Annotated in this window: 45 protein-coding genes and 1 pseudogene; 23 read left to right on the top strand and 23 right to left on the bottom strand. The window is 68.5% G+C overall.

Translation table 11 applies throughout. The features are described 5' to 3' along the window. A pseudogene (locus A5659_RS22130) lies at nt 1-654 on the bottom strand (hypothetical protein); the annotation flags it as partial. Between the two features lie 731 nt (nt 655-1,385). On the opposite strand from A5659_RS22130, the gene ag85B reads away from it, so the two are divergent. The 8 genes from ag85B (at nt 1,386) to A5659_RS22090 (ending at nt 7,177) form a co-directional block, all read left to right on the top strand. Next, a complete protein-coding gene (ag85B, locus tag A5659_RS22125) occupies nt 1,386-2,378 on the top strand; it encodes a diacylglycerol acyltransferase/mycolyltransferase Ag85B (RefSeq protein WP_066870705.1) in 993 nt (330 codons plus the stop codon). Nucleotides 2,379-2,401: 23 nt separating this feature from the next. Next, nucleotides 2,402-2,977 carry a chorismate mutase gene (locus A5659_RS22120; RefSeq protein ID WP_369829396.1) on the top strand — a complete coding sequence of 192 codons (576 nt, stop codon included), beginning with the start codon at nt 2,402-2,404 and terminating at the stop codon, nt 2,975-2,977. Between the two features lie 105 nt (nt 2,978-3,082). Beyond that, nucleotides 3,083-3,520: a resuscitation-promoting factor RpfC gene (gene rpfC / locus A5659_RS22115; protein ID WP_066870708.1), complete on the top strand. Its 438-nt coding sequence runs from the start codon at nt 3,083-3,085 to the stop codon at nt 3,518-3,520. A 35-nt stretch (nt 3,521-3,555) separates the two neighbouring features. Then, the gene (locus A5659_RS22110) at nt 3,556-4,032 is read left to right on the top strand and encodes an SRPBCC family protein (RefSeq protein WP_197498137.1); all 477 of its coding nucleotides are present in this window, start codon (nt 3,556-3,558) and stop codon (nt 4,030-4,032) included. Between the two features lie 5 nt (nt 4,033-4,037). Beyond that, nucleotides 4,038-4,871, top strand: coding sequence for an SDR family oxidoreductase (locus A5659_RS22105; protein ID WP_066878144.1), 834 nt, complete (start codon nt 4,038-4,040; stop codon nt 4,869-4,871). A 12-nt stretch (nt 4,872-4,883) separates the two neighbouring features. Then, on the top strand, nt 4,884-5,306 hold the full coding sequence (locus A5659_RS22100; protein ID WP_066878146.1) for a lipoprotein LpqH: 423 nt from the start codon (nt 4,884-4,886) through the stop codon (nt 5,304-5,306). A 57-nt stretch (nt 5,307-5,363) separates the two neighbouring features. Then, nucleotides 5,364-6,686: a cytochrome P450 gene (locus tag A5659_RS22095; protein WP_066878149.1), complete on the top strand. Its 1,323-nt coding sequence runs from the start codon at nt 5,364-5,366 to the stop codon at nt 6,684-6,686. A gap of 47 nt (nt 6,687-6,733) precedes the next feature. Continuing rightward, the gene (locus tag A5659_RS22090) at nt 6,734-7,177 is read left to right on the top strand and encodes a nuclear transport factor 2 family protein (protein WP_066878151.1); all 444 of its coding nucleotides are present in this window, start codon (nt 6,734-6,736) and stop codon (nt 7,175-7,177) included. Between the two features lie 64 nt (nt 7,178-7,241). Here the strand turns inward: A5659_RS22090 and A5659_RS22085 are convergent, their stop codons facing one another. The 10 genes from A5659_RS22085 to bfr form a co-directional block, all read right to left on the bottom strand. Further along, nucleotides 7,242-7,676, bottom strand: coding sequence for an SRPBCC family protein (locus A5659_RS22085; RefSeq protein WP_067024495.1), 435 nt, complete (start codon nt 7,674-7,676; stop codon nt 7,242-7,244). Next, entirely contained in the window at nt 7,676-8,509 is an 834-nt protein-coding gene (locus A5659_RS22080; RefSeq protein ID WP_066870792.1) for a lysophospholipid acyltransferase family protein, read from the bottom strand. The genes A5659_RS22085 and A5659_RS22080 overlap by 1 nt, the downstream gene beginning before the upstream one ends. A 141-nt stretch (nt 8,510-8,650) precedes the next feature. Continuing rightward, a complete protein-coding gene (locus tag A5659_RS29025) occupies nt 8,651-8,905 on the bottom strand; it encodes a DUF3761 domain-containing protein (RefSeq protein WP_156749311.1) in 255 nt (84 codons plus the stop codon). Between the two features lie 135 nt (nt 8,906-9,040). Then, the gene (locus tag A5659_RS22075) at nt 9,041-10,999 is read right to left on the bottom strand and encodes an adenylate/guanylate cyclase domain-containing protein (RefSeq protein ID WP_156749310.1); all 1,959 of its coding nucleotides are present in this window, start codon (nt 10,997-10,999) and stop codon (nt 9,041-9,043) included. Between the two features lie 92 nt (nt 11,000-11,091). Further along, nucleotides 11,092-12,225 carry an amidohydrolase family protein gene (locus tag A5659_RS22070; RefSeq protein WP_067184227.1) on the bottom strand — a complete coding sequence of 378 codons (1,134 nt, stop codon included), beginning with the start codon at nt 12,223-12,225 and terminating at the stop codon, nt 11,092-11,094. A 9-nt stretch (nt 12,226-12,234) separates the two neighbouring features. Next, the gene (locus A5659_RS22065; protein WP_067024502.1) at nt 12,235-13,587 is read right to left on the bottom strand and encodes a glutamine synthetase family protein; all 1,353 of its coding nucleotides are present in this window, start codon (nt 13,585-13,587) and stop codon (nt 12,235-12,237) included. 57 nt (nt 13,588-13,644) lie between these two features. Then, nucleotides 13,645-14,526 (bottom strand): TIGR03854 family LLM class F420-dependent oxidoreductase, encoded by an 882-nt coding sequence (locus A5659_RS22060; RefSeq protein WP_067024504.1) that lies wholly within the window; start codon nt 14,524-14,526, stop codon nt 13,645-13,647. A gap of 102 nt (nt 14,527-14,628) precedes the next feature. Continuing rightward, nucleotides 14,629-15,123: a carboxymuconolactone decarboxylase family protein gene (locus tag A5659_RS22055; protein WP_066870794.1), complete on the bottom strand. Its 495-nt coding sequence runs from the start codon at nt 15,121-15,123 to the stop codon at nt 14,629-14,631. 65 nt (nt 15,124-15,188) lie between these two features. Continuing rightward, nucleotides 15,189-17,258 carry an MDR family MFS transporter gene (locus A5659_RS22050; RefSeq protein ID WP_067024507.1) on the bottom strand — a complete coding sequence of 690 codons (2,070 nt, stop codon included), beginning with the start codon at nt 17,256-17,258 and terminating at the stop codon, nt 15,189-15,191. Nucleotides 17,259-17,294: 36 nt separating this feature from the next. Beyond that, complete coding sequence (gene bfr, locus A5659_RS22045; protein ID WP_066870748.1) at nt 17,295-17,774, bottom strand: bacterioferritin; 480 nt, start codon at nt 17,772-17,774, stop codon at nt 17,295-17,297. A 339-nt stretch (nt 17,775-18,113) separates the two neighbouring features. Between bfr and A5659_RS22040 the strand changes: the two genes are divergently transcribed. Then, the gene (locus A5659_RS22040; protein ID WP_066870751.1) at nt 18,114-18,299 is read left to right on the top strand and encodes a bacterioferritin-associated ferredoxin; all 186 of its coding nucleotides are present in this window, start codon (nt 18,114-18,116) and stop codon (nt 18,297-18,299) included. A 20-nt stretch (nt 18,300-18,319) separates the two neighbouring features. On the opposite strand, the gene A5659_RS22035 is transcribed toward A5659_RS22040, so the two are convergent. From A5659_RS22035 to A5659_RS22020, 4 genes are all read right to left on the bottom strand, one after another. Further along, nucleotides 18,320-19,069: an enoyl-CoA hydratase/isomerase family protein gene (locus A5659_RS22035; protein WP_066870755.1), complete on the bottom strand. Its 750-nt coding sequence runs from the start codon at nt 19,067-19,069 to the stop codon at nt 18,320-18,322. A 73-nt stretch (nt 19,070-19,142) separates the two neighbouring features. Next, nucleotides 19,143-19,586 (bottom strand): TIGR03618 family F420-dependent PPOX class oxidoreductase, encoded by a 444-nt coding sequence (locus A5659_RS22030; protein ID WP_067024510.1) that lies wholly within the window; start codon nt 19,584-19,586, stop codon nt 19,143-19,145. A gap of 9 nt (nt 19,587-19,595) precedes the next feature. Continuing rightward, nucleotides 19,596-20,297 carry an EthD domain-containing protein gene (locus tag A5659_RS22025; RefSeq protein WP_066878165.1) on the bottom strand — a complete coding sequence of 234 codons (702 nt, stop codon included), beginning with the start codon at nt 20,295-20,297 and terminating at the stop codon, nt 19,596-19,598. A gap of 35 nt (nt 20,298-20,332) precedes the next feature. Next, a complete protein-coding gene (locus tag A5659_RS22020) occupies nt 20,333-21,268 on the bottom strand; it encodes a hydrogen peroxide-inducible genes activator (RefSeq protein WP_066870763.1) in 936 nt (311 codons plus the stop codon). Between the two features lie 101 nt (nt 21,269-21,369). On the opposite strand from A5659_RS22020, the gene A5659_RS22015 reads away from it, so the two are divergent. From A5659_RS22015 to A5659_RS22005, 3 genes are read left to right on the top strand one after another with little or no spacing between them, the layout of a single operon-like run. After that, nucleotides 21,370-21,957: a peroxiredoxin gene (locus tag A5659_RS22015; RefSeq protein ID WP_066870766.1), complete on the top strand. Its 588-nt coding sequence runs from the start codon at nt 21,370-21,372 to the stop codon at nt 21,955-21,957. A gap of 40 nt (nt 21,958-21,997) precedes the next feature. Further along, nucleotides 21,998-22,534 carry an alkyl hydroperoxide reductase gene (locus A5659_RS22010; protein ID WP_066870770.1) on the top strand — a complete coding sequence of 179 codons (537 nt, stop codon included), beginning with the start codon at nt 21,998-22,000 and terminating at the stop codon, nt 22,532-22,534. A gap of 10 nt (nt 22,535-22,544) precedes the next feature. Then, a complete protein-coding gene (locus A5659_RS22005) occupies nt 22,545-23,876 on the top strand; it encodes an alpha-amylase family protein (protein ID WP_082976149.1) in 1,332 nt (443 codons plus the stop codon). Nucleotides 23,877-23,899: 23 nt separating this feature from the next. Here A5659_RS22005 and A5659_RS22000 read toward each other — a convergent pair whose 3' ends face one another. Beyond that, on the bottom strand, nt 23,900-24,337 hold the full coding sequence (locus tag A5659_RS22000; protein WP_067184223.1) for a DUF1810 domain-containing protein: 438 nt from the start codon (nt 24,335-24,337) through the stop codon (nt 23,900-23,902). Nucleotides 24,338-24,355: 18 nt separating this feature from the next. Here A5659_RS22000 and A5659_RS21995 point away from each other — a divergent pair, with 18 nt between their 5' ends. The 7 genes from A5659_RS21995 (at nt 24,356) to A5659_RS21965 (ending at nt 30,789) form a co-directional block, all read left to right on the top strand. Beyond that, nucleotides 24,356-25,597: an alpha-hydroxy acid oxidase gene (locus tag A5659_RS21995; RefSeq protein ID WP_067024518.1), complete on the top strand. Its 1,242-nt coding sequence runs from the start codon at nt 24,356-24,358 to the stop codon at nt 25,595-25,597. Nucleotides 25,598-25,690: 93 nt separating this feature from the next. Continuing rightward, the gene (lon, locus tag A5659_RS21990; RefSeq protein ID WP_067184220.1) at nt 25,691-28,012 is read left to right on the top strand and encodes an endopeptidase La; all 2,322 of its coding nucleotides are present in this window, start codon (nt 25,691-25,693) and stop codon (nt 28,010-28,012) included. Between the two features lie 230 nt (nt 28,013-28,242). Further along, nucleotides 28,243-28,593 carry a hypothetical protein gene (locus tag A5659_RS21985; protein ID WP_066870779.1) on the top strand — a complete coding sequence of 117 codons (351 nt, stop codon included), beginning with the start codon at nt 28,243-28,245 and terminating at the stop codon, nt 28,591-28,593. Between the two features lie 65 nt (nt 28,594-28,658). Beyond that, entirely contained in the window at nt 28,659-29,048 is a 390-nt protein-coding gene (locus A5659_RS21980; RefSeq protein ID WP_066870781.1) for a nitroreductase family deazaflavin-dependent oxidoreductase, read from the top strand. 7 nt (nt 29,049-29,055) lie between these two features. Continuing rightward, nucleotides 29,056-29,388 carry a TfoX/Sxy family protein gene (locus A5659_RS21975; RefSeq protein WP_067024521.1) on the top strand — a complete coding sequence of 111 codons (333 nt, stop codon included), beginning with the start codon at nt 29,056-29,058 and terminating at the stop codon, nt 29,386-29,388. A gap of 41 nt (nt 29,389-29,429) precedes the next feature. After that, nucleotides 29,430-30,056: an endonuclease gene (locus A5659_RS21970; protein ID WP_067024524.1), complete on the top strand. Its 627-nt coding sequence runs from the start codon at nt 29,430-29,432 to the stop codon at nt 30,054-30,056. Between the two features lie 7 nt (nt 30,057-30,063). After that, nucleotides 30,064-30,789, top strand: coding sequence for a DUF72 domain-containing protein (locus A5659_RS21965; protein WP_067024527.1), 726 nt, complete (start codon nt 30,064-30,066; stop codon nt 30,787-30,789). 13 nt (nt 30,790-30,802) lie between these two features. Here A5659_RS21965 and A5659_RS21960 read toward each other — a convergent pair whose 3' ends face one another. The 3 genes from A5659_RS21960 to A5659_RS21950 all read right to left on the bottom strand — a co-directional run bounded on the left by A5659_RS21960 (nt 30,803) and on the right by A5659_RS21950 (nt 37,001). Beyond that, nucleotides 30,803-32,917, bottom strand: a complete 2,115-nt coding sequence (locus A5659_RS21960) for an NAD-dependent epimerase/dehydratase family protein (RefSeq protein ID WP_067024530.1) — start codon at nt 32,915-32,917, stop codon at nt 30,803-30,805. 113 nt (nt 32,918-33,030) lie between these two features. Continuing rightward, nucleotides 33,031-34,515: an acetyl-CoA acetyltransferase gene (locus A5659_RS21955; RefSeq protein WP_067024532.1), complete on the bottom strand. Its 1,485-nt coding sequence runs from the start codon at nt 34,513-34,515 to the stop codon at nt 33,031-33,033. Nucleotides 34,516-34,598: 83 nt separating this feature from the next. Further along, the gene (locus tag A5659_RS21950; RefSeq protein WP_067024535.1) at nt 34,599-37,001 is read right to left on the bottom strand and encodes a CoA transferase; all 2,403 of its coding nucleotides are present in this window, start codon (nt 36,999-37,001) and stop codon (nt 34,599-34,601) included. 214 nt (nt 37,002-37,215) lie between these two features. Between A5659_RS21950 and A5659_RS21945 the strand changes: the two genes are divergently transcribed. The 4 genes from A5659_RS21945 (at nt 37,216) to A5659_RS21930 (ending at nt 42,384) form a co-directional block, all read left to right on the top strand. After that, nucleotides 37,216-38,133, top strand: coding sequence for an undecaprenyl-diphosphate phosphatase (locus tag A5659_RS21945; RefSeq protein WP_066872820.1), 918 nt, complete (start codon nt 37,216-37,218; stop codon nt 38,131-38,133). 109 nt (nt 38,134-38,242) lie between these two features. Next, nucleotides 38,243-39,103, top strand: coding sequence for an SDR family oxidoreductase (locus A5659_RS21940; protein WP_066872817.1), 861 nt, complete (start codon nt 38,243-38,245; stop codon nt 39,101-39,103). 44 nt (nt 39,104-39,147) lie between these two features. Then, entirely contained in the window at nt 39,148-41,541 is a 2,394-nt protein-coding gene (locus A5659_RS21935; protein WP_067024537.1) for a phosphoketolase, read from the top strand. 81 nt (nt 41,542-41,622) lie between these two features. Next, the gene (locus tag A5659_RS21930) at nt 41,623-42,384 is read left to right on the top strand and encodes a CPBP family intramembrane glutamic endopeptidase (protein WP_067024539.1); all 762 of its coding nucleotides are present in this window, start codon (nt 41,623-41,625) and stop codon (nt 42,382-42,384) included. Between the two features lie 6 nt (nt 42,385-42,390). On the opposite strand, the gene A5659_RS21925 is transcribed toward A5659_RS21930, so the two are convergent. The 4 genes from A5659_RS21925 to A5659_RS21910 form a co-directional block, all read right to left on the bottom strand. Next, on the bottom strand, nt 42,391-43,419 hold the full coding sequence (locus A5659_RS21925) for a zinc-binding alcohol dehydrogenase family protein (protein WP_066872810.1): 1,029 nt from the start codon (nt 43,417-43,419) through the stop codon (nt 42,391-42,393). Between the two features lie 45 nt (nt 43,420-43,464). Then, complete coding sequence (locus A5659_RS21920; protein ID WP_066872807.1) at nt 43,465-43,767, bottom strand: GlsB/YeaQ/YmgE family stress response membrane protein; 303 nt, start codon at nt 43,765-43,767, stop codon at nt 43,465-43,467. 146 nt (nt 43,768-43,913) lie between these two features. Beyond that, nucleotides 43,914-45,011 carry an alanine and proline-rich secreted protein Apa gene (locus A5659_RS21915; RefSeq protein WP_067024541.1) on the bottom strand — a complete coding sequence of 366 codons (1,098 nt, stop codon included), beginning with the start codon at nt 45,009-45,011 and terminating at the stop codon, nt 43,914-43,916. Nucleotides 45,012-45,132: 121 nt separating this feature from the next. Then, the coding region (locus A5659_RS21910; RefSeq protein WP_197498135.1) for a TOBE domain-containing protein at nt 45,133-45,775 on the bottom strand (643 nt) is incomplete at its 5' end.

Here is a 45,775-nt window from a genome sequence, read left to right as displayed (position 1 = left end):
CAGCGCCGCGCCGCGCGCGATCGTCACCTGGGCCATCGATTGCACGAAAACCGGTACCGGCAAAGTCGTTTCGAGCTGCCAGGAGAGGCCGTCGATGTCGCTGTGGCCGCCCACCACGACGACGCCGCCGGGCTGCCATCCGTTGCGCTCGAACATGCCGGTCAGCCAGCGGGTCAGGCCGTCGAAGCCGCCCCGCACGTGCTTGGTGGCCGTCTGGGTCTCACCGTCGTGCGTGTCGACCATGACCACGGTCGTCGAGTCCCGGTCGAGGATGCAGACGGCGGTCTGCTCGTAGCCGATGACGGGCGCGATGGCCCGAGCCAACGTCTCGATGGCTTCGAGGAACCGGATCGGCACGACGTTGTCGAATCCCGCGTCGGTCAAGGCCTCCAAGACCAGCGCGGCCTGTGCGGATGCTTCGTCGTTCCAGGTCACTCCGATGACACGCAGCCGGCGATCGCTCGCGGCCGCCTCGGTGTCGACCCGCAATACCTCGTCCACCACTTGTTCTGCGGTGCCCACGGCGCGCACACCGTGGCCCGCGCGCAACACCAGCTCTTGGTGATCGAGGATGGTGCCGTCGGCGCCATGTCCTTCGGCGAGGACCCAACCAACGGCGGTCGGCGTCACTGACAGGCCAAGAACCGTGTCCAAATCTATGCCCCAATCGGTCCCGCGTCCGACGCCCTCAGCCGCATCTACGCGCACCATGAAGCCGCGGGCGCGGTGATTCGAGAGAGCCGGAACAGACGCGGGATAGCGTGGTCTTCATCGGCTTGCTTCGAGAGCAGCCTACGCGGTCGGCGCAAGTCCGGCTGCCCCGGTCGGGCATGACAGCGGAATCGCCAGATGAAAGGGCGGCGCGGTGAAACGGGGCTGGGCCGCAGGCGGGTTCGCCGCTTCAGCCGGTTGCCGCCGGTTGCAGAGCTCCGACGAGGTGAGGGCCGCGAGGGCCGCGAGGGCCGTAGTGCGGGGGGCCTCTGGGTCGCCAAACCAGGCTTTATCGGCCGCGCAAATTAAATGCCCCGCACCGCGCGACCGTGGTGCCGTCAAACGATCAAACTGCCGACGCGCGGCGCGCCGGTGGCGATCAGCGAATCCGGTCCGGGCTTCATTTCGGGGGATTCTAAAAGCGTGGGGCATCGCGAGAGCTCGACTCGACGTAAACCCGCTGCGGCCTGGCGTTTTCTCACCCGGTGTGTGGGGCGGTCATACAGCGGGTACGCGGGGCCCGACGCCGCCCGGTTGCGCCGGGTGGCGAAATTGTGAAGTGAAAAGCGATGCCGAAACGAGACGCGTTCGCGTCCCAATCGACATTTGACGGACTCACACGGTAAATTCCTGTGAGACCACGATCACACTGATCACATCGACAAGGGGCAGGTATGACAGATCTGAGCGAGAAGGTCCGGGCCTGGGGGCGCCGGCTTTTGGTCGGCACAGCGGCGGCAGCCACACTGCCGGGCCTGATCGGTCTTGCCGGCGGCGCTCCAACCGCGAATGCGTTTTCGCGGCCGGGCCTGCCAGTCGAGTACCTGCAGGTGCCGTCCGCCGGCATGGGCCGCAACATCAAGGTCCAGTTCCAAAGCGGCGGCAGCGGCTCCCCCGCGGTCTATCTGCTGGACGGTCTGCGGGCCCAAGACGACTACAACGGCTGGGACATCAACACCCCTGCGTTCGAGTGGTACTACCAGTCGGGCCTGTCGATCGTCATGCCGGTCGGTGGTCAATCCAGCTTCTACAGCGACTGGTACAACCAGGCCTGTGGTAAGGCCGGTTGCCAGACGTACAAGTGGGAGACCTTCCTCACCAGCGAGCTGCCGCAGTACCTGCAGTCCAACAAGAGTGTGAAGCCGAACGGAAGTGCGGCGGTCGGCATCTCGATGGCCGGTTCGTCGGCGATGATCCTGGCCGCCTACCACCCGGCCCAGTTCATCTACGCCGGCTCGCTGTCGGCGCTGCTGGACCCGTCGCAGGGAATGGGGCCGAGCCTGATCGGTCTGGCGATGGGTGACGCCGGTGGCTATAAGGCCAACGACATGTGGGGTCCGTCGAGCGACCCGGCGTGGGCGCGCAACGACCCGACCCTGCAGATCCCGAAGCTGGTCGGCAACAACACCCGGCTTTGGGTGTACTGCGGTAACGGCACGCCGTCCGAGCTCGGCGGGGCCAACATGCCGGCCGAGTTCCTGGAGAACTTCGTGCGCAGCAGCAACCTGAAGTTCCAGGACGCCTACAACGGCGCCGGCGGCCACAACGCGGTGTGGAACTTCAACGCCAACGGAACGCACAGCTGGGAGTACTGGGGAGCCCAGCTCAACGCCATGAAGCCCGACCTGCAGGGCACTCTGGGCGCTTCGCCTGGCGGCGGCGGATAACCCAACCGCCCGCTCGGTCACTACTGCGCCTGACGTCTCCGTCAGGCGCAGTAGTGCGTTGGGGGATCGCGGTCGTGAGCCTGGCGATGCTGGTGGCGCCCGCCCGGGCCGACACCGTGAGTCCGCTCACCCCGTTGGTCGACGCGGCCGCGCAACGGCTGCAGATCGCCGACTCGGTTGCCGCCTACAAGTGGCACCAGCACGGCGCCATCGAAGATCCGGCGCGCGTCCAGCAGGAACTGGCCAGGCTGGGTGACGAGGCCGTCGCCCAACACATCGACCGCGATTACGTCACCCGGGTGTTCGGAGACCAGATCAGCGCCACCGAGGCCGTCGAATACGGCCGGTTCGCGGACTGGAAGCTGAATCCGGGAAGCGCTCCGCCCGACGCACCGGACCTGTCGTCGTCGCGGTCGGCGATCGACGCCCTCAACCAGACGATGCTGACCCAGCTGTCGGGCAACTGGGGCGTGCTGCATTCGCCGGAATGTGGCGCCCAACTCGACGCCGCGCGAAGCGGCGTCACCCGCGGGCGGCAGCTCGACGACCTGTACCAAAAGGCCCTGTCATCAGCGACGCAGTCGTATTGCCAGCAATAACTTAATTTTTCCTCACCGATTTCTAACGGTCCGATTTGGCCCGCCGATAAGGCGGTTTCCGCAGATAGATGGCATATCTCGCGCCATTTTCGAATAGGTAACGCTTTGGCCACACGCGCCGAAATCCCGGACATGAAGAATCTCTGCAAGCTTCTCGTCAAGTCCGTAGTGGTCGGCGGGGTCGTTGCAGCGTCGATGGCTTCGTCCACGGGTGTGGTGAGCGCAGACCCCGCTCCCAACTGGGACGCGATTGCCCAATGCGAATCCGGTGGCAACTGGCACGCCAACACCGGAAACGGGAATTACGGTGGACTGCAATTCAAACCAGCCACCTGGGCGCGTTACGGCGGTGTCGGCAACCCGGCCGCCGCGTCCCGAGAGCAGCAAATCGCTGTGGCCAACCGGGTTTTCGCCGAGGAGGGTGTGGAGGCCTGGCCAAAGTGCGGCGCGCAATCCGGCCTGCCGATCGGTTGGTACTCGCACCCGGCCCAGGGCATCAAGCAGATCATCAACGGGCTGATTCAGGCGGCCGTCCCGCACTGATGAAACGCACCTGCGCTCTATGACCGGGCGCCACGCTGTGTTTGGATCAGCCCATGGAAGGTTCGGCGACTGTTCACATGGCGGCGCCTGCGGCCAAGATCTGGGATCTCATCGCGGACGTCCGCAACACCGGAAAGTTTTCCCCGGAAGTCTTTGAAGCCGAGTGGCTCGGCGATGCGACGGGCCCCGCCCTGGGGGCCAAATTCCGCGGTCACGTCCGGCGCAATGAGATGGGGCCGGTGTATTGGACAACGTGCAAGGTCACCGCCTGCGAACCGGGCCGCGAATTCGGCTTCACGGTGCTCCTCGGTGACAGGCCCGTCAACAACTGGCATTACCGCCTGGCGCCCAGTGGCGGCGGCGGGACCGACGTCACCGAGTCGTTTCGGCTCAACCCGGCGCCGTGGCTCGCCTTCTACTGGTTGTTCGGCGGCTTTTTGCGCAAGCGCCGCAACATCCGCGACATGACCAAGACGCTGAACCGCATCAAAGACGTGGTCGAGGCGGACTGACGCCCGTGAAATCCGTCTTCATCACCGGTGCGGGCAGCGGCATGGGTCGCGAGGGCGCAAAGTTGTTCCACGCCAAGGGCTGGCGCGTCGGCGCGGTCGACCGCAACGAGGACGGCCTGGCGACACTGAACGACGAACTCGGCGGCGATCGACTGTGGACCCGCGCCGTCGACGTGACGGACAAGGCGGCCCTCGAGAATGCCCTGGCCGATTTCTGCGCCGGCAACAGCGGCGGCGGACTGGACATGATGTGGAACAACGCCGGCATCGGTGAATCCGGCTGGTTCGAGGACGTGCCCTATGACGCCGCGATGCGTGTCGTCGACGTGAACTTCAAGGCGGTACTGACGGGCGCGTACGCTTCGCTGCCCTACCTCAAGAAGACCCCGGGCAGCCTGATGTTCTCCACGTCGTCGTCCTCGGGGACCTACGGCATGCCGCGCCTGGCCGTCTACTCGTCGACCAAGCATGCGGTCAAAGGTCTGACCGAGGCGCTGAGCGTGGAGTGGCAGCGCCACGGCGTGCGCGTCGCCGACGTGCTGCCCGGGCTCATCGACACCGCCATCTTGACGACCACGACCAATCACTCCGACGACGGGCGCGCACCCATGACGGCGGAGCAATTGCGGGCCACCGCACCCAAGAAGGGCATGCTCCGGTTGATGCCGGCAAGCAGCGTGGCCGAGACGGCGTGGCAGGCCTATCACCATCCGAAGCGGTTGCACTGGTATGTGCCCAAGAGCATCCGCCTGATCGACTTTTTCAAGGGCGTGAGCCCGGAATTCGTGCGACGCAGCATCGTCAAGTCCCTACCCGCGCTTGCGCCGAAGCGGCAGTAAGGAGGTCGGCTGGTGGAAAACCGTTTGCTCACAGTCGCTTTGGTTTCGGCGGCGGTCGTCGTCAGTGTCGCGGGATGCAGCGCGGCGCCGACGACGCCTCGTCGGGCCGCGCGGCTGACCATCGACGGCGCCACGCACACGACGCGTCCCCCGGCGTGCCGGCAAGACCAGATGTACCGCACCATCAACATCCCCGACCGCGACGGTGGGGTCGAAGCGGTGGTGCTGCTCAGCGGCTACCGGGTGATGCCGCAGTGGGTCAAGATTCGCAATGTCGACGGATTCAGCGGCAGCTTCTGGCAAGGCGGGGTGGGCGACGCGCACGTCGAACTCAACAACGACGCCTACACCATCACCGGCAGCGCCTACGGCATCAACAGCAGCAACCCCAACAAAGTGGTGACCACCGACTTCAAAATCGTCGCCGAGTGCTGACTCCACAGCTGGTCGGGGCCTAGGCTCGAAACGACGCCTGATCGAGGGAGGGGGCCGGTGAAGGAACGGTTGCACTGGTTCGCGATGCATGGCTTCATCCGGGGCGCCGCGGCCCTCGGAGCCCGGCGAGGCGACGTCCAGGCCAGGCTGATCGCCGATCCGGCGGTGGCCGCCGACCCGGTCGCCTACTACGACGAAGTCCGTGCCCGGGGCAAGCTGGTGAAGGGCCGCGTGGCGTATCTGACGGCCGATCACGCGCTGGCGCATGAACTGCTGCGGTCCGACGATTTTCGGGTGCTGATCTTCGGATCGAATCTGCCGGCGCCGCTGCGATGGGTGGAGCGCCGCACCCGCGACGGCCTGCTGCATCCACTGCGTGCGCCATCGTTGTTGGCCGTCGAACCGCCCGATCACACCCGTTACCGCAAGACGGTGTCGGCGGTGTTCACCCCCAGAGCCGTTGCCGCCCTGCGGGATCGGGTCGAGCAGACGGCCGCCGAGCTGTTGGATCGGCTGGCCGGTGAGTCCGGCGTGGTGGACATCGTCGGACGGTACTGCTCGCAGCTTCCGGTGGCGATCATCAGCGACATTCTCGGCGTGCCCGAGTCGGAGCGCCCGCGCGTCCTCGAATTCGGCGAACTGGCCGCACCGAGCCTCGACATCGGCTTGCCATGGCGGCAATACCGCAGCGTGCAGGACGGGATCGCCGGCTTCAGCGCCTGGCTCGCCGAGCACCTGCAGCGGCTACGCCTGGATCCCAGCGACAATCTGATGAGCCAGCTGATCCAGACGGCCGAAAGTGGTTCTGCGGAAACCTATCTCGACGAGAAGGAGCTTCAGGCGATCGCCGGGCTGGTGTTAGCCGCCGGCTTCGAGACTACGGTCAACCTGCTCGGCAATGGGATCCGGATGTTGATGGACGCGCCGGAGCATCTGGACACCCTGCGCCGACGTCCCGAACTGTGGCCGAACGCCGTCGAAGAGATCCTGCGGCTGGAATCGCCGGTGCAGCTGACCGCGCGGATGGCGCGGGGCGACGTCGAGATAGCCGGCCGGCAGTTACATCGTGGCGATCTGGTGCTGGTGTATCTGGCCGCCGCCAACCGGGATCCATCGGTTTTTCCCGACCCGCACCGCTTCGACATCGAAAGGGACAACGCCGGACGGCATCTCGCCTTCTCCGGTGGCCGGCACTTCTGCCTGGGCGCGGCCCTTGCCCGGGCCGAGGGCGAAGTCGGACTGCGCACATTTTTCGACCGTTTTCCCGAGGTACGCGCGGCGGGCGCCGGAAGCAGACGCGAAACCCGGGTGCTGCGCGGATGGTCGTCGTTGCCGGTGGCTCTGGGGCCGTACGTACGCGAGTACGACCGAACCGGTTGACACCGGGGCGGCGACGAGGTTTATTTGCCGCTATGACAGAGGCTTCTATGATCGCGGTCGAGGACGTCGTACGTGGGCTGTGGCAGGCGCTTTCGCGGCGAGATTGGGAAGCGATCAAAACCTTTTTGTCCGACGACTGCCTCTACGTCGACATGCCGGTCCCCGCACTGTCGGCGCGCGGTCCCGAGGGCATCGTGCAACGCCTCAGGATGGGACTCGAGCAGTTGGCCGGCTACGAGAACCACCCCGGCGTGCTGGTGTGCAACGGGTCCGACGTGCTCTACGAGCACTCCGAGACGTGGACTTTCGCGACAGGTGAGCAGGGTGTGCTGCGCTTCGTGACGGTCCACAAGGTCGTCGACGGCAAGATCACCGTCTGGAAAGACTATTGGGACATGAACAGCCTGGTGGCCTTCGCTCCCCCGAACCACTTCGAGGGTTTGGCGACCGGCGACACCAGTTGGATATTCGACGCCTCATCGCTGGTTTGACGAAGGCCGCTCCACGGCACCCCGACCGTCTGCCGCCCACGCCCGTTGGAACGCATGATGGCGGCTACGACTCGGCCAGTTTCCGGAGGCGTTTCAACGTTTCCGTCAGTGCGCGTCCCACCTGGCGCACGGCGATCCGATCGGCGATGTACCCAAGTATTCCCCCGGGCGCCTGATACGACAGCCGAAATGTCACCCGTGTGCAGCCGTCGCCTTTGTCGCGCAACCGTATCCGCCCGCGCAGCGTTACGCCGGTAATTCCCACCCAGGCGAGGTCGCGGCCGTCGTCGAACTCGACCACCTCGATCACGCCGCCAACGGGTACGGAGCCGATCTTCCAATGGACGGTGTACCGCGCACCGACGCCGGGTGGTTTGTCGTTCGACGACTCCCACCGCTCCAGGCTCGCCATGAACGACGGGTAACAGTCCGGGTCGCTGACGATTTTCCAGACGGCGGCACGGTCGGCGTTGATGACGCAACGGCGTTCGACGCGCATCAGCCGATCACCGGGAATCGTCGTTCGGCAGCCAGCCGGTCGACGCCCCCCTGCAGGGAGGCCATCACCTTGTCGTGCACCGCTTGATCGTCGCCGTCGACCTCAATCGGGTCTTGAACCTCGATCACGATCTTGGTGGGCAACGGGATGTGGCCCGCCAGGTCGCTGATGTTGAGTCCCCAGGGCAGCGCCAGCGATATCGGGACGCTCTTGAGCCGGAGCAACTTGTCGGCCATCAGCAACTTGGCCAGCCACTGCCCGCGATTGAGAAAGAGCGCGCTCTCCTGCCCACCGATGCTCGCGACGGGGACGATCGGCACCCCGGCCTCGCGGGCCAGCTTGACATAGCCCATGCGCCCGCCGAAGTCGACCTTGTGACGTTCCCAGGAGGGCCGGAACACCTCGTAGTCGCCACCGGGATAGACCAGCAGTGCTGCGCCGGAATCCAGCGCGAGACGGGCATTTTCGGGGTTGGCGGCGACGGTGCCGAATTTGCGCAACCAGCCGAGCGGCGGCGCGGACACGACGAGGTTGTGGGCCAACTGGTAAAAGGGCCGCTCAACGCCGAAATACGAGCAGAAGGCGAGCGTGAACACGAAGGTGTCGGGCGGTACATTGCCGCCACTGTGGTTGCCCACCAGCAGCACCGGTCCCTCGGCCGGAATGCGGTCCAAGCCCCGCACGTCCGCCCTGAAATAGAACGACGCCAGCAACCAGGTTCCCGGCAGTTGATCGCGGATGTAATCCGGATCTCGCTGGTCAAGGTCGGCTTTGGGCACCCACGACACAACTTTGTCGCGAGCCCAATTCAAGACGTCCTTCGCGGTCGCCATGTCGGCACGCATACCCCGGCGTCACCGGGGGTCAAACGCCGCGATGCAACCGGCCGGGCACGAAAATTACCGGGCCGCCGCAACACCTGGGATGGTCACCCCTCGTGTTTTGACCATCCCAGTGTTGTTGGCAGCCGACGGCTACAAGTACCGCTGGACGCCACCGTGACCGTGACAGGTCCCACTGGCATGGGGATGTTCGCTGAAAGACCAACTCCCATCCGAGCACTGGGCCGTGGCAGCCTGCGGTTGTGAGCCACCCTTTTGCGGATATGGCACGCAGTCACCAGAACTGGCGGTGTAGCAACCGCCGCTGGGTGACGCGTAGGCCGATGGCGCCACAGCGGCGGCGCCGAAGACGACGGCTGCGATGACAAACGCAGCACGGGACAACACGTGCCCAAACCTCCCTTGTCCATCATCAGGTTGGCGACGTTTGCCCGATTCGTCGATCGAAGCCTATGCGCCCGGACCGTTGCCCACAGGCGAATCTCTGAAAAATTTCCCGCTGTCGAGGCGAGGGCAGCGCCGCTACTGCGCCAGTCCGTCCAGCACCCGGACCCGAACGGGATCGCGCTTGCCCTTGACGTCAACCCAGCCGAGCATCCGCACGCGTGCGGACTCACCAAGCGCGACCGCGGTATTGGGTCCGATGACCACTTGCCCCGGCTCAGCCAGGCCCTCCAGCCGTGCCGCCAGGTTCATGGTGTCGCCGATCGCGGTGAAGTTGCGTACTTGCTGCGCACCGACATTGCCCACCAGCGCGGGACCGGTATTGATTCCCACCCGAAAGCGCGGCCAGTCGTCGCGTTCGGCCGCCGCCTGCTCGACGGCGGCATGCAGTGCGAGTCCGGTGCGCGCGGCGCGCACCGCGTGATCAGGTTGGCGCACAGGGGCATTCCAAATCGCCACCACCGCATCACCGGCAAAGGGCAGGACGGTACCGCCGGCTTCGAGGATGACCGGAACGATCGCGCCGTAGTAGGCATTGAGCATGCCGACCACCTGCTGCGGACTGGTCGCCTCGGTGAACGCGGTGAAGCCGTGCAGGTCGGCCATCAGCACCGTGATGTCGGTGATCGCACCGCCGAGGCCCGCCTGATCGGGATCGGCGAGCAGGGCCGTCGCGACCGCGGGTGACATGTAACTACGGAACAGTCCATCGAGGTTCCGGTAAAGCCGGGCGTTCTCCAACGCGATCGAGGACTGCATGGCGAACGACCACAGCAGGGCGCTGTCGGCATCGGAGAAGGCGCCATCCGGTGCACGCGCCTCGATCACGCCCGCGACCTGGCCCTTCACCATCAGCGGCAGCTCGAGGACGGTGCCCTGCGGTGCGGTCGACTCCGACCCGTCGGCCGCGCCGTCGTCGAAGTAGAGCTCGCCGGCACGCACCCGAGCCAGCCGGAAATGGTTGCCCGGGAACGCGTCGGAGAGGGCGACCAGCACCCGATTGAGCAGGGCGTCCTCGTCCTGAATGACGCTGGATTCCTGGCCCAGCGCGACGAGTTCGCCGAGCTTGCGGACGCGTTCGCGTTCGGCGCCCAGGGCTTCCGCGCCGCGTTTGAGGACCGCCACCTGCTGCTCGGTGAGTTCGAACCGGTCGGCGAGGGCGGCGGCGGCAGCGCCGGGCGGAACCTGCTCGCCCCGCTCCCGGCGTTGCAACATGTCGACCATCGTCTCCAATGCCGCCGTGTAATCGCGGCGCAGGCCGGCGATGGTCTGTTGGGTGGCGAGTGCGTCGAAAAGACCTCTGACGGTGCCTTCGCGGCGGAACTGGACCCGCGCGCTGTAGGCGATGAAGCAGAAGGCCATCGTCATCAGCACGTGCCACAGCCACCAGGAGGCATGCCAGCTCATCCCGAACGCGAGGGCCACCGCCGCCTCGGACAGCAACGTGAACGCGGTCAGCACCGAGATCACGACCACCGCGGGACGGCGCCGGTAGACCGGCAGGTAGGCAAGCGCGGCGAGGGCGAACAGTGCGGCGCCGACCAGCGCGCAGGCCTGTTCCACGCGTTGCACCAGCTCCTGGTTCGGCAGCCGGTCGAGCAGTCCGTACAGGACGGTCACCGCGCAGGCCGCCATCAGCGCTCCCACCGTCAAAGCCAGGGCGGGGCGCACCGACCAGAGGCGGGCGCTCCTGGCCGGGTCGAAGGTGATCGACGAGGCCAGCGCCACGAGCCCGGCCAGCACCAGGCCCACTCGGGTCGGCAACATGAAGTCCGCATCGGAGGTGTCGAAAAGGACCCCCGGCGTGAAGACGGCGTGCACGCCGAAAAAGCCGGCGGTCGTCATGAATACGAGCGACACCAGCCAGAGCCGGGCGTCGTCGCGCGCGCGTGACGCCCGCGCGATCAGGGCGCCCAGCACGACGCTCACGGCCGAGGCGGTCAGCACCAAGATGAAATGGGCCACCCGGTTGTCCCATTCCAGGTCGACCTTGGGTATGCCCAGCAGCAGCCATAACGCGAGCATGGGCAGCGCCATGTGCATCACCCAGTTCGCCGTGCGCAGCCTCGATCCCCGGCGAACGGCCCGCGGCCTGCGTCGCCGGCAGTCGGCGGGCTTCGAACGGGCGGTCACGGCCGGCCGCCGCGATGCGTCAGCCGGTAGATGCGTGCGGCGTTCTCGCGGGCGATGAGGTCGACCACCCGGATGGCGTCCGGTTCGCTCCACTCGCCGCGGTCCACAAATTCGCCGAGTACCCACTCAATGCCCCTGCGCCACAAGATCGCGCCGAGGAAATGCAGCTCCGGCGGACCGAATCCGTCCGACGAATAGAGGATCTTGGAAAACGGCGCCATTTCCAGCAGACGCGCAAGGAACGCCGGTGACCGCGCCCCCAGGTAATTGACGCTCAACCCGCCATCGACATAGACGTTGTTGAACGCCTGGGCCAGATAGCCGGCCTCGCGCTCGTAGGGGTAGCAGTGCAACAGCACGATCGGCACGTCTTTCGTGCTGCGCAGGAAGTCAAGCAGCAGCAGCGGATTGGCCTGGTGCAGATCGCAATCGCGGTCGCCGAACCCGACGTGGAACTGCAGTGGCTTGCCCAGTCGCAGTGCCTGGTGCAACCCGAACCGCAGCAGCACCCTGTCTTGTAACCGGGTACCGCCGCGGTCGCGCCAGCGGCTCGCGGCTTCGGCGACCTCGGCCGGCGACGGAGCGCTGAGGTCGCCCTCGAACCCGCCCCGGTACGCCAGAATCGATTTGGTGCCGACCGCGCCGGCCGCGCGCCGGTGCAAGATCTCCCCGAACGCCGCCGCGTAGTCGCCGCGGGCTTGCGCCGCCTGCTCGGCCACCTCCTCGAGCCGCACCACCTCGCGCGCATCACCGCCGGACAGCCGGGCCATATCCGCGACTCCGGCGACACCGCCACCGCCGATCCCGGTATCCACCAGCCACTCGCTCACCCCGGCGGCCGACAAGAACAGCCGCGCCAAGTCATGCTCGTCGAACTGGCTACGGCGCTCCCAATACTCTTGCGGGTCAACGTGTTTGGACAAACCCAGGACGGGAGCGCAATGGGCGCGCACCGCGAACCCGAGTTGAGAGTCGAAACCCGGATGGGTAATGGGTTCGCTGTTGGCCTCGTTGAGCGCGTTCTCGAATCGCGGCCGGTCTGCCGGCGCCAACCAGCATCCGTGGACATGCTGATCAATCAGCGCCAGACCGCCGATGTGCTGGGACAGGGCGCGAGTGTCGGAGACCATGACCGGCCGTCACAGGCTCCAGGCCATGCGGAATTTGTCCGCCAACTGCTCGGGCGCCAGGTCGCCGTAGCGCTCCCGCTCCAGGCGGCGCACCGCGACCACCATGTCGACGGCCGGATCGCCCAGGATGCGGCGCATCACCTCCGAACCGTCAAGCGCCGCAATCGCTTCGGCCTGCGAATCGGTCAGCCGCACGATACCGTCGCGCACCCGGTCGGATTCGGGCACGGTGGCCGGGTCGATCGTGACCTCCGGTGGCAGCGTCGTCTGGCACTTGATCCCGTCCAACGCCAGGCCGAGGATGGCCGCCGACGCGAGATACGGGTTCCCGGAAGGGTCGACGATCTTGACCTCCACGTTGCCGCCGCGCGGGGTGCCGGGCCCGCCGGTGACGAACCGCACTGCGGCCTCCCGGTTTTCGGTACCCCAGCAGGCGTAGGCGCCGGCCCAGTTGCCCGGCCGCAACCGCAAGCCGGACACGATCGACCCGCACAGGACGCCTTGAGCTTCCGGCAGTCCGTGCACCAGACCCGCGACCGCGCTCTCCCCCGCGGCCGTCATGCCCTGGCTCGCGTCGCCGCCGCAGAACAGCGGGCCTTTCGGCGTCGACAGTGAGAAGTGCTGATGTGCACCGGATCCCGCGCCCCCGGCGAAGGGCGCGGGCGACAGGCTGATCCGCAGCCCGTGCCGACGCGCCGCGCGCCCGATGATCAGCCGCATCAGTATCAGCTGATCGGCGGCGGCCACCGGGGCCTGCGGCGAGAGCGAGATTTCGAACTGGTTGGCGCCGTATTCGGGGTGCAACTGTTCGATCGCGATGCCGGCCCCCGTCGCCGACCCGATCACATCGCGAACGAACGCCTCGTGTTCGAGCACACCGGCCAGGCCGTACTGCGCCCACAAGGTCGACGGCAGCCGGGCGCCGTCCGGGCCGACCAACAGAAATTCGATTTCGTGCCCGACCGCGGCCTCGATGCCGGCTTCGGCGAGCGCCGCCTCGACGCGCCGCAGCGTGCCACGGCTGCAGGTCGGCACCGGGGTGCCGTCCTGCTCGAAAAATGCGGCGGGTGCCCACGCCAGCCCGTCACCCACAATGCGCAACGCCGACAGATCGATCCGGAGGCGCTGGTCCCCCACCACGCCCGCATCGGCGGTGAAGGCGATCCCGGTCTGATCGATGGCGAACGCATGCCAGGACGGGCTGGCCCCCAGGCCGGGATCCGCGAACGTGTCGGTCCGCCGGATCGGGACCGTCTTGGCCAACGTGAGCCCGGCCGGATTCACCACCGTGCCGATGACCGTGTCGACGCCCTCGGCCTCCAGCTGCGCGATTGCCGCGGCGGCGAGCGGTGTGCCGGTCATGGCAGCCATTCTCCCCACCTCGCGCCGACCCGGACGGCAAACGGCGTCACCGCACGCTCAGTTCTGCCGGCCGACGAGTTCGGTGACGAAGCGATCGAGGAAACCATCCACGGGTGCCTTGCCCACCGGCCGGATGACGAATTTCGTCAGGCCCGCCTCGAGGTAGGCGTCCAGCTGCCGGTGCAGCCGATCCCACCCGGCGGCGACGAGCTCGCCGGGGTCCCGGTCCGGGCGGCGCCGGTGCACGGCCGCGGCCAACTCCGCGGGCAATTCCCCGTCGGCTACGGCCAGGGAGATGCCGAAGTGGTCTGGCTCGATGCTGCGGCCGGCGTGCGCGGCGGCTCGCTCGATCGCCTCGCGCCCGGCCCGCGCCTCGGCGGGGGTGAGGAAACTGCCCAGCCAGCCGTCGCCGAGCGCGCCGATGCGCCGAAAGGCGGCCGGCGCCGAGCCGCCCACCCAAATATCAAGCGGCGGTGATGGTTTCGGTGCGACGGCCACGTCGGTGACGCTGAAATATTGGCCGGTGAACGTCGTCGAATCCTCCACCAGCGCCGCGCGCAACAGCCGCAGCGACTCGTCGAACACCGCCGCGCGCTCGCCGTCGGGGACCACGAAGACCTCGCGTTCGGCCGGTATCGCCGAACGCAAGCCGAACACGGGAAGAACCCGTTTGGGCGCGACGGCCGCCAGCGACGCCAACTGCTTTGCCACCAGCACCGGATGCCGGCCCGGAAGCACGGCCACCGAGGTCCCCACCTTCAACCGGGTCGTCCGGGACAGCGCGTACGCCATGCCGACCATCGGATCGACCGCCGGGGAGTACACCAGTTCGGAAAACCACAGCGAGTCCACCCCGTTCGCCTCGAGGTGATCCACGATGGCGGCCAGTTGATCCGGCGCGGTATCGGCACCCAGGCCGACGCCGAAGCGAATCTTCACCGCCGCCTCCCTCCGAGTTCCCTCACCCACACCGCAACATCGGCGGCGCGTCTTTTGTGCCCGCGGCGCGCGCCATCGCCGGATGGCCGGGCCACACGAAAACTAGCCGCGGCTGGGGATGGTCAGCTTGCAGGCTTGGCCAATGTCGAGGGTCCGCAGCACTCGGCCCATGCCGACCCACAGCGCGCAGGACAGTGCCAGGTCGGCCAGCAGTTCGTCGGAGAAGTGTGCGGCGCACCGGCTCCAGAAGTCTTCGTCGTCGCGCAGCGCGGTGTGCTCGGTGGCGAAGCGGTCGGCGAACTCGGCGGCCAGCCGCTCCTGTTCGCTGTAGCCGGGCCAGGTGCGCCACTCGTGGACGTGGTCATAGAGCTCCTCGTCCACACCCGCCGCCGGTCCGTCTTCATCGCGGGTGTTGACGCAGACGACGCATTCGTTGCGGTGGGCGATCACGGCGCGGGCCAGTTCGCGGGTGCGGATCGGCAACCGGTTCTTGGTGTACACCGCCTGGCTGAAGCCGCCGAGCGCGCCGCCGATGTCCGGGGACTTCACAAACCAGCCGGCCAGGTCGTCGTCAGCAAAAGTTCCGATTCGGCTCATGGCGTGATGGTACGCCCGCGTCATCACCCGGGTTGGGGATGTCGGCGAATGCGTATCGGCACCGGTTAGCGAGCGGCCGACGGGATTGCCACGGTCGGCTGTTCCTCATGCCAATCCCGTTGGGCCAGCACACGATGCGCGACGCGGTCCAGCGCCGCCTCCACCGCGCGGCGGTCCGGGCGACCCTCGAATCCCGGTGACCGGGCGAGCTTGTCGACCAGCCAGGCCAACAGCAGCGAGTGCACGTACGCGACCTGTTGTCCCCCGGCCGGGGTGAGCCACATCCGCTCGCCGTCGCGCTGCGCATAACCCCCGGATACCAGGCGGGCGAAGGTGGGCTCGAGCACCTCGAACGGTATCCGGAGGTAGTCGGCCATGTCGGTGAGCCGGGCGGTCCCGTACATCTCGGTGTAGCGATTGATCCGCAAGACCCCCCACAGTCCGGCGACGTCGAGCCGGCAATCGGGTCGCATGGCGATGCTGCGCAGCCGCATGCCGGTCTCGCCGCGCAGCATCCGCGCGATCGCGTTCTCCAGCATCTGGTCGGGAGTCTCGGTGGTCGGCATGCCGAACGCGTCGCCGAGATCGATTGTGCTGTCGTGGATGTCGCGCAGCGGGATCTCGCGCAAGAACAGCGCCAGCACGAATCCGACCAGGGCGACCGGCGCCGCCCATAAGAAGACCTGGGTGAGCGACTCGGCGTAGGCCGCCACGATCGGGGCGGCCACGTCGTGCGGTTGCCGGTGCAGAGCCCCGGGTGAACTGACCGCGCTGGGCGGCGCGCCGCTGGCCGCCAGGGCCGCACCGATGCGGCCGTTGAGGAAGTTCACGAACAGCGAGCCGAAAATGGCCGCGCCGAACGAACTTCCGATGGTCCGGAAAAACGTCACACCCGAGGTGGCGACGCCGAGGTCTTCGAAATTCGACGTGTTCTGCACGATGAGGATCAGCACCTGCATGGACAATCCGATGCCGGCGCCGAGGATCACCAGGTAAAGAGACTGGATCAGGGCGGAGGTGGACGGCTGCATGCGCGACATCAGCAGGAAGGCCAACGCCATCAGCGCGGTGCCGGCCACCGGAAAGACCTTGTAGCGCCCGGTCCGGCCGACGATGGTGCCGCTGCCTGTCGAGGTGACCAGCATGCCGAGCACCATGGGCAGGGTGCGCAGGCCCGAGGTGGTCGCCGAAACCCCGTTGACGTACTGCATATAGGTCGGCAGGAAGGTCATCGCGCCCAGCATGGCGAAGCCCACCACGAAGGACAGCACGCAGCAGACGGTGAACACCGGGCTCCCGAACAACCGAATCGGCAAGATGGGTTCGGCCGCGCGCCGTTCCACCATCACGAACACGCCGAGCGCTATCGCGGCGCCGACGAACAGACCGATGATGGTCGGTGATCCCCACGGGTAGAGGGTGCCGCCCCAGCTGGTGGCCAGCGTCAGGCCCGCGGCGCCCAGGCCCACGAACGTGATGCCGGCGTAGTCGATGGCGGGCTTGGCGGACGCGGTCAGGGCGGGAATCGCCGCTGCGGCAACGAAGATGACCACGACCGAGATCGGCACGTTGACCCAGAACGCCCACCGCCAGGTCAGGTAGTCGGTGAAGTAGCCGCCGAGCAGCGGGCCGATGACCGTGGTGACGCCGAAGACCGCCCCGAGGATGCCCTGATATCGGCCCCGCTCGCGCAGGGGGACGACCTCGCCGATCAGCGCGCTGGCCGTGACGGTGATGGCGCCACCGCCAATCCCTTGCAGTGCGCGCGCACCCACCAGCATTGCCATCGACTGGGCCAGTCCGCACAGTATCGAGCCGACGACGAAAAAGACTATGGCCGTTTGGAATACGCGTTTGCGGCCGAAGACGTCGCCGAGCTTACCCACCAGCGCCGTGACGATGGTCGATGCGAGCAGATAGCTGGTGACCACCCAGGACTGATGCCCGGCATCGCCCAGGTTGGCGACGATGGTCGGCAGCGCCGTCGCCACGATGGTCTGGTCCAGCGCCGCGAGCAGCATGCCGAGCACGATCGCGATGAAGATCAGATTGCGTCGTTGCGGGCTGATCAGCTCGCCGCTGGATGCGGCACCGGAAGCCGGGCGAGTTTGGGTCGCTGCCCTTGGGCTCGTCATACCTGGGCGACGTTACCTATTTCGCCGCCGGCCGCGTCAGCTGGGTGGGCGCGACACGCACTGCGCCGAGTACAACTCCACGCCCAGCTTGTCCATCAACTCGAGTTGGGTCTCGAGGTAGTCGATGTGCTTTTCCTCGTCCGCCACGATGTTCTCGAACAGCGTCGCGGTGGTGGAGTCCTGCTTTTCGCGGCACAGGATGATCGCCGGCTTGAGCCGCTCCATCACCTCGTACTCGATGGCCAGGTCGGCCTCGAACTGCTCACGCAGCGTCTGACCGATGCGCAGCGAGAAGAGGCGCTGGTAGTTCGGCAAGCCGTCGAGCAGAAGAATGCGGTCGGTGATCGCCTCGGCGTGTCGCATCTCGTCGAAGGACTCGGCCCGGGTGTGCCCAGCTAACTCGGTGAAACCCCAGTTGTCCTGCATCTTGGAGTGCAGGAAGTATTGGTTGATCGCGGTGAGCTCGCTGGTCAGCTGCTCGTTGAGCAGACGCAAAACTTCCGGATCCCCTTGCATTGTCACTCCTATGGTGTGAGCGGCTGTCGTATGTGGCCGCGGCGGGCACGCTGGGCTGGAGCGCACAAACCTGGGCTGTAGCAGCACTTTGCCACGGCCGCCGGGAATGTTCCAGCAAGGTTTGGCTGCGCTCAGTGGGTCCCCGAGTGGGGTAAGTCACCCCTTGGTTAGGTTAGACTCGGCTAACGAACTTAGGTTAGACTCCACTAATATGCGGCGTATGAATTCGGCCCCATCGCCCCGGTGCCTGATGACTCGGAACGCCGGCGGCCGGGACGATTCGCAGACGCTGGACCGGGCTTTCGACGAAGGGGACGCCGAAATGCGGGAGGTGCGCTGATGTACGTGTGCCTCTGTGTTGGGGCCACCAACCAGACCGTGTGCGACGTCGTCGCGCAGGGCGCATCGACCTCCAAAGAGATCGCCGCCGCCTGTGGGGCCGGTGGTGACTGCGGCCGCTGCCGGCGCACCCTGCGGGCCATCCTCGCCGCCTCGGCCAAGCTGCAGACGGCCCAGTCGGCCTAGCCGCCGTCAGCGTTTGTGCTTCAACTTTTGTTGAACGCGGCCAGCGCCGCGGCGTTGGCCTGTGCGCCCATGAGCTCGGCGAAGTGGGCGTTCTCGCGGGCGGTGGCCGCCACAATCTCGGGCCGGACGGGCTCCATCATGGTGTGCTTGACGGCCATCAAGCTCGAGATCGGCCGGGAGGCAAGGATTTCCGCGTGCTGACGGGCCTGCGTCAGCAGCTCGTCGGGTTCGCAGACCCGCCAGACCAGTCCCATCCGCAGGGCCTCGTCGGCGGCGACCCATTCCGACGACATCAGCAGCCAGGCCGCGTTCTGCCGGCCCACCAGCTGGGGCAGCAGGTATGACGATGCCGCTTCGGGCGCCACGCCCAGGCTGGTGAACGGGCACTTCAGGCGGGCGGTCGACGACATGAACGCCAGATCGGCGTAGCCGAGGATGGTGGCCCCGATGCCCACGCCGACGCCGTTCACCGCGCAGATCAGCGGCTTGGGAAAAGCGCTGAGCGCGCTGATCAGTCCGATGAAGCCATGCTTGCCCGGGGTGAAGTCCGGGTCGGTGATGCGTGCCTGCATTTCGGCCAGATCGGTACCGGCGCTGAAACCACGGCCCGCGCCGGTCAGCAGCACGACCGCGACTTCGGGATCGTCGGCGGCGGCCAGCAACGCCTCGGCAGTGGCGTCGTAGAGAGCTTCGTTGAACGCGTTGAGCGCCTCGGGCCGGTTCAGTGTGAGGGTACGTACCCGTTTGTCGTCATCGATCTGCAGCGTCACGCCAGCAGCCTAGTGGGGATCGCAAGCGCGGCGCAGCCGGGCGCAGCGGGTCACCACGCCAGCAGTCCTGTGGCTAGCCGTTGCTGTAGACGCGGGTTGGCGCGATCAACACCACGGCGCGACCCTCGGCGGCCATCACCCTGTCGTACTCGTCCCAGTCGTCGTGCGTGCCGCCCGCGGCGGTGAACACGTCGCGAAGCAGCAGCCGCAACTGATCGGCGTCCGTGAGCCAGGGCCGGCTGTCGGCCGGGCCCGCCAGCTCGGCGCGGCCCTCGACCGTCGCCCACTGCCACCCGTTGCGAAAGGTGACGGCCAGCTGCGGTCGGGCCCGCAGGTTGGCCAGCTTGACCTTGCCGTAGGTGGTGAAGCCGAGAACTGGCTGGCCGTCCGCGGGGTGCGCCAGCAGCCCCACGTTCACCAGCGAAGCCTGGACCGTCGCGTCAGCGCGGACGGTCGACACCACCGCCAGGCCGCTTTCCGTCGCGGCCAAGGCGACCGCGTCGCGCAGTGTCGTCATGAGAGCCCCTCATCCGTTGAACGGGCTGGCGAAGACGTACCGGCTCGTCGGCACCGTGTCGATGTTCTCGTTGGCGCCAAAGGCGCTGGTGCTGGCGACCATTCGCCCCATCCGGTCCTGTAGGTCGTCGTCATCGGCGGCTCCGAAGAAAGCGTGGAGGTCGGTGATGGCCTCGATCGGGAACAACTCCTCGACGATGCCGGAGATTCCCGGCGCGTCCGGGGTCAGCGCCCGCACCACCCAGTTCTGGGTGTAGCCGAACGTCGACTGCGTTTCGATCGCCACCGAGGTGTGGTGACCCTGCCACCGCGTCAGCCAGGTCGCCTGGTCCATGTCTGCGGGCCGGCGCAGCAGCGCGACGTTGGCCAAACCCGGTGTGCGAGCGCCGGATTCGACGGTTGGAGCCATCAGCGGGACGGATTCGGTCACCAGATACGCGGCGAGCTGTTCACATTCCTGGGCGAGGAATTTGAACGCCGCCGTCATCTGCTCGCCGTAGCACTGCTGGGTCCACATGCTCACCACCGCCGCGACCGGCGGGTCCAGGGTGGTCAGCGTCATCAGCGAGTGGCGCACGGTGCTGTCCCGAACATTCATCTGCAGCCCGGCGACGCCCAGTTGCAGCAGCGCATCGGCGACGTGACCCCGTTGCCGGGCACACCACGCGTCATCCGGCTCGGCCCGCCTGAGCACCGCGATCACCTTTTCCATAGGCAGAACCTACCCGGGGCGGGCACCGGGTAGGCCTACTTCACCAGCCGCACCTGGTGCTGGCTGCTGATCACTGTGCCGATCAGCTCGGCCAGCCGGCGATAGGACTCGTCGCGCCCGCTCGATGACCGGTAGACCAAGCCGATCCGCCGCCCCGGGCGGGGTGCGGCGAACTGCGCCAGGCCCAGGCGGCTGCGCGAGGCCTCGACCGGCACCGCGCTCTGTGGAATGAGCGTGACGCCCAGGCCGCCGGTCACGCATTGCACCGCGGTCGCCAGGGAGGCCGCCCGGGTATTGGCCAGCTCTGCCCGCACCCCCGCCTTGTGACAGACGTCGAGTGCTTGATCACGCAGGCAGTGGCCTTCGTCCAGCAACAGCAGCGGCAGGTCGGCCAGGGCGGTCGCCGGAACCCGGCGCTTGCCAGCCAGCGGATGGCCGGGCGGTAGGGCGAGGACGAAATCCTCGTCGTAGATCGGGATCGCGGTGACACCGGCACCCTCGGCGGGCAGGGCGATCAGGGCCGCATCCAGTGCGCCCTCACGCAGCACCGCCAACAGCCGTTCGGTCTGGTCTTCGGTCACCCGCAACGTCAGGCCCGGCAGCCGCTCGGCGACGCCGGCCAGCACGGTCGGCAGCACATAGGGCGCCACCGTCGGTATCAGCCCCAGCCGCACGCCGGTCTGCAGCGGGTCGGTGGACCCGGCCGCGGCGGCGCTGAACGCGTCGGCGGCCTCGACGACCGCCTGGGCGCGCGGGAGCAGTTCCGTGCCCTGCGTTGTCAAGAAGACACGCCGCGTCGACCGCTCGACCAGCTGGGTGCCCAGGCCCGCCTCCAGCGCCGCCAGCGCCTGCGACAACGTCGACTGGCTGACGCCGAGATCCGTTGCGGCACTGCTGAATTGCCGCTTCTCGGCGATCGCCACGAACGCGCGCAGGCCGGCGATAGTGGGCTGATAAGTCTTATCGGTCATGCCTATGAGTCTAGTGGGAAATATCACCTTTACTTCAATAAGGCTACGCGGCAACATGGTGGAGGACATCTAATCTTGAGTAATTCCAGATAAGGAGCGATATGCCTCTGCTGACCATCGGCGACCAGTTCCCCGCCTACGAGCTCACTGCGTTGATCGCGGGCGATCTGTCCAAGGTCGACGCCAAGCAGCCTGGGGACTACTTCACCACCATCACCAACGAGGACCACGCCGGCAAGTGGCGCGTGGTGTTCTTCTGGCCGAAGGACTTCACCTTCGTATGCCCGACCGAGATTGCCGCGTTCGGCAAGCTCAACGACGAATTCGCCGACCGCGACGCGCAGGTGCTGGGTGTCTCGATCGACAGCGAGTTCGTGCACTTCAACTGGCGGGCCCAGCACGAGGACCTGAAGAAGCTGCCGTTCCCGATGCTCGCGGACATCAAGCGGGAGCTGAGCCTGGCCACCGGTGTGCTCAACGCCGACGGCGTGGCCGACCGGGCGACCTTCATCGTCGACCCGAACAACGAGATCCAGTTCGTCTCGGTGACCGCGGGTTCGGTGGGTCGTAACGTCGAAGAGGTGCTGCGCGTCCTGGACGCACTGCAGTCCGACGAGCTGTGCGCCTGCAACTGGCGCAAGGGTGACCCGACGCTGGACGCCACCGAGCTGCTCAAGCAGTCGGCCTGATCCCGGCCTGGATCGCATAAGGTTCGGAGAAGGAGGCGAGATGAGCGTAGAAAACCTCAAAGAAGCGCTACCGGAGTACGCCAAGGACCTCAAGCTCAACCTGGGCTCGATCACTCGCACGACCGAGCTCAACGAGGAGCAGCTGTGGGGCACCCTGCTGGCCAGCGCCGCGGCGACGCGGAACACCCAGGTGCTCGCCGAGATCGGGGCCGAGGCGGCCGACATCCTGTCCGCCGAGGCCTACAACGCGGCGCTGGGAGCCGCATCGATCATGGGCATGAACAACGTGTTCTACCGTGGCCGGGGCTTCCTGGACGGCAAGTACGACGATCTGCGCGCGGGGTTGCGGATGAACATCATCGCCAACCCCGGCGTGGAGAAGGCGAACTTCGAGCTGTGGTCTTTCGCGGTGTCGTCGATCAACGGCTGCCCGGACTGCGTGGCCGCTCATGAGCACACGCTGCGCGAGGCCGGCGTCAGCCGGGAAACCATCCAGGAGGCGTTGAAGGCCGCGGCGATCATTTCCGGCGTGGCGCAAGCGATCATCGCCTCCCAGACGCTGGCCACCGTCGGCTGATCGCGCCGTCGTGACCAGAACCGTGACCGGACCCGCCTGGGTCCAGCACGCGATCTGGTGGCAGGTCTATCCCCTGGGGTTCGTGGGAGCGTTTCCCGCACCGCAGGCAGACGAGCCGCCGCAACCGGAGGAGCACCGGTTGCGGCGGCTCGTCGACTGGCTGGACCACGCCATCGAACTCGGGGCTTCCGGCCTCGCGCTGGGACCCGTCTTCGCCTCGCGCACACACGGTTACGACACCACCGACCACTACCGCATCGACCCCCGGCTGGGCGATGACGACGACTTCGACCACCTGATCGCCGAGGCTCATCGCCGCGGACTGCGGGTACTGCTCGACGGGGTGTTCAATCACGTCGGCCAGGATTTCGCGCGCTACCGCGAGGCCGCCGCCGACGACGACGCGGCCGCACGCTGGTTTCGCGGACGGCCCGGCCGATTTCACACCTTCGAAGGCCACGAGGGACTGATCACCCTCAACCACGACAACCCCGAGGTGGCCGACTACGCCGTCGACGTCATGGCGCACTGGCTGGGTCGCGGCGCCGACGGCTGGCGACTGGACGCGGCTTATGCCGTGCCGCAACACTTCTGGGCCTCGACGCTGCCGCGGGTGCGGGAGCGCTACCCGGACGCCTGGTTCGTCGGGGAACTCATCCACGGCGACTACGCCGCGGTCGTGGAGGCCGCCACCTTCGACTCGGCCACGCAATACGAGCTGTGGAAGGCGATCTGGAGCGGCCTCAACGACGGCAATTTCTTCGAGCTGGACTGGGCGCTGCAGCGCCACAACGAGTTTCTGACCTGCTTCGCACCGCTGACCTTCATCGGCAACCACGACGTCACCCGCATCGCCAGCCGGCTGGAAAACCCCGAACACGTCGCCCACGCGCTGGTGCTGTTGCTGACGGTCGGCGGGGTGCCCAGCGTGTACGCCGGCGACGAACTGGGATTCTTGGGGGTCAAGGAGGAACGCTTCGGCGGTGACGACGCGGTTCGCCCCGAGTTCGGCTCTCCCCCACTGCAACTCGACGACTTCGGCGTCGAAACCTGGCGGCTGCACCAATACCTGGTCGGCCTGCGACGCCGCTACCCGTGGTTACATGCGGCGACCACCACCGCCCGGCTGCTGGAAAACCGGCGCTACGTGTACGAGACGCGCCACGGCGACGATGCCCTGCTGGTGGCGCTCAACATCGACGACGAGCCGCTGCGGGTGACGCTGCCGAAGCTGGGCACCGCTCGCGGCGAGGTGATCGGCGGATCGGCCGCCCCACCGCAGGAGGTCGTCGACACCGTTGCCGTCGAGCCCCACGGCTGGCGGATCCTGCGCCCGGTTTAGGGCCCGGCTTTTCACGGCGTCGCCTAGGGCCCGGTCAGCCGCTCCAAGGTCAGCCGGTCCTGGCGGCCGTCGTAATACTTGTCCAGCACCGCGACGAAGTCGGCGTTGTCCTCGGTCGCGCGGGCGAAGAGCGTCATCGACGAGCGCAGTTTGAGGTCGTCCGGCGAGCCGAGAATCTGACCGATGGATCGCCCCTGCACCGCGGCGACCAGCCGGGCGCACTCATGCAACCGTGGCCCCAGCAGCTCATGGCGCAGATAGGCGTCGGCTTCGTCGAGCGAGGCGATGCCGAACCGTGCCGCCATGGCGCTGCCGCCCAGCCCGCGCAGCTGCGGAAAGACGAACCACATCCAGTGACTGCGTTTTCGCCCGGCGCGCAACTCGGCGATGACGTCGCCGTACACCGGCTCCTGCGCGTCCACAAAGCGATTGAGATCGAACGGGTCGCCTGTCGAGTCCATTTGACTACGGTTGCACACATGGCAGTCCAACGACGAGTGCCCAAGGTGCGCGACCTCGCGCCGCTGATGCAGTTCAAGCGGCCCCGGCTCAACGCGACCAGGCGCCGCCTCGACGCCGCGTACACCATCGAGGACCTGCGAGCCATCGCCAAGCGCCGCACCCCGAGGGCGGCGTTCGACTACACCGACGGGGCCGCCGACGACGAACTATCCATCCAACGCGCACGACAAGCGTTCCGCGACATCGAGTTTCATCCGACGATTCTGCGTGACGTCTCCCAGGTCACCACCGGCTGGAATGTGCTGGGGCAGCCGGTCGTGTTGCCGTTCGGGATCGCCCCCACCGGATTCACCCGCTTGATGCACACCGAGGGCGAGATCGCCGGAGCACAAGCGGCGGCCGACGCGGGGATCCCGTTTTCGCTGTCCACCTTGGGTACCTGCGCGATCGAGGATCTCGTCACCGCCGTCCCGCAGGGCCGAAAGTGGTTCCAGCTCTACATGTGGCGCGATCGCGAGCGCTCCATGGCCCTGGTGCGGCGCGCCGCCGACGCGGGCTTCGACACGCTGCTGGCCACCGTCGACGTCCCGGTCTCCGGTGCCCGGCTACGGGATAACCGCAACGGCATGACGATTCCGCCGACACTGACGCTGCGCACCGTGCTCGATGCCGTGCCGCACCCGAAATGGTGGTTCGATCTGCTGACCACCGAGCCGCTGGCGTTTGCCTCGCTCGATCGCTGGCCCGGCACCGTCGCCGAGTATCTGAGCACGATGTTCGATCCCAGCCTCACCTTCGACGATCTGGAGTGGATCAAGGCGCAATGGCCCGGCAAGCTCGTCGTGAAAGGGATTCAGACACTCGAGGACGCTCGCGCCGTCGTCGACCGCGGCGTCGACGGCATCGTCTTGTCGAATCATGGTGGGCGCCAACTGGACCGGGCCCCGGTGCCCTTTCACCTGCTGCCCACGGTCGCGCGGGAGCTTGGGCAACACACCGAGATCCTGGTGGACACCGGCATCATGGCCGGCGCCGACATCGTCGCCGCGATCGCGCTGGGGGCCCGCTGCACGCTGGTCGGGCGCGCCTACCTGTACGGCCTGATGGCCGGCGGTGAGGCGGGAGTGAGCCGCGCGATCGACATCCTCCGCAGCGGGATTGTGCGGACCATGGCGCTGCTCGGCGTCACCTGCCTCGAGGAGCTCTCCCCCCAGCACGTCACGCAACTGCGACGGCTGGGCCCGTTGCCGCCGGTGTGACGCCGGCCGCACACCCGCAACGGCCGGGGTCCCCGGGAACAAACCGGCGCCCGGCTGGGTTAAGCGCATCAGACTCAACTTTTGGAGGATTTGATGGCTGAAGCCAAGTCGGTGCCGGTGCTGTTTGTCACTGACACCATCGTATTGCCCGGAATGGTGGTGCCGATCGCGCTGGACGACGCCGCCCGAGCGGCGATCGATGCCGCTGCGGCGAGCGAATCGGGACAGCTGCTGATCGCCCCTCGACTGGACGACCGTTACCCCTCGCACGGCGTGATCGCGAAAATCCTGCAGGTCGGGCGCATCGCCGGCGGTGGCACCGCCGCGGTGGTGCGCGGTGAGCGCAGGGCGCAGATCGGGGCGGGCGCGTCCGGGCCCGGTGCGGCGCTGTGGGTCGAGGTGACTGAGGTCCCCGACGGCGAGACGACCGACGAGATCAAGGCGCTCACGGCGGAGTACAAGAAGCTGCTGCTGGCCATGCTGCAACGCCGCGAAGCGTGGGAGATCATCGATTACGTCAACAGGCTGACCGACCCGTCGGCGCTGGCCGATACCTCCGGTTACGCCTCGTACCTGACCAACGCGCAGAAACGGCAACTGCTCGAGACCGTCGACGTCACCGAGCGGCTGCGCGTGCTGATCGACTGGACCAGCTCGCATTTGGCCGAGGTCGAGGTCAACGACAAGATCGCCGAGGACGTGCGCGAGGGCATGGAGAAGACGCAGAAGGAGTTCCTGCTGCGCCAACAGCTGGCCGCCATCCGCAAGGAACTGGGCGAGGGCGAACCGGACGGCTCGGATGACTACCGTGCCCGCGTCGAGGCCGCCGAGCTGCCCGAGCAGGTGCGTGAGGCCGCGCTGCGCGAGGTCGGCAAGCTGGAACGGTCCAGCGACCAGAGCCCGGAAAGCGGCTGGATCCGCACCTGGCTGGACACCGTCCTGGACCTGCCGTGGAACGTCCGGACCGAGGACTCCACGGACCTGGAGGCGGCCCGGGAAATCCTGGACGCCGACCACCACGGGCTGGACGACGTCAAGGACCGCATCGTCGAGTACCTGGCCGTGCGGGCGCGCCGCGCCCAGCGTGGGCTGCAGGTCGTCGGCGGCCGCGGCTCCGGTGCGGTGATGGTGCTCGCCGGTCCCCCCGGCGTCGGCAAGACGTCGCTGGGCGAGAGCGTCGCCCGGGCCTTGGGCCGCAAGTTCGTCCGCGTCGCCCTGGGCGGTGTGCGCGACGAGGCCGAGATCCGCGGGCACCGGCGCACCTATGTGGGAGCGTTGCCGGGCCGGATCGTGCGTGCGATCGGTGAGGCGGGATCGATGAATCCCGTTGTGTTGCTGGACGAAATCGACAAGGTCGGTGCCGACTATCGCGGTGACCCGAGCGCGGCGCTGCTCGAGGTGCTCGACCCCGCGCAGAACCACACCTTCCGCGACCACTACCTGGATTTGGACCTGGACCTGTCCGACGTGGTGTTCCTGGCCACCGCCAACGTGATCGAGAACATTCCGTCCGCCCTGCTGGACCGCATGGAGCTGGTTGCGATCGACGGCTACACCGAGGACGACAAGGTCGCCATCGCGCGTGACTACCTGCTGCCCCGGCAGCGCCAGCGCGCGGCGCTGACCGAGGACGAGGTCGCGGTGACCGACGCGGCGTTGCGCAAGATCGCGGCGGATTACACCCGCGAGCCCGGCGTGCGCCAGTTCGAGCGGCTGTTGGCCAAGGCGCTGCGCAAGGCCACCACCAAGCTGGCCGCCAACCCGGAGCCGTTGACCATCGACGAGCCGGATCTGGTTGGCTACCTTGGCCGCCCGCGATTCACGCCGGAATCGGCCGAACGCACGGCGGTGCCCGGGGTGGCCACCGGCCTGGCCGTGACCGGCCTGGGTGGTGACGTGCTCTACATCGAGGCCGGCGCCACCGACGGGGAACCGGGTTTGCAGTTGACCGGCCAGCTGGGCGACGTGATGAAGGAGTCGGCGCAGATCGCGCTGTCCTACGTGCGCTCCCACGCCGACGCGCTCGGTGTCGAGCCCGAGGCGTTGAACCGGCGCATCCACGTCCACGTCCCCGCGGGTGCGGTGCCCAAGGACGGCCCGTCGGCCGGTGTCACCATGGTGACCGCCCTGGTGTCGATGGCGACCGGGCGTCAGGTCCGTTCCGACGTCGGCATGACCGGTGAGGTCACGCTGAACGGTCGGGTGCTGCCGATCGGTGGGGTGAAGCAGAAGCTGCTGGCGGCCCAACGTGCCGGTCTGTCAACGGTTTTCATTCCGGCGCGCAACGAGCCCGATCTGGACGACGTGCCCGCCGAGGTGCTCGAGGTGCTGGACGTGCGGCCCATGACCGATGTCGCCGAGATCGTTGCGCAGGCCCTGGAGCCGGCGGCGCAGGCCGCCACCGTGGCCGCATGACGCTGTCTAGGCGGCGTTGATCCCGTGTCGAGCTAGTGACGACGCCATGGCCCCGGGCAAGGCAAGAAGTTTTGGCTTCCCCCGGGGCCGGGTATCTGTCAGCGCAGAGGGAAGACCAGCCGAGGGGGGAATGACCTCTAACCCGACGTCAAACGGCGCGGGTGGACGAACAACAGATCACTGCCGTGACGCCGCCGTAGGCGGTCGACCGGCCGGATAAGGAGTTCATCATGAGGTTGAACAGAATTGCTGCTAGCGCCGCGATCGCGGGTGCTTTGACGTCCGGTGCGCTCGGAATCGGCGCCGGGTTGGCGCAGGCCGACCCGCATGGGCCGAATCCGCCGGTGCCGGGTTGCGTCGGCGGCCCCGGCGCCAACTGCAACGGCCCGGGCACCCCGCTTCCGCCGGGGCAGCGCGGATTCCCGCCGCCGGGGCACTTCAACGACCCGATCGGTTACGGGTACCCGGCTCGCTGGACTCCGCCGGGCCAACCGGGCGACTACCCGGTGGTATTCAACCCGGACTTCAACCAGTGGGGCGTGTTCCTGCCCGGCGGCCAATTCGTGGCCTACGCCACGTAAAACCGCATAACGAGACAGCCGCCGCGCATGTGGCGGCTGTTCTCGTTTGCGGCAGAATCCACGGCATGAGCGACTTCGCGACATTGAAACGGCAAGTGGTCCATCGGGTTCAGCGGCTGCTCGTCAACCCGGTGGGCCGGCAGCTGCCGACGACCATGCTGGAAACCACCGGGCGCAAGAGCGGGCAACCGCGCCGGACCGCGGTGGGTGGCCGCGTCGTGGACAACCGGTTCTGGATGGTCGCCGAACACGGCGAGCACTCCGACTATGTTCGCAACATCAAAGCGAATCCGGCTGTGCGCGTGCGGGTTGGCGGGCGGTGGCGCAGCGGGACCGCGCACCTGCTGCCCGACGACGATGCCGTGCGGCGGCTGGGCGAGCTGCCGCGGATGAACAGCGCGATGGTGCGCTTGATGGGCAGCGACCTGCTCACCATCCGCGTCGATCTGGACTGAAGGGTTCATGGCCTACGACGAAGACCTGGCCAACCGGATCCGCGAACTGTTGGGATCGGAGTCCGGCGTCGAGGAGAAGCGCATGTTCGGCGGCCTGGCGTTCCTGGTCGACGGCAACATGTCGGTCGCCGTGAGCGGGCAGGGCGGACTGCTGGTACGCGCGTCCCCCGCCGTGTTCGAGTCGCTGCTGCGGCGTGCGCACGTCCACCCCATGGTGATGGGCGGCCGAGAGGTGCGCGGCTGGCTGCGTGTCGAGGCCGCCGGGGTGCGGACCAAGCGGCAGCTGCAGGGGTGGGTGAACCGTGGGGTCGGCTACGCGCGCACCCTGCCGCCCAAGTAGCGTGCGGTTTGCTCGCGCGGGGCGCGGGTACGCGGGTGCGTATGGACAAGCGGGTGCGACGACTTCTCGACGTTGCCGGCACGACCTATGCGGCGCAGGCGCGTATCAAGCTGAGCGACAAGCCGATGCCGCTGTTTCAGCTGCTGGTCCTGTGCATGCTTGCCAGCAAGCCGATCGACGCCGGCATCGCCACGGCCGCCGCGCGTGAGCTGTTCAAAGCCGGCCTGCGCACACCCAAAGCCGTGCAGGCGGCCGACCGGCACACCATGATCGAGGCGTTCGGGCGTGCCCACTACGTGCGCTACGACGAGAGCTCGGCGACCCGGCTGGCGGATATGGCCGACCGGGTTCGCGACGACTACTCCGGCGATCTGCGCCGTCTGGCCGATCGCAGCCGCCATGATGCCGCAGCGGCCAAACGGATGCTCAAGCAGTTCAAGGGAATCGGCGACACCGGCGCCGACATCTACCTGCGCGAAGTTCAAGACGTGTGGACCTGGGTGCGCCCGTATTTCGATGACCGGGCCACCGGCACCGCCAAGCAATTGGGTCTGCCCGCCGCGCCGGCGATGCTGGGATCCCTTGCGCCGCACGCCAATGCGAGGTTGGCCGCCGCGCTGGTCAGGGCGTCGCTGGACGACGATGTGCGTCAGCGGGTGACCGGCTGAGCGGCCCGTGACCATACGCATCGGTACCTCAGGGTGGTCCTACAACCACTGGGCGAATGTGTTGTATCCGACGGGAACGCCGTCGGGGCGCCGCCTGGCCCGCTACGTCGAGGTGTTCGACACCGTCGAGCTGAACGCCAGTTTCTACCGGTGGCCGCAGGATTCGACCTTCACGGGCTGGCGCCGCCAACTGCCGGAGGGTTTCACCATGTCGGTCAAGGCTCATCGCGGATTGACCCACTATCGCCGGCTGGCCTCACCCGAACCGTGGATCGAACGATTCGAACGTTGTTGGCGCCTGCTGGGAGATCGGCACGGGGTGCTGCTCGCGCAGTTGCACCCCGAGCAACAGCGCGACGACGCGCGCCTGGATACGTTCCTGGCACTGATGCCCGAATCGATCCGCGTCGCCGTCGAATTGCGCCACCCCTCGTGGAATGACCCCGCGGTGTTCGAGTTGCTGGAACGCCGCCGCGCCGCCTATGTGGTGATGAGTGGCCTCGGGCTGGAGTGCATCCCGCGTGCCACGACGGATTTGGTGTACATCCGGATGCACGGCCCGGATCCGGAAGCCAACTATGCCGGCTCCTACTCCGATGACGACCTACGGCGCTGGGCCGAGCGAATCGCAGGCTGGGACGGCGAGGGACGCGACGTGTGGATGTACTTCAACAACGACCTGGGCGGCCACGCGGTCCGCAACGCGCTGGCACTGCGCGAGCTTTTGGGTTGACGCACCCGAGCGACTAGCCCGCGGTGCGCTCGGGGTCCGAGCCGTCAGCGCCGCGCGGCACCGGGGTCCACGCCCCGTCGATGACCTCGGGTGGGCATTGCGCCTGCAGCCGTTCGCGTTCGGTGCGGCGGCGTTTGATCCGCAACCGCGCATCACCGGGCAGGGTGACCAGTTCGTTGCAGGTCAGGTAGTACATGTCCTCGACATCGTCGATGAGGTCCGCCTCGACCCGCAGCGAACCCAAGGCGCGCAACGTCATACGGAGTTCGTGTGTGAACCGCATCGTGGTGTCGTAGGCCAGCTCCCGAGAACCACGGGCGGCGCGCGCCGGCCGTTGCTGCGGCGTCGGCGGCTGTTCGCAGGTGGCCGCGGCGATCAGCAACATGGTGGGATCGTCGGCGAATGTCGTGGCGGCCAACTCGGCCTCTCCCGGCCCGCGGTGCCCGATTCGCGCGACGGCGTCGTCGACGGCGGCAGCCGTCTTGGGTGACAGCGCGCGGATGCTGGCGAGGTTGCCGTCGGCGGCCAGCGCGCGCAACGGCGGGTCGGCTCGCAGCGCCGCCGCCAACTCGGCGATCTCGGCGTCGACGAGATGGCTGTCGGCGATCATGCCCACCCCGGACACACTGCGCCCCGCCTGGCCGCGCACCGGTGTCGCGGCGCTGACTCCGGCGTCGATCAGCCACAGCGCGTTGAGGATCCACCCTTGATGGATGCGATCGCGCAGCAGCCGCAGCCGAACTTCCAGTGCGGCCTCCGGTAGCAGCGCCAGTTGGCCGGTGTCGAGGTGTTCCGCGGCCGCGGCGGCGCCGTAGGCGCGGGTGTCGGACCGCAGGTGGCGCAGCAGCGCCACCGATCGACCCGCCGCGACGGCCTTGGCCAGCGAGCCCAGGGCGCCGCCTACCAGGGCCGGCTCACCGAACGGCAGCGGATCCCCGATGTGGGGCTGGCCGACCAGGGCGTCGCGGGCGAGCGCCTCCTGATCCCAGCCGGGCAGCTGAGCGGCGGCGACCATGTTGACCGAGACCCCGATGTAGGGACGATGGCCGAACACCGCGACGGCCCGGCTGGCCCATTCCTCGTCCACCGCGCCGCCGAGCGCGAGCGCCTGGCCCAATACCCTGCTCGCCGTGCGCAATCCGCTCAGTTGGACGTCAAGCGTGATCGGGGTGAGCGGTCCGGGCAGCGCCTCGTTGAGGGGGGACGCACTGAAGACGGGAAACCTCGGATCGATCTGGTCGTCGAATTCGCCCTCGATGCCTTCCGGTGCCGCACTGCGGGCGTCCTCGGAAGGCCGTCGGGAGTGGGCCAGCACCTCGACCGGGAGCGCGAGCCGCCCGCCGTGATTGATCGCGCCCGCGGTGTCGACTCGGCGACCGACGAGTCCGCGCGCGGTGTCGGCGACCGCGTCAAGCGCGTGCCAGCCGAACTGGAACGACCAATCTTCTTGTGCGGCAAAAACATCCATCTCGGGGACCAGTTGCGACCAGCTACGCACCCGATGCAGCCGGGACCGCGGGTCGGCGGCACGTAGCACCCGCCAGGCGGTGACCAGGTTGACGGTGTCCGGGCTGGCGAGGTCCACCACACCGGTGCGGTCGGTGTCGAGCACCGACACCAGAAAGCGCATCAGGTCGTCGAGATGAAGCACCCGCATGGGTTGGGTCGAGACCTTGGCGCGCAGCAGGGTGGCCACGGTGCGGCACACCATCCAGTCGAGCTGGCGACCGACCGGTGGCGCGATCCGGACCACGACGGTGGGGCCCCAACTCGACGAGACCAGGTCCTCGGCCGGCCGGTACAGCTCGGGCCGGCCGGCGGCCTGCGACACGAACAGCAGCCGGGACCCGGCGCGGGCGGCGGCATCGGTCACCCGTGCGAGGCCGTCAATGTCCGCGCTGCCCGGGGCGGTCGGGTCGATGGGGGCCAGGTGGATCACCGCGTCGGCCTCCTCGGTCAGGTCCCGTAGGACCCGATCGCGCAGCGACGCGCAAACAAACTCGACGTTGCGGTCCAGGCATGGATGGGGCAGTTCAGCAATGCCGGTGACCGTGTGCCCGGCAGCGATCAGCTGCCCAGCGACCAGCCGCCCGAGTGCGCCGGTGGCGTCGGTAACCAGGATGTGCACCTGGGCTCACCTCCCCCAACCCTCAGCATTCAACAATAGGCAAGTAGGCGTGGGCTACGCGACCGTTGGTCCGGTAACGGTTCGGCCGACCTGGTGTGATGTTGCCGGCCGGGCTATCGCAGCGTCGCGCTGCCGTCCGCGGCGACGGCGGCCTTGGCGCCACCGATGTCCTCCCGCACCGACTCCTGCGCCGCGGCGGGATCGGTGACCACGGCCAGCGCACGCGCCCCGTCGGGCGTCCGGACGGCCAGAAAAGCCTTCTCGGGCCGCCCCTCGCGGTCGAAGGGGGTCGTCCAGGCCTCCACGGTGCCGACGCCTTCCCACCCGACCGCCGCGTCGGTCGTCGGCTCCCGATCGACGGCGGGTTGCGTGTCTTCCCAACGGAATTCGGCCGGTGGCTCGGTGCTGTACACGCCGAAGCTGTGTTTGGTCAGGTAGCCACCGTTGGCGGTGATCAGGCCGCGCCGGCCCGGATTGGCCACCAGCAACTCCGCCATGGTGGCGATCGAATGCATCACGTAGTTGCTCCATGGCCCGCCCGCGAACGTCAGACCGCCGGTCACCGTCAGCGGGCGGGCGGGATCGTCGACGCTCAGCCCGAGCTCGGCCGCCGCCACCTGAACCGCGGAGGGGAAGCAGGAGTACAGGTCGACGTAGTCGATGTCGTCGACACCCACGCCGGCCAGCTCGAGCGCCCGCGCGCCGGCGATCCGGATCGCCGTCGAGCGGTGCAGTTCGTGACGTTCGGCGACCGACGGCGTGTCGTGGGCGTCGGTGCCCGCGTGCGGGTAAACCCACCGCTCGGCCGGAATCTTGAGCCGTGTCGCCTCCCCGGCCGAGGTCAGGACCAGCGCCGCGCCCTGGTCGACCATGTTGTTGGAGTTCATCAGCTTGGTGTAGGGCCAGCTGATCATGCGGTTCTGCGGACCGGCGCTGCGGATCTCGTCGGCGCTCGACGGCTTGCGGATCCAAGCGTTCGGGTTGTCCACTGCGACGGCGTTGAACCGGGCCCACAGCGCCCCGATGCGCTCGAGGTGATCGTCGATCGACTCGCCGTTCGCGATCCGCAGCGCCTCCTCGAACAGCGGATAGATGTAGGCGGGCCGGTCCAGGGAGATCCTGATCTCGGCGTCACCGGCCATCGGGACGTCGTCGCCGCTGATTTCGGCCATCGGGACCGAGTGGTCCTGCTCGGTCCACACCAGCTTGGCGCCCTTGGCCCGCAACCCGCGCCGGGTGCGCCAGGTTTCGGCGCCGGCCAGCAGCACCACCCGGGCGTGACCCCGCTGGATGTCCAGGCAGGCCTGGTTGACCAGCGACTGTGGCACGTTGCCCCCGACGGGGCTGTACAGCGTGCTGAAGTCCGTCGCCCCGATCCGCTGGCCGAGCAACAGGCCCGGGTCGCGGTATTGGGCCGACAGGATGTTGACGATGCGAATGGAGTCGACGGCCTGGATCACCGCGGGGTCGGCGGCTTTCCCGGCCGCGGCCACCATCAGGTCCATCGGCTCGACCGAGCGGCCTTGCGGGTCGATCTCGTCGCGATGGTTGACCTGGCCGTAGCCGATCAACACCGGGGTCGTGGGGTCGACGCTCATGGGAACGAATTTAGCGTGGCTATGGATCTGGTCCCGTCGGGCCTCGCCGTGGCGGCCGCGGGGTGGCGCTGCGGGCTCGACCGCTAGACGGTGTCGGCCGGGGCGGACAGGACGCCGTCGTCGAGCAGCCGCTGGATGTCCGCGGGGTTCATCCCGAGCACCTCCCGGCAGATCTCGACGGTGTGCTGGCCGGGCAGCGGCGCCGGGACGTGCCGGGCCGCCGCGATGTGGCGATACGGCGCCGGACCCGTCTCGGCCGGCAACGGGTTGTCGATCAGGGGATGCGTCATGGGGCTGTAGACGTTCCGCGCCACCAGCTGGGGGTCCTCGAGCACGTCCGGCGGGCGGTTCATCGGCCCCGCCGGGACCCCGGCCGACTGCAACAGTTCGGCGGCCCGCAACGGGGTACGGGTGCGGGTCCACCCCGAGACCAGCTCCACCAGCTCGCGGCGATGGGCCAGTCGCGCCTCGCCGGTGGCGAAGCGCGGGTCCTCGGCCCACCCGGCGTGATCGAAAACCCAAGCGGCGCGGCGCCATTCGTCGTCCGACCGGATCGAGATGACGCACCATTCGTCGTCACCGGCGCAGGGATAGACCGCATGCAGCCCGGTGTCCTCGCGGATCTGCGTGACGCCCGCGGCCAGCGCGGCCTCGGTGACGTACAGCGTGTCGAGTTGGTTGACCACGACCTCGGCCTGCGAGATGTGGACGTGGGCGCCCCGGCCGGTCCGGTCGCGGTGGATCAGCGCGGCCAGCGCCCCGATCGCGGTGACCCGGCCCACCACGTGGTCGGGGAAGACCGTCGTCGCGTCGTAGAACCCGTGCCGGCCCGCGGCGGCTTCGTCGGTCGCCTCGTCCGACGTCCAGAGCCGGGTGACCCCGGTGGTGGCGCGCACCAGTGGGCCGTAGCCCAGCCGCGCGCTCCACGGCCCCGTGTCGCCGAACGCGCTGCTTTCGGCCAGCACAATGCGCGGGTTGAGCGCGCGCAGCTCGTCGTAGGAAAACCCCAGTGCCCCAAGGGTTCCCGGCTTGAAGTTGGCGAAGACGGCGTCGGCCTCGGCCACCAGGCGGCCGAAGATCTTCTTGCCCTCGGCGCTGCGCAGATCCAATCCGAGGCCCCGGTTGTTGCGGTGCGTCCAGGCGAACGACTCGCTCATCGCGTCGCCGATCCGGGCCTGCCGCAGTCCGTCCGGGTAGTCGACGCTTTCGACTTTGATGACGTCGGCGCCCAGGTCGCCGAACAACCGGCTCAGCTCGCCGCCGGCCACGATGATGCCCAGATCCAGAATCCGCAGCCCGGCAAAGGGATAGTCGCCGAGCCGGCCCGAGGACGACGGCACCACCGACGGGTTGCCGCTCCAATACGGTTCGTCGCTTCCCGCGGCGGGGACCGGCGTCCGGAAACCCGCGCGGCGGCCGTCCACGACGAAATATCCGGTCGGCACGGCGGTGCGCACGCCGGGGACCAGTTCGGCCTCGGTGATCGCGCCCACCGCCTGGAAGTGTTCGGACCCCAGGATCCGTGCGGGCGTCAGCACCGCGGCGATCGGCACCCCGTTGGCCTGCCCGGCGGCCACCAGATCCTGCATGGTCTGCCCGGCGAACAGCTCCCGGATCAGCTCGCTGATCTGCGGCCAGGCCGCGAACCGCTCGCCGATCGCGTCGAATTTCGGGTCCTGGAACTGTTCCGGCTCCCCCAGCCAGCGCCGCAGGCCGCGCCACTGCCGCGGCGCCATCACACACAGCCGGACGTAGCCGTCCCGGCACGGATAGATCGGGTAGGCGTCCTGGTTCTTCGGCCGGCCCCGCCACCGCCCGCTGCGGCGGACGCCGGCGGCGGCCTGCCCGTGCGCGCCGAACGCGGGATCGAGCGCCATCACGACGGCGTCGAACCACGAGAAGTCGATGTAATCGCCCGTGCCGCAGCGTAATCGGTTGTAATACGCCGCGAGCGCGGCCCACGCCGCCTGGACGGCGGCGGTCGCCGAAGCGATGCCGTCCGGCGGCAACACGGGCGTCCCGGTGGTGGGGCCCGACCGCGACAGCGCGCCGCACATCGCGTACAGCACCGGATCGGTGGCGCGCCAGGACGACCGCGACCCCGTCGCACCGAAGTCGGTGATCGAGAGCACCACCAGGTGTGGGTAGCGGGCCGCCAGCTCCTCACCGGAGGTCCCGAACATGGCACCGCGCTCGTCGGCGCCGGTGTCCACCAGGATGTCGGCCTCGGCGGCCAGTGCCAGGAAGCGGGCGCAGTCCTCGTCATCGAAGGGGTCGAGCACCGTGCTGCGCTTGTTGGCGTTGTGCACGGCGAACGGAATGCTGGCGCCGCGCAGCGTGGGCAGCGCATCGCGTCCCAGGCATCCGCCCGGCGGTTCCACCTTGAGGACGTCGGCACCCAGGTCGGCGAACAGGCGGGTGACCGCGTCGGCGACGCCGCTCGACAAGTCGAGCACACGCACGGCATCGAGCAGCCCGTCGGCCATCTGGACACCGTACCTGCCTGGTCAGGCGGCTGCCCGTCGGGCATTCCCCATGCGGATCGATCGCCGGCGCGGCCAAAGTGCCGGGTGGGCAAGCTGATTCGGCGCACCGGTGATGGTGGTCGGTGGTCGGTCGAAGACCCGCGCCGGTGCGGCGTCGGCTATCGTCACAGGCCGATCCGCCAGGCCCACCCGTCGTCTCATGGAGGCATCCCGTATGACCGCGCACCTGAGCTACCTCGAGGCCGTGGTGGTCGGCGCCTTCCAAGGCGTCACCGAGCTGTTCCCGGTGTCCAGCCTGGGGCACGCGGTGCTGGTGCCCGCGCTGGCCGGCGGGCGATGGGCCCAGGACCTCAGCGTCTCGGCCCCCAAATCGCCCTACCTGGCGTTCATCGTGGGCCTGCATGTGGCCACCGCCGCGGCGCTGCTGCTGTTCTTCTGGCGTGACTGGGTGCGCATCCTGACCGGGTTCTTCACCTCGCTGCGTCATCGCCGGATCCGGACGCCCGACGAGCGGCTGGCCTGGCTGATCGTGGGCGGCACCATCCCGGTGGGCCTGGCGGGGCTGGCGCTAGAACAGCTGTTCCGCACCACACTGGGCAAGCCGGTCCCCGCGGCGGCCTTCCTGCTGCTCAACGGGATCGCGCTCTACGCGGGAGAAGTGTTGCGCCGGCGGGTCGCGCCCGAACCGGATGGGCCGGCGGCGACCGGCCAGGAACTCGAACACGGCGACGAGGCGTCGGACCGCCGGCTCGCCCAACTGCCGCTGCCCCGCGGCGTGGTGATCGGTGCGGCGCAGATCCTGGCGCTGTTCCCCGGCATCAGCCGCTCGGGAATCACCATCGTCGCCGGGCTGTGGCGGGGCCTGTCGCACGAGGACGCGGCGCGGTTTTCCTTCCTGCTCGCGACCCCGATCATCCTGGCCGCGGGGGTGTACAAGATCCCGGAACTCTTCGGGCCGCTCGGCGCCGGGATCGGGGGCCAGGTGTTGGCCGGCAGCGTCGCCTCCTTCGTCTGCGCCTACCTCGCCGTGCGCTTCCTGACGCGCTACTTCCAGACCCGGACGCTCACGCCGTTCGCGATCTACTGCGCCCTGGCCGGCGGGGCCAGCCTGGTTTGGTTTGCCCTGCGCTGAACCGGCGGGCTACCGGTCATCTGGGGATTGTTGCGCGGGGCGACTTCGAGTGCTGTGCTTAGCCCACTGGCGAAGTTGACACCCGTCAAGAATCTGGAGGGGACCAGGAATGGCAGATACGGCTTCCGTCGGCGTGAAGGGCAGGGGCCGGCTGAAAGGCAAGGTCATCGTGATCACCGGCGGCGCCCGGGGAATCGGACTGGCCACCGCGACCGCGCTGCACAAGCTGGGCGCCAAGGTCGCCATCGGCGACGTCGACGAGGTGCGGGTGAAGGAGTCGGGCGCCGACCTGGGCCTCGACGTCTACGGAAAACTCGACGTCACCGACCCCCACTCGTTCGCCGACTTCCTGGACGAGGTCGAGCGGCAGCTCGGCCCGATCGACGTGCTGATCAACAACGCCGGCATCATGCCCGTCGGCCGAGTCATCGACGAGCCGGACGCGGTCACCCGCCGGATTCTGGACATCAACGTCTATGGCGTGATGCTGGGCAGCAAGCTGGCCGCCCAGCGCATGGTCCCCCGCGGCACGGGGCACATCATCAACGTCGCCTCGCTGGCCGGTGAGCTCTACATCGTCGGCCTGGCCACCTACTGCGCCAGCAAGCACGCGGTGGTCGCGTTCACCGACTCGGCCCGGCTGGAGTACCGCAAGGCCGGGGTGAAGTTCTCTCTGGTGTTACCGACGTTCGTCAACACCGAGCTGGTCGCCGGCACCCCCGGCATGAAGGGCTTCCGCAACGCCGAGCCCGCCGAGATCGCCGACGCGATCGTCAACCTGGTCGCCCACCCCAAGCCGCGGGTGCGGATCACCAAGGCGGCCGGCGCGATGGTGGTCTCCCAGAAGTTCTGGCCGCGTCGAATCGCCGAGGGGCTCAACCGGATGCTCGGCGGCGATCACGTCTTCACCGACGACGTCGACGTGGCCAAGCGGCAGGCGTACGAGGCCCGCGCCCGCGGCGAAGACTAGCCGCGCACGAGCATTGTGCGCCGAAGGCGCGCACAATCGGCCCAGTGAGCCTAGAAACCCGAACCTCCGTGCCCGCGCAATCTCCGCTCTCCGACGACGAACTCGCTCTCATCGACAAATACTGGCGCGCCGCCAATTATCTCTCGGTGGGGCAGATCTACCTCCTCGACAACCCGCTGCTCACCGAGCCGCTGTCCACCGAACACGTCAAACCGCGCCTGCTGGGGCACTGGGGCACCACGCCCGGGCTCAACCTCGTCTACGCGCACTTGAACCGGATCATCCGCAACCGCGACGCCGACGTCATCTACGTGACCGGCCCGGGCCACGGCGGCCCCGGGCTGGTCGCCAACGCCTACCTGGAGGGCACCTACAGCGAGGTGTACACCGGCATCGAGGAGGACACCGAGGGCCTGCGCAAGCTGTTCCGGCAGTTCTCCTTCCCCGGCGGCATCCCCAGCCACGTCGCCGCGCAGACGCCGGGCTCCATCCACGAGGGCGGTGAGCTGGGCTACGCGCTCGTGCACGCCTACGGCGCCGCGCTGGACAATCCGTATCTGGTGGTGGCCTGCGTGGTCGGCGACGGCGAGGCCGAAACCGGGCCGCTGGCCGCCAGCTGGCACTCCAACAAATTCCTCAACCCGGTGACCGACGGCGCGGTGCTGCCCATCCTGGCGCTCAACGGCTACAAGATCGCCAACCCGACGGTGCTGGCCCGCATCCCCCACGACGAGCTGGAAGCGCTGCTGCGCGGCTACGGCTACCGGCCGATCACGGTTGCCGGGGACGACCCGGCCGACGTGCACCAGCAACTGGCCGCGGCGCTCGACGACGCGTTCGACGACATCGCGGCCATCCAGAGCGCGGCCCGCGGCGGCGGCGAGGTCGAGCGGCCGGTGTGGCCGATGATCGTGCTGCGCACGCCCAAGGGCTGGACCGGACCCAAGGTGGTGGACGGCAAGAAGGTGGAGGGCACCTGGCGCTCGCATCAGGTGCCGTTGTCCGAGACGCACGACAATCCCGAACACCGCGCCCAGCTCGAGGAGTGGCTGCGCAGCTACGCCCCCGAGCAGCTGTTCGACGAAAACGGCAGGCTACGTGAGGAATTGCGGGTCCTGGCGCCCACCGGCGATCGGCGGATGAGCGCCAACCCGCACGCCAACGGCGGCCTGCTGCTGCACGACCTGGACCTGCCGGACTTCCGCGACTACGCCGTGGCCGTCGAGCGGCCGGCGGCCGCCACGCACGAGGCCACCCGGGTGCTGGGCACGTTCCTGCGCGACGTGATCGCCCGCAACCGGGATCGGTTCCGGCTGATGGGGCCCGACGAGACGGCGTCGAATCGGCTCGACGCCGTCTACGGCTCGACCGACAAGGTGTGGCTCTCGGAGGTTGAGCCCGACGACGAACACCTCGCCCCCGACGGCCGGGTGATGGAGGTGCTCTCCGAGCACCTGTGCCAGGGCTGGCTGGAGGGCTACCTGCTGACCGGCCGGCACGGGCTGTTCAACTGCTACGAGGCGTTCGTGCACATCGTCGACTCGATGCTCAACCAGCACGCAAAATGGCTTGCCACCAGCCGGGAACTGCCGTGGCGCCGCCCCATCGCGTCGCTCAACTACCTGCTGAGCTCGCACGTCTGGCGCCAGGACCACAACGGCGCGTCCCATCAGGACCCGGGGTTCATCGACCTCGTCGCCAACAAACGTCCCGAGCTGACCCGCGTCTACCTGCCGCCGGACGGCAACACGCTGCTCTCGGTGGCCGACCACTGCCTGCGCAGCCGCGACTACATCAACGTCATCGTGGCCGGCAAGCAGCCCGCGCTGGCCTACCTCGGCATGGACGAAGCCATCGCGCACTGCACCCGCGGCCTGGGCATCTGGGACTGGGCGAGCACCGCCACCGACGAACCCGACGTGGTGCTGGCCTGCGCGGGCGACATCCCCACGCTCGAGACGCTGGCCGCCGCCGACATCCTGCGCCGCGAGCTGCCGGACCTGGGGGTGCGGGTGATCAACATCGTCGACCTGATGCGGCTGCAGCCGGACTCCGAGCACCCACACGGCCTGCCGGACCGCGAGTTCGACGCGCTGTTCACCCGGGACAAGCCGGTGATCTTCGCCTACCACGGCTATCCCTGGCTGATCCACCGGCTCACCTATAGCCGCACCAACCACGCCCACCTGCACGTGCGCGGCTTCAAGGAGCGCGGCACCACGACCACGCCCTTCGACATGGTGATGCTCAACGACCTGGACCGCTTCCACCTGGTCATCGACGTGATCGACCGGGTGGACGGGCTGGCCAGTCGCGCCGCCATGCTGCGCCAGCGCATGGTCGACGCCCGCCTGGCCGCGCGGATGTACACCCGCGAACACGGCGAGGACGACCCGAAGATCTCCGGCTGGACCTGGTCGCCGAGCGACCAGGACTGACACCGCGTTTCGGCGCCACCGCGACCGTGACGGCCACCTCGTCGAACGTCGAGGCGGGACCGGCGCCGGTAAACTGGTCGGATGCCTGACGCCACCGGGACCGCCCGCATCGAGCCCCTGGTGTCCCCGCTGGCGGCGCCGCACCGATTCCGGATCCACCTCGACATCGCCGTCGTCGTCGCGGTGCTGGTGCTGACCAACCTGATCGCGCACTTCACCACGCCGTGGGCGAGCATCGCGACCGTGCCCGCCGCGGCCGTCGGCCTGGTGGTCCTGATGCGGTGGCGCGGCCTGGGCTGGGCGGACCTGGGTCTGGGCCGCGAGCACTGGAAGCCCGGCCTGGGTTACGCGGTGGCCGCCGTGGTCGTCGTGGCCGCGGTGATCGCGGTGGGCGTCCTGCTGCCGGCCACCCGGCCGATGTTCATGAACAACCGCTACGCCACCATCTCCGGGGCGCTGATCGCCTCGATGGTCATCATCCCGCTGCAGACCGTGATTCCCGAGGAACTGGCCTTCCGCGGCGTGCTGCACGGAACGCTCAACAGGGCCTGGGGCTTTCGCGGCGTCGCGCTGGCCGGCTCGCTGTTGTTCGGGCTGTGGCACGTCGCGACGTCGTTCGGGTTGACCAGCAGCAACGTCGGCTTCACCCGGCTGTTCGGCGGCGGGATCGTGGGGATGGCGGCGGGGGTGACCGGCGCGGTGCTGGCCACCGGGGCGGCCGGGTTCGTCTTCAGCTGGCTGCGCCGGCGCAGCGGCAGCCTGATCGCGCCGATCGCGTTGCACTGGTCATTGAACGGCCTTGGCGCGCTGGCGGCCGCACTGGTGTGGCACCTGTCCGCCTGACCGGGTTCACACCAGCAGCACCGCCGCACCGGCGATGCGCCCGGCGCTCAGATCCGCCAGCGCCCGATCGGCCTGTCCCAGCGGATATTCCGGCGTCGTCACCTCGATGTGGTGTTTGCTCGCGAAGTCGAGGAAGGCCCGCGCGTCGGCCCGGGTGTTGGACGTGACCGATCGGACCTGGCGTTCCTGGAACAGGTGGCGCTGGTAGTTCAGGGTCGGGATATCGGACAGGTGGATCCCGGCGATGGCCAGGGTCCCGCCGCGGTCCAGCGCCTCAAGCGCGGGCAGCACCAGATCCCCCACCGGGGCAAACAGGATCGCGGCGTCCAGCGGCACCGGCGGTGGATCGGCCGCGCCCTGAGCCGACGCGGCGCCGAGCTGCAACGCCAGTTCCTGCGCCGGGGCTCCGCGGGTCATCACGTGCACCTCGGCGCCTTGCGCCAACGCCACCTGCGCGGTGATGTGCGCGCTGCCGCCGAAGCCGTAGAGGCCCAGGCGGCCGCCGGGTGGCAGCTCGGCGCGCAACAACGAGCGGTAGCCGATGATGCCCGCGCACAGCAGCGGCGCCAGCTCGCTGTCGCTGTAGCCGCTCGGCAGTGGGTGCGCGAATGCCGCCGGGACGGTGGCGAATTCGGCGTAGCCGCCGTCGGCGTCCCAACCGGTGTAGCGGGACTGGGGGCACAGGTTCTCGTCGCCGCGACGACAGTATTTGCAGACGCCGCAGGTGTGGCGCAACCAGGCGATGCCGACCCGATCCCCCACCCGGAATTCGCCGGCGGCCTCGGCGCCCATCTCGATGACTTCACCGACCACCTCATGGCCGGGAGTGACCCGGTCGCGGTGCACCGGCAGGTCGCCCTCGGTGACATGCAGGTCGGTGCGGCAGACGCCGCAGGCGCGCACGGCCACCAGCAGTTCGGACGGTCCGGGGCGCGGTATCTCGGTGGTGACTTGCTCCAGCGGGCCGGTGTTCATCGGCCCGGGTCGACGTACGCGCCAGGCGCGCATTGCCGTGGTGGTCACCGGTGGAGGCATCAATCCATCATGCCGCTAACCACCACGGCCGCAACGGGTTAAGCCCTACGTCCTGTGTCGCACCAAGCCGACGACCCAGAGCAGGAGCACGGCGCCGAGCAGCGCGGTGAAGAAGGTGAAGATGATCCCGCCGCCCGCGGTGTTGACGAAGAAGCTCAGGATGAACCCACCAATCAGGGCGCCGACGATGCCGATGACGATGTCCATCAGGATGCCGGCCCCGCTGCCCCGGATGATCCTGCTGGCGAGCGCTCCGGCGAGACCGCCGATGATGATGTAGCCGATCCAGCCGACGCTGGTCAAAGTGGTGGAGCGGGCAAGAAATTCGGTTGCTGCCATGACAGTCATGAAAGTCTCCTTGCAATCGCTGGCAAAGCCCAGCTATTTGCTGGGCGTCATTCCGGTATACCCAGTTTGGGTCACGAAATGAGTGCCGAATCGGAGACGGTTGACCAGTCGGTTTTCCGTCGCGGCCGAACCGGTCGGCGGAGCTGTCAGGCCGACAGGGTCTGCTGCGGTGTCGGCGTGGGGGGCGGGCTCACCTCGGAGGCGGGCGCCCCACCCGGAGCCTGCGCCGGTGCTCCGGGCGCCGCGGGGGCCGCGGGAGCCGGCGCTGGGGCACCAGGGGCGGCCGGCGCCGCCGGGGCGGCCGGTGGCACTGCCCCGGGTGCCGGTGCGGGCGCAGCCGGGGCGCCCGGCGCCGCGGGGGTTCCCGGAGCCGGCGCCGGTGCCGCCGGCGGTGTCCACGCCTGGATCGACTCGGTGAGCGCCTTGGCCGCGCCCCGGTCCACCGGGTCGTTCGAGGTTCCGAGCCACACCACGAACCAGCGTTGGGCGGTCCCGCCGTTGGCCGCGCCGATGACCCCGGTCCAGATCTGGCCGTTGGGCTTGGACGCGTCGCTGAACTTCACTTCGTAATACGACGCGCTGCCGGTGCTGCCGTTGCTCCCGGTGAGCGGCGTGGCGTCCTGGTTGATCCGGGTGCCGGGATAGGGCATGAAGAACTCGCCCATGTCCGAGCCCAGCCGCACGGCGGCCTTGGCGTTGTTGGCTTCCGCGCTCGCGTAGAGCTTTTGGTCCAGGCGGCCCATCACGATGCGGGTGTCATTGGCGACGGCCGGTGGCTGGTCGGGCGCCGGCGGCGGGCCGGTGACCTTGCTCAGCAGCGCCGAGCCGTAGTCGAGGTGCGACGCGTCCGACTCCACCCAGCCGCCGGGCAGGACGTAGCTGAATCCCCCGACCGCGTTGGTGATCCGCCCGGCGTTCGGATCGGCCGGCGGTGGCGGCGGGGCGTTCGGGTCGACGGGCGGCGGCGGTGCGCCGTTCGGGTTGATCGGCGGCGGCGGGGCGGCGTTGGGATCGCCGGGTGCCGGTTGCCCGTTCGGCGCCTGGGCGGCCGGCGGCACCGTGGGCGCCGGGGCGCCGGGTGGGGCCGTGGCCGTGGTTGGCGGGACCGGGGTCGGCACCTCGGGATCGGCGTTCGAGGTTGCCGGCAACGCGATGGCGACGGCGCTGGCGCCGGTCACCGTGGTGATTGCCAGGGTCGTCCACAATCCTTTGCGACGGGTCGAGGTCGGATCCACCTGCTCCATGGCGACGAACCTACCGTGTTACCGCTGTGACGCAAGGATGCATTGCGACGAATGCTGCGCGGATTTACCGATGTTGCCAATGTGCAACCTTCGTCGGGCGGCGCGGCCCCGCGCGGCGCCGTCACCGGGCGGCGGGATGCAGCGCCACTTCGTGCGCCTTGACGGAGAACCACACCCGGTCGCCGGGCGCCAACTGCAGCTCCGAAGCGGCGTCGACGGTGATCTCCGCGGCCAGGCCCGGGGCGCCGTCGGGTTGCTGAGTACCGCGCACCAAGACCGCGGGGCCGCGGACATCCAGCTCCGCGACGGTGACCTCGACGGTGTTGCGGGGGCTGCCGTGCGGCCGATCGCGGTAGACGGCCACCGCCGTCGGCGAAAACACCGCGATCGCATGCTGCTCGGGCGAAAAGGCTTCGCCGCCCTGTGCAGGGGCCGCATACCAGCGGACACCGGAGTCCGCGCGCAGCGAGCCGTCCCGGCCGACGGTTCCGTTCACCAGGTTGATGCCCGCGATCCGGGCCGCGAAATGACTGCGTGGTGCGGTGAGAACGTCTGGCACCGGCCCGATTTCGGCGATTGTGCCCGACTCCAGCACCAGGACGCGATCGGCCAGGGTGAACACGTCCAGCAGGTCGTGGGTGACCAGGACCGCCGCACAGCCGGTGCGGGTGATCACCCTGCGCAGCACGGCCCGGATCGCGGCCGCCGCGGCGACGTCGAGCCCGGCCAGCGGTTCGTCGAGCAGCAACACGTCGGGTTCGGCG

The sequence above is a fragment of the Mycobacterium sp. 1165196.3 genome, from assembly GCF_001673415.1.
Taxonomy (GTDB): Bacteria; Actinomycetota; Actinomycetes; order Mycobacteriales; family Mycobacteriaceae; genus Mycobacterium; species Mycobacterium europaeum_A.
Note: the sequence above shows the minus strand (reverse complement) of the source record. Positions and strands in the feature narration are given on the sequence as shown.

Excerpts from the sequence above, each read along its gene's own strand:
- ag85B (WP_066870705.1), top strand. The coding sequence starts at position 1,386 with ATGACAGATCTGAGCGAGAAGGTCCGGGCCTGGGGGCGCCGGCTTTTG.
- A5659_RS22090 (WP_066878151.1), top strand. The coding sequence starts at position 6,734 with ATGATCGCGGTCGAGGACGTCGTACGTGGGCTGTGGCAGGCGCTTTCG.
- A5659_RS22085 (WP_067024495.1), bottom strand. The coding sequence starts at position 7,676 with ATGCGCGTCGAACGCCGTTGCGTCATCAACGCCGACCGTGCCGCCGTC.
- A5659_RS22080 (WP_066870792.1), bottom strand. The coding sequence starts at position 8,509 with ATGGCGACCGCGAAGGACGTCTTGAATTGGGCTCGCGACAAAGTTGTG.
- A5659_RS22075 (WP_156749310.1), bottom strand. The coding sequence starts at position 10,999 with ATGGCGCTGCCCATGCTCGCGTTATGGCTGCTGCTGGGCATACCCAAG.
- A5659_RS22070 (WP_067184227.1), bottom strand. The coding sequence starts at position 12,225 with ATGGTCTCCGACACTCGCGCCCTGTCCCAGCACATCGGCGGTCTGGCG.
- A5659_RS22065 (WP_067024502.1), bottom strand. The coding sequence starts at position 13,587 with ATGACCGGCACACCGCTCGCCGCCGCGGCAATCGCGCAGCTGGAGGCC.
- A5659_RS22055 (WP_066870794.1), bottom strand. The coding sequence starts at position 15,123 with ATGAGCCGAATCGGAACTTTTGCTGACGACGACCTGGCCGGCTGGTTT.
- A5659_RS22050 (WP_067024507.1), bottom strand. The coding sequence starts at position 17,258 with ATGACGAGCCCAAGGGCAGCGACCCAAACTCGCCCGGCTTCCGGTGCC.
- bfr (WP_066870748.1), bottom strand. The coding sequence starts at position 17,774 with ATGCAAGGGGATCCGGAAGTTTTGCGTCTGCTCAACGAGCAGCTGACC.
- A5659_RS22040 (WP_066870751.1), top strand. The coding sequence starts at position 18,114 with ATGTACGTGTGCCTCTGTGTTGGGGCCACCAACCAGACCGTGTGCGAC.
- A5659_RS22030 (WP_067024510.1), bottom strand. The coding sequence starts at position 19,586 with ATGACGACACTGCGCGACGCGGTCGCCTTGGCCGCGACGGAAAGCGGC.
- A5659_RS22025 (WP_066878165.1), bottom strand. The coding sequence starts at position 20,297 with ATGGAAAAGGTGATCGCGGTGCTCAGGCGGGCCGAGCCGGATGACGCG.
- A5659_RS22020 (WP_066870763.1), bottom strand. The coding sequence starts at position 21,268 with ATGACCGATAAGACTTATCAGCCCACTATCGCCGGCCTGCGCGCGTTC.
- A5659_RS22015 (WP_066870766.1), top strand. The coding sequence starts at position 21,370 with ATGCCTCTGCTGACCATCGGCGACCAGTTCCCCGCCTACGAGCTCACT.
- A5659_RS22010 (WP_066870770.1), top strand. The coding sequence starts at position 21,998 with ATGAGCGTAGAAAACCTCAAAGAAGCGCTACCGGAGTACGCCAAGGAC.
- A5659_RS22000 (WP_067184223.1), bottom strand. The coding sequence starts at position 24,337 with ATGGACTCGACAGGCGACCCGTTCGATCTCAATCGCTTTGTGGACGCG.
- A5659_RS21995 (WP_067024518.1), top strand. The coding sequence starts at position 24,356 with ATGGCAGTCCAACGACGAGTGCCCAAGGTGCGCGACCTCGCGCCGCTG.
- lon (WP_067184220.1), top strand. The coding sequence starts at position 25,691 with ATGGCTGAAGCCAAGTCGGTGCCGGTGCTGTTTGTCACTGACACCATC.
- A5659_RS21985 (WP_066870779.1), top strand. The coding sequence starts at position 28,243 with ATGAGGTTGAACAGAATTGCTGCTAGCGCCGCGATCGCGGGTGCTTTG.
- A5659_RS21980 (WP_066870781.1), top strand. The coding sequence starts at position 28,659 with ATGAGCGACTTCGCGACATTGAAACGGCAAGTGGTCCATCGGGTTCAG.
- A5659_RS21975 (WP_067024521.1), top strand. The coding sequence starts at position 29,056 with ATGGCCTACGACGAAGACCTGGCCAACCGGATCCGCGAACTGTTGGGA.
- A5659_RS21970 (WP_067024524.1), top strand. The coding sequence starts at position 29,430 with ATGGACAAGCGGGTGCGACGACTTCTCGACGTTGCCGGCACGACCTAT.
- A5659_RS21955 (WP_067024532.1), bottom strand. The coding sequence starts at position 34,515 with ATGAGCGTCGACCCCACGACCCCGGTGTTGATCGGCTACGGCCAGGTC.
- A5659_RS21950 (WP_067024535.1), bottom strand. The coding sequence starts at position 37,001 with ATGGCCGACGGGCTGCTCGATGCCGTGCGTGTGCTCGACTTGTCGAGC.
- A5659_RS21945 (WP_066872820.1), top strand. The coding sequence starts at position 37,216 with ATGACCGCGCACCTGAGCTACCTCGAGGCCGTGGTGGTCGGCGCCTTC.
- A5659_RS21940 (WP_066872817.1), top strand. The coding sequence starts at position 38,243 with ATGGCAGATACGGCTTCCGTCGGCGTGAAGGGCAGGGGCCGGCTGAAA.
- A5659_RS21930 (WP_067024539.1), top strand. The coding sequence starts at position 41,623 with ATGCCTGACGCCACCGGGACCGCCCGCATCGAGCCCCTGGTGTCCCCG.
- A5659_RS21925 (WP_066872810.1), bottom strand. The coding sequence starts at position 43,419 with ATGCCTCCACCGGTGACCACCACGGCAATGCGCGCCTGGCGCGTACGT.
- A5659_RS21920 (WP_066872807.1), bottom strand. The coding sequence starts at position 43,767 with ATGACTGTCATGGCAGCAACCGAATTTCTTGCCCGCTCCACCACTTTG.
- A5659_RS21915 (WP_067024541.1), bottom strand. The coding sequence starts at position 45,011 with ATGGAGCAGGTGGATCCGACCTCGACCCGTCGCAAAGGATTGTGGACG.